The sequence below is a fragment of the Streptomyces adelaidensis genome, assembly GCF_016598475.1.
GTDB classification, from domain to species: domain Bacteria; phylum Actinomycetota; class Actinomycetes; order Streptomycetales; family Streptomycetaceae; genus Streptomyces; species Streptomyces adelaidensis.
The window spans coordinates 56429-114099 of sequence record NZ_JAEMUX010000005.1 but is presented as its reverse complement, the minus strand read 5'-3'; the positions used below and the strand labels follow the sequence as shown (position 1 = coordinate 114099).

Genomic DNA, 57671 nt, shown 5'->3' with positions numbered 1-57671 from the left:
GGGCGTGGACGGCGAACACGCCGCCGCGACGGGCCCATACGCCGCTGCCGTGCCGGGTGCGCGGGTCGCGCCAGTCGTTGACCGCCCCGGTGGGACGGGCCAGTTGGGAGCTGAGGTACGCGCGTTCCGTGTACTGCGCGGTGAACTCCAGGGCCATCTCCGTCGTGCCCCAGGGCAGGCCCGATACCCGGCACACCGCGTGCTGGTACTCCTCGGCGGACAGTCCACCGACGGTCTCGGTGGCGAACGCTTTGCCCGCCCTGGCGATGGCGTCCAGGCGCTGTTCCAGCGGCAGCGGGTCGGCCTTGCGCAGCGCCGACATCGTCCGGGCGACGTAGAGCGGGGGAACCAGGCTCAGTTCGGCGAACGGCTCACCATGGATGTCCTTGACGGTCTGGATGGTCCTCGACCGGTACGCGCCGCCGGGGCCCAGTGCGTCGAGGCGGATGAGGTCGCTCGTCACGCCCATCAGTAGACTCCCTCGATCACGGCTTCGCCGTCGAAGACCCGCACCGGCGTCACATCCGCCACGGAGTCCCCCACCTGCCCTCGCGGCCCCGGTACACGGGTGGCCTCGTCGCGGTCGAGGTTGTTGGGCAGCAGGAAGCTCCGGCTGACGTGGTTGACGACCACCCGGCCACGGGCGCCGTACTCGACCGGTTCCCCGCTGTCGGGATCGACGACCCGGAAGGTGATGAACGGTGCCGGCGGGTCGAAGACGCACTCGCCGATGTCCTCGGTGACCCGCTGGCCGCAGCTGTGCAGCAGCATGGTGCTGCCGAAGAAGCCGATGAGCGGGATGCCGGGAAAGACCTCGCTGCCCAGCAGGTCACGGGTGTTGGCGTCCATGTGCGCGCCGGCCCAGATGATCGCCTTGACCTTGTTCCGCACCAGGTCGGTCAACTCGTCGTCGACGGCGAGGCGTTCGAGCACCGGCGGCGTGATGGCGAGGACGCCCACGTCCTGACCGCGTAACACGTGCCGGGCCTGCTCCAGCAGATGGCCGGCGTAGGCGCGTGCCTCCTCGGCGCGGCCGGCGGCGATGAGTTGCTTGACCCAGCGCGGGTCCATGTCGATGGAGAACGCGTGGCCGCCGTGGTCGCTCGCGAGCCGGGAGTACGCGTACCCACCCATGTGCGGCCCGGTGGGAAACATCATCAGCCAGTTCGCGCCCCTCGGCACGCCGTGCCCGTCCAGGATCGCGGCGAGACACTCCTGCGACTTGAGGAACCAGTCCCGCAGGAGAACCACCCGCTTGGGCCGGCCGGTGGTGCCACCGCTCTCGAAGATCCCGCAGATGTCCGGGTTCTTGCCGTAGCCGCGTGGAACCAGGTCCTCGACGCGTACGTCGCGCAGTTCGTCGCACACGTTCGGGAACAGCGCCAGATCTTCGACCCCCCGCACGTCGGTCAGCGGGTCGAAGTCGAGGGTCTTCGCCCGCGCCAGCCAGAACGGCGAACCGGTCGCGGGGTCGAAGTGCCATCGCATCGCCGCCCTGATGAACTCGCCCGGGTCGGGGCCGTCCCCGATCGGCGTGTCGAGAACGGTGTCGAAATCGTGGACCATGAAGCCTCCGGTGTCTCGGGGGTCTCGCTCCTCCTGCGGGCCGCGCTCAGCGCTGTCATTCCAGCGCGCAGGGGGTGGCCCGGGAACGGCGTGTGCCGATGGGCGGCACGGCGCCGGAGCCGCCGGGGCCGTACGCCCTGGGACGGGGGGGTTCCGGGTGCGCCCGTCGGGCTCGTGCCGCAGGACGGCACACGCGTCCTTCACCCGGTGGCCGCAGCACTACAGTCCCCGCTCAGTCCTCCCTGCCGTGTGTCCTGGATCACTGAGCATCCGGGCCTGATGGGAAGCGAGCCGCCCATGTCCGAGATCACCAGCGAAACCGAACCGGTCGGCGTCACCACGACGAGCACGGCCCCCGCCGCCCAGAAGTCCACCGCGTCGCGGGTCGCCGTCGCTAGCCTCGTAGGCACGGTCATCGAGTACTACGACTTCGCCGTGTACGGCACGGCCGCCGCCCTCGTCCTCGGCCCCGCCTTCTTTCCCTCCGGCAACGCCACGCTGTCCACGCTGGCCGCGTTCCTCACCTTCGCCGCCGCGTTCCTGGCGCGCCCGATCGGCGTGGTGGTGTTCGGCGGCATCGGCGACCGGGTCGGCCGCAAGCGTGCCCTCTTCCTCTCCCTGATCCTGATGGGCCTGTCCACGGTCGGCGTCGGACTGCTGCCCACGTACGAGACCGCCGGCCTCGTCGCCCCCGTGCTCCTGGTCGTCCTGCGCCTCCTCCAGGGCGTGAGCCTCGGCGGCGAGTGGGGCGGAGCCGTACTGCTGGCGGCGGAGCACGCGCCCCCCGGGCGCCGGGCGCTGTACGCGTCGATCCCGCAGGCCGGCCCACCGCTCGGCTTCCTGCTGTCCAGTGCCGTGATCCTTCCGACGCTGGCGATCGCGGGCAAGGACGGTTTCGCCGAAGGGGCCTGGCGCATCCCGTTCCTGCTGAGCACCGCACTGATCGCCGTCGGCCTCTGGGTCCGGTCCCGGGTCACCGAGTCCCCCGTCTTCGAGGAGCGGTCCACCGGCGGCGCCCCGGCACCCCGCTTTCCGCTCGGCGCCCTGATCAGGGAGTACCCGGGCAGACTACTGCTCGGCATCGGCGCGGCGATCGGCGGCTCGGCGATCTACATCCTGACGATCGTCTACAGCCTCTCCTACGGGCCGACCGCCCTCGGTATCCCGCAGTCCACGATGCTGACCGCCGCGAGCATCGCCGCCGCGGCCGTCGTGGCCGTCACCCTGCCGGTGGCGAGACTGGCCGACCGGGTGGGCCGACGCCCGGTGATGCTGACCGGCGCGGCGGGCTGCGCCCTGTGGGCCCTGCCCATGTTCGGCTCCCTGGAGACCGGCGACGGCGTACTGATCACCGGGGCCTTCACCATCGGGCTCGTACTGTTCACCATGATGTTCTCGCCCATGGCCGCGTTCCTGCCGGAGCTGTTCCCGGCCCGGCTGCGCTACACCGGTGCCTCGGCGACCTTCATCCTCGCCGCCACCCTCGGCGGCGGCTTCGCCCCACTGATCGCCACCTGGCTGAACTCGCACTGGCAGTCACCGTTCGCCCTCGGCCTCTACGCCGGCGCGCTGTGCCTGGTCAGCCTGGCCTGTATCCGGTCCCTGCCCGAGACCCGCGACCAGGACTTCAGCGCCTGACGTCTCTGTCGCCGCGGACCCTCGCCCCGGCAGCGGAGTGCGCGGGGACTTCGACGTCAGCCGCAGTCGGGGCGGCTGCTTCGGTGTTCCTTATGGTGACAGGAAGTTCGGCAGGACGTTCAGCGTCATGCGGAGGCCGAGGTCGGCGGGGCCCCGAGTGGTCTCCGCCGGGACGCGGCGACGATACTGGGACGCGCACGTGCCCCTGCTTCCCGATGGACTCATGCCGAACTCCCCCAAAGCCCGTCCCACGATTCCCCCTACGGTGTGGCCGGCTCGCGGCCGCCACGTCGGACCCGACGCGGAACGCGTACTCCGTCGCACCCTGCGACAGCTCAAGGACAGCCAGGTCATCGACGACTTCCTGGAAGTGTCCGACGCCGAGGGCGACCTGCCGGAGCGGGTCTTCGAGGCTCGTTGGCGGGTCCCCGACGAGGTGACCGTACGCGCCCGGCTGAGCCTCGCGCCCGACCTGGGCGGCGGGCGGGAGTGGACCCTGCTCGCGGAGGCGGAACAGCCGTGGGACCCGGCATGGCCGTCCCCCGTCACCCGGTTCTGGCCGGAGTACGGCGACTGGGACCATGACGCCGCCACAGGCCTGTCGCTGAGCAGGATCAACACCCTTCCCGAGGAGGACAAGGACGTACGGCGCGTGCTCAGGGACTCCGGGCGCGGCGGATGGTGCGTCCACGTCGTCGTCCACGAGGCCATGACCACGGACGAGCGCGGTCGGCTGCCCCTGGCGCGATGGCTGCCGCCGAACCTGCGCCACCGCGTCGTCGAACACCGGGCCGCGCCCCATCAGCTGCGGGTCGTGAACTGGGCGCTGCGGGAGTTCGACGTGGAGGTGCCACGCGGCGGTGCGGTGGTGCTGCCCGGCCGCCCGCCCGTTTCGGGCTACGACGCCGAGGTCTTCGCCGTACGGGCGGTGTTCCTGGACGGTTCGGAGCCGACGGAACTCGCCGCCGCGGTGACCCGGTTCGCCGCGCTGCCCCGGCCGCTGCCGGACGGTGCCGACGACGCCCTCACCGCACTGCGGGAGGACTGGCATCTCCTCACTGTCGAAGAGGAACTCTCCCGGGAACGGAAGCGGGTGGCGACGTACGCCGAGGCGCTGGAGGCCATGACGAAGTCCCGGGACCTGTACCGGGAGGCGACCGAGCGCGCCCACGAGGCGCTCGCCGCCTACCGCGAGTCCGCCGAGGACGCTCCCGCCGGACAGCAGCGGTCCGGGACGCGGACGGCGTCTGGGTTCCAGCAGCTGACCCGCACGCTGGAGCGCCTGAAGGGCAGCGCCAAGGCCCTGCGCCCCGCCGCCACGGACCAGGGCGAGGAAAACAAGGAAGACAAGGAAGACAGGGAAGACCCGGAAGACACGGAAGACACGGCCGCCAAGCCGACCAGCCCGGAGCACTAGCGGGTCGGCGCCCTGTTTTGGTACCTCATGCACCGTTTACGCATGGAGGAATCTACGAACCTGAGAATTTACTGAGCATTCGGTGTGCAGATCCGTATCTGAGGACGTGCTTGACCCGTACCGGAAGTCCTGCCGGCTCCGGAGATGTCCTTGAGAGGCCTGATGAGACGCAGCACGCGAAAGAGATCGAACACTGCCCGCCGGGCGGTTGGCGCGGCGGCCGCACTGGCTGTCGGGGCCGGTGGACTGGTGGCGGTCAACATCTACGCCTCGGCCGACGAAACGAGCGCGTCGAAGGGCTCTGCCCAGAACCAGGTGCTCGCGGCCGGAACGTCCACCATCGACTGCCCGGACGTCGGCCAGCAGTTGACGTCGGTGCCGGCTCAGGCCAAGGCCCAGGTCGACAAGGAACTGGCACTTCTCGACAAGCAGATATCCGAGGCTTACCAGCGCCTTTCCACCTCTCAGAAGGCGATTCAGCAGGATCCCGACTTCGCGCAGAACGCGATCATGGGTCCGCTGAAGGACAAGCGGAAGGCGACGATCGACCGGATCGCCATCGCCATCGGCCGGGTGGCAGCCAAGCCGCAGGGCCTTGACGCATTGGCGGCCTGCACGCTGCGCGCCACCGGCGACCAGCCCGGCGCCGGTCAGGGTGGCAACAACACCAACGCCGGAGCGAGTGGCAACGGTCCCGTCGCCGCCGACTTCGTGGACATCACCAAGGTGAAGTCCAATGTGCGTACGCCGGCCAAGTCGGCGAAGGCCTCGAAGGGTGTCTTCGTCAGCAAGTGCGGGGTGAACGCCAACAAGCTGTACAACAGCGACAACGTCATCGTCGCGCCCGGTGTCACCAACGGCGCGCACCACGTGCACGATTACGTCGGCAACCAGGACAACGACGCCTTCTCGAGCGACCAGGACTTCGCCAAGGCCGGGACCAGCTGCCAGAACAAGGGCGACAAGTCGTCCTACTACTGGCCGGTGCTGCGTCTCCAGGACGGCACCAGGGAGTTCGACGCCGACAAGCAGGGCGGCGGCGCCGAGGGCAACACGGGCCGGATCCTGACGGCCAAGAAGGCCACCTTGGACTTCGTGGGCAGCCCCCGCGGCAAGGTGGTGGCGATGCCCAAGTTCCTGCGCGTCATCACCGGTGACGCCAAGGCGTTCGTCAACGGCACCGCCAACGCCAACGCCTCCTGGAGCTGCACCGGCTTCGAGAACAAGGTGCAGTTGAAGGACAAGTACCCCTTGTGCCCCTCGGGCAGCGACGTGGTACGCACCTTCAAGTTCCAGAGCTGCTGGGACGGCAAGAACATCGACAGCGCCAACCACCGTACGCACGTGGCCTTCGCCGACGCGAGCGGGAACTGCCCGGCCGGCTTCAAGGCCATTCCGCAGCTGGTGCAGCGTCTGGTGTACGACGTGGACACGCCCAGTGTGAAGGACAGCGGCAAGACCCGTCCGTTCTTCTCCTTGGACGGCTTCCCCGAACAGCAGCACAAGCCGGTCACCGACCACGGTGACTTCATCAACGTCTTCAACCCGAAGCTGATGAACAAGGCCGTCCAGTGCATCAACACCGGACGTAAGTGCAGTTGAGTCCGAGTATCGGGCGGTGGGCGTCGCGCCGGCGACGCCCACCGCCGTTTTTTTGGCCTCGGCCCGGTCGGCGGCAGGCTCGGACGGACCAGCCGACCTTCACCACCCACCCCTCTGACCTGGCAATACACGTGAATCCTTCCGTAGGACGGAAGTCGTGTTGCGGCTCGGCGGCATCCGCCAGGACGATGCGACCATCGCCAGAGACGGGAGCGAACCCCCATGCCTCACATGACCACTTTCGCCAGGAACCAGTGGTACGTCGCCGCCTACGCCCATGAGGTCGGGCGGGAGTTGCTCGGACGGACGATTCTGGGCGAGCCGCTCGTCTTCTACCGGACGGAGGAGGAGGGGACGCCGGTGGCGTTGCACGACCGGTGTGTGCACCGGCGGTATCCGCTGTCGGAGAGCGGGCTCGACGGGGACCGGATCGTGTGCGGGTACCACGGGTTCACGTACGACACGACGGGCGCGTGTGTGTACGTGCCGGGGCAGAAGCGAATCCCCCGGACGGCGCGCGTCGCCTCGTACCCGGTGGTCGAGCAGGACGCGCTGATCTGGGTGTGGATAGGCGACCCGGCGCTCGCCGACCCGCAGAGCATCCCGCGCGCCAAGCACCTCGACTCCCCCGGCTGGACCACCGTGCGGGGTATGGAGCCGATCGACGCCGACTACGGGCTCCTGGTCGACAACCTCCTCGACCTGTCCCACGAGACCTATCTGCACGGCGGCTACATCGGCACCCCCGAGGTCGCCGAGACGCCGACCACCACCGAGGTCGACGAGGGCGCGGGCGTCGTACGGGTGAGCCGGCACATGGACGACGCGGAGTGCCCGCCGTTCTACGCGAAGTCGACCGGCATCGAGGGGCGGATCACCCGCTGGCAGGACATCGAGTACTTCGCGCCCTGCCTGTACCTGCTGCACAGCCGGATCGCCCCCGTCGGCGTGCTCCCCGAGGCGGACGGCAGCGACCCGAACGGCTTCCACACCGAGATCACCTACGCGATCACGCCGTCGGCGGACGGCAAGGTGTACGACTTCTGGATGGTCTCGCGGGACTGGGCGACCGAGGACGACGAGGTCACCGAGTTCCTCAGGGGCAACAACCACACCGTCGTCATGCAGGACGTCGACGCGCTGAACCTGCTCCAGGAGACGCTCGGCACCGAGCGCACCGGCTACCAGGAGCTGAGCATCAACATCGACACCGGCGGTCTGGCCGCGCGCCGCATCCTGGCCCGGCTGGTCGAGCAGGGTGAGAAGACGGTGGAGAAGGTCCAGTGAGCACGCCTGCCACGTTCCGGACCGGAGAGGTCTACCGCATCGACTGGCTGCCGGGCACGGACATCCTGCACGGCACCTGTCACTGCGGGCGCGAGCACACCGCGCAGGACCCCATCGAGATGTGGGAGTGGATGCTGGCCCACCCCCAAGGACACGAGCCGCAAGGAAACAGCTCATGACCTCGTCCTCACCTTCTCCGGCTTACGAAGCCGAACTCGTCGTCGACGGCCGGGAGTTCGCGGCCCACGGGGTGCTCGCCCTCACCCTCCGGCATCCGCTGGGCGAGGAACTCCCCGCCTGGGAACCCGGGGCGCACGTCGATGTGCTGCTGGGGCCGGCGCTGGAGCGGCAGTACTCCCTGTGCGGTGACCCGGCCGACCGGCGGGTCTGGCGGATCGGGGTTCTGCTGGAGCCCGACGGGCGCGGCGGATCGGCTTATGTGCACGCGGAGTTGAAGCCGGGCGACAAGGTGCGGGTGCGCGGGCCGCGCAACAACTTCGCCCTGGAGCCGGCGCCTCGCTACCGGTTCGTGGCCGGCGGCATCGGCATCACGCCCATCCTGCCGATGCTGGCCGTGGCCGAGGCGGCGGGTGCGCAGTGGTCGCTGCTGTACGGCGGGCGCAGTCGTGAATCCATGGCGTTCCAGGCGGAGTTGGGCGTGTACGGGGATCGGGTCACGGTCGCTCCGCAGGACGAGAGCGGGCTGCTGGACCTGGGCGCCGTCCTCGACGGCCTGCCCGAGGACACCCTCGTCTACTCCTGCGGTCCGGGCCCGCTGCTCGACGCGGTCGAGGAGCGGTGCCCGGGGCGGGCGCTCAGGATGGAGCGGTTCCGGCCGAAGGAGCAACTGACAGGCCCGGACAACGAGTTCGAGGTCGTGCTGGAGCGGACGGGCAGGACGGTCACGGTCCCCGTCGGGGTCTCCGTGCTCGACACCGTGCGGGCCGCCGGCGTCGAGGTGCTCTTCTCCTGCGCCGAGGGCACCTGCGGAACGTGCGAGACGGATGTCCTGGAGGGCACCCCCGACCACCGGGACTCGGTGCTGAGCGACGAGGAGCGCGAGGCCGGGGAGACCATGCTCATCTGTGTGTCACGGTGCCGGGGGGCCCGGCTGGTCCTCGACCTGTAGCGGCGCCGTCGGGGGCCGCGACCCCCGCCCGGCCGGTGGCCGCTCCCGTCACGCACAGGTCCGCCTCGATGCGGGCGACCGTGGCCAGCAGATGGGGCAGCAGGTCGCGGCGTACCGACTCCATGGAGTTGCGGCCGGCGTGCACGGGGATGTTCACGGCGGCCACCACCTCGCCGTTCCGGTCCCGTACCGGGACGGCGACCGACCTGAGCCCCTCCTCCAGCTCCTGGTCGACGACGGCGTACCCCTGTCGCCGTACGCGGCGCAGTTCGGCCCGCAGCTGGTCCGGGGAGACGAGGGTGCGCCGGGTGAGGGGCCTGAGGTCGGCGCGGGTGAGCCGGGCGTCGATCTCCTCGTCCGGCAGCTGCGCGAGGATCACCCGGCCGACCGAGGTGACATGGGCCGGGAAACGGGTGCCCACGGTGACCGTCGCCGTCAGGATGCGGCTCGTGGGCACCCTCGCCACGTACACGATGTCGTCGCCGTCGAGCACGCACAGCGAGGACGACTCCCCGACCTGGGCGACCAGCCGCTCCAGATGCGGCTCGGCGAGGTCGGGCAGCGTGACACTCGACAGATACGCGTAGCCGAGTTCGAGGACGCGTGGGGTCAGCCGGAACAGCCGGCCGTCGGTGTGGACGTAGCCGAGGTCGACGAGGGTGAGCAGGAAGCGGCGGGCGGCCGCCCGGGTCAGCTCGCAGGTGCGGGCGACCTCGCTCAGCGTCAGCGCGGGATGCTCGGTGTCGAAGGCCCGGATGACCGCGAGGCCCCGCTCGAAGGACCGGACGAAGTGTGGTTCGCGGGCTCCGCCGAACCGGGCTGGATCTGGCATCGCCGCCTCCACTGTGCGCACATGGGTGCGCTCCGCGCACGCTAGGACGGTGCGGGACCTCACCTTCACCGTCGAGGCGGGTGAACTCGTCTGTCTGGTGGGCCCGTCGGGCTGCGGCAAGACGACCCTGCTGAAGTGCGTGGCCGGGCTGCTGAACCCGACGGCCGGCGAAGTCCTCCTGGAGGGGCGGCCGATGAGCGGGCCGCCACCGGGCATGGCCGTCGTCTTCCAGGAGTACGGACGCAGCCTCTTCCCGTGGATGCGGGTCCGCGACAATGTCGAACTCCCGCTCAGACAGAAGCGGTTGACCAGGGCACGGCGGCGCGAGCTGGTCGACGACGCGCTCGCCTCGGTCGGCCTCTCCGACGCGGCGGGCGCCTACCCCTGGCAGTTGTCCGGCGGTATGCAGCAGCGGGTCGCGATCGCCCGCGCGCTCGCGTACGAGCCGGACGTCCTGCTGATGGACGAGCCGTTCGCGGCGGTCGACGCCCAGACCCGCGCCGATCTGGAGGACCTCGTGCGCAGGCTGTGGCGGGAGCGCGGCATGACGATCCTCTTCGTCACCCACGACATCGACGAGGCCGTCTACCTCGGCGAGCGGGTCCTGGTCCTCTCCGCCTCCCCCACCGTCGTACAGGAGCAGCTGAAGGTCGACCTGCCGGCCGAGCGTGATCAGTTGCACACCCGGGTGGCCCCGCGCTTCGCGGAGCTGCGGACACATGTGTACGAGCAGATCCAGGCGGCTAAGCGGGGCGTGCCCGTGGACGGACCGCGTGTACCCCTCGACAAGGGGGAGTCGTGAGCCGGAGGCGGTGGCATTGTCCTCCGGTGCCGTCGGCGACCTGAACGCCGGCGGCACCGGAGGGGTGCGTCTCACCTGTCGGGTGAGGGCACCACGCTGAGGTGGCCCGGCGTGGTCCGCCGGGGGCGGCGCGGCCTGCGCGCGGGCTCGGACGCACGGCCCACCTCGCGCAGGACGAGGGTCATCCGGGTGTAGCCCATGTCCTGGAGGGTGTCGGGGGTCTCGCCGACGACCCGGCAGTCGGTGGCGCCCCAGCGCGGGTGCGGGTGCACCAGGGGGCGTACGGCGCCGTCGTGCTGGACGGCGTCGGGGCCGACCGTGCGCAGCCAGTGCGGGAGGCCGTAGCGGTAGGCGGCCTCCATGATGGGGTCCTGGGCGATGTCCCGGCGGATGGACTGCAGGCCCCGGTCCTGCCCGTGGCGCTCCACGGCGGCGGCGAAGTGGGCGAGCATCGGCAGGCACCAGCTGGACTCGTGTTCGCCGAGGACCGTGGCGGCGTCGGGGTGGAAGAGCACGAAGCGGAGGAAGTTGTCGCCCGGCATGGCGGTCGGGTGCGGTCCCACGCGGCTGAAGAGGGCCTCGAACGCGGAGTTGGCCAGGACGACGTCCCAGCGGTGGTCGAGGACGACGGACGGGAACGGGACGGACTCCAGCAGCGCGGAGTAGTCCTGGAGGTAGGCCTGCGCTTTCTGGGCTTCGAGACTGTCGGGGACGGGCTGCGGCGCGGACCGCCGCCCTCCTGCCTGATGTGCCATCGGGAGGTCACCCCTCTTGCCCTATGCGGCCTTCTCGCGGCGCCTTGATCCTGCTGCCCCGGGCGGAGTCGTGTCAACTATCGTGGCATTTGGCGTCGGTTGACGGCTGAATCTCGCCACAGTTGTGGCGAGGCCTGGCTGTGAGTTCGGCGGAACCGCTAGTCTCTCCGCAGTTCACGGTGTACTTGCCGGGACCAGCGGTCTCGCGCCAGGCTTGGATCCACGGATTCCGCAGTACCGCGAAATTGGCCTGAGAGAGACCTAGGAGACCTGTCGGTGACGGATGGCTTCGAGGTTCCGGACGCCGCGGCGACGGTTCTGCTGCCGGCCGTCGTGGCCCGTGTCACCGCGCTGGCGGACAAGCTGCGCGTGGCGCACTCGGAGGTCTTCGACACACGGCGGCTCTCGGTCGCGTCCGGTGTGCCGGAAGCGGTGGTGAAGGCCCTGCTGAGCGGGCAGCGCGCCGGTGAGCCGGACGTCCAGGCCCGCTTTCTGCAGCGCCTGGGCCTGCTGCGCCGCACCCGGCTCAAGCCGGGCGGCCGCAAGTACACGCAGCAGGAGATCGCCGACGGCGCGGGCATGTCGCGCCAGCAGGCGGGTGCCCTGATCAACGGTGACCGGCGGCCCACGATGGAGCACTGCGACGCCATCCAGCGCTTCTTCAGAGTGCACGCCGGTTTCCTCACCGCCGAGGATCCCGAGGCACTGGCGAGCGCCCTGATGCGCACCGAGCAGGAGCTTCTCCAGCAGCTCGCCGACCGTGAGCGTGCGGCGGCCGAGGCCGCCGACGACCCGCTGCAGCGGCTGCTGCAGAACCACGGTGTGCGCTCCATCGCCTGGCGGGCGGCCCAGCTGCCCAGCGACCAGCACCGCGACAAGGTCGCGGAGTGGCTGGACATGCTGCTGGAGAGCGTCAAGCGGCCCGAGTCCTGACCGGGGGAGATCTGTGGGCATCGGAAAGGAAATGCGCCGCCTGTGCGGCGAGCTGGTGGGCGAACTCACGCTGCCGGCGCCGGCGGACCCCGCCGACCTCTACAGCGCCCTGTGCGACGCCATGAGCAGACGCCGCGGCCGCCCCGTCCACTACCGCACAGCCGCGTTCCCGCCGGGCACGGCCAGCGGGCTGTGGCTGGACATGGTCGAACAGGACCTGGTCGTCATCGAGGAACGCACCGCCCCCGACCACCAGTTGGTGATCCTCGGCCATGAGCTGTGGCACATGCAGGCCGGGCACTGCGGCCACCACCTGGAGGGTGCCGCGGTCGCCGCGCGCTTATCGAACCCGGACGCCGACCTGGGCGCGACCGTGCTGAAGGTCGCCGCCCGAACCCGGTTCGACCTGGCGGACGAGCAGGACGCCGAGAGCTTCGGACTGCTGCTGGCCAGCAAGTGCCGTACCTGGCTCGCCGGTTCCGCGCTGCGCGGGCCCGTACGCCGCGATCACCTGGCCGGCCGCATCGGGGCCTCGCTGGGCTACCGCGGACCGCAGGGCTGAGCGGCCGGCGACGACCAGGACATGGACGGGTCCAGCTACTACCTCCCGGCGGTCGCGATGGCGATCGCCCTCGCCCTCAAGACGCCCGCGCTGCTGCGGAGCTGGGGCGACCCCCTGATCAGGTCCGTGTGCGCGCTGATGACGCTGTCCACCCTGGTCTTCTGCTTCGCCGCGCCGCCGACGATCACCGAGATCAACCGCGTCACCGGCATCACCAACATCTCGGCCGCCCTCGTCTACATCCTGCTGAGCGCCTTCAGCGGCTCCTGCCTGGTGCTGATCATCAACTGGCGCGGCGGCCCGCCCGAGACGACCCGCCGTCTCTCCCGCCGCTGGATCGCCGGGTACGGCGCGGTGTGCGCGGCGATCGTGGTGCTGTTCGTGCTCGGCGAGGCCCCGGTGCAGCGGGTGCGGGACTTCGACACGTACTACGCCAACACCCGGTTCCTGCGCGAGATGATCGTGCTGTACCTGATCGCGTTCACCGTCGCGGGCGTCGCCATGAACGTCATGTGCTGGCGCTGGGCGCTCCAGGTGCGCGGGCTGCTGCGCGCCGGGCTGCTGATCATCGCGTTCGGCTTCCTCGTCAACGTCCCGTTCGCGGCGGTCAAGCTGGTCGCCGTGGTCGCCCGCTGGCAGGGCGGCGACCTGGACGAACTGAGCACCTACCTGGCCCCCCTGCTGGCCTCGGTCGGCGCGCAGGTCAGCGCCCTCGGCTTCTGTCTGCCACTGGCCGGACAGCGCATCGGCGACTCCTGGACGACCTGGTCCACGTACCGCAGGCTCGGCCCGCTGTGGCGGGAGCTGCGGCCGGTCTGGGCCCAGGCCGGTCACGAGGTACGGATCTCCTGGTGGGCGCCCGCCCAGCTGCAGATGACGCAGCGGGAGTCCGACATCCACGACGGCATGCTCAGTCTGTACCCGTACTTCGACTCCGAGGTGCGTGCCAGGGCGTACGAGGCGGCCCTCGCGGCGGGCTCCGAGGCCGTCCAGGCGCGGGCCGAGGCGGACGCGGCGATGGTGACGGCGGCGGTACGGGCCCGGGCGGACGACCCGGAGGGCCGGGTCATCGGCTCGGCGACGTCCGACGCGCCCGCCCCGTCGGCCGCGAACCCCCGTGACCTCGTACGGATGTCCATCGCCCTGCGTCAGTCACCCGTTGTAGCGGCCGCCCGTGAATGGGCCACCGCGACCAGGTCAGAGAGCGACTTCCATGAGCGAACCCGTTAGAGGCCCACGCGACACCTCGGTCACGACCGTCCGGCGCGCCGTCGTCGTCGGCGCGGGACTGGCCGGCCTGCTGGCCGCCGCCGCGCTGCGCGAGCACGCCGAGGTCACCGTCGTCGAGCGCGACGCGCTGCCCGAGGGGCCTGAGCCCCGCAAGGGCGTGCCACAGGCCCGCCACGCCCATCTGCTGTGGTCCGGCGGCGCCCGGGCCATGGAGGAGCTGCTGCCGGGCGTCACGGAGGCCTGGCTGGCGGCCGGGGCGCGGCGCATCCCGCTGCCGACCGGTCTGGTGTCGTTGTCGGCCCAGGGCTGGGTGCGGCGCTGGCCGGAGATGGAGTTCATGATCGCGTGCAGCCGCGATCTCCTGGAGTCGGTCGTCCGAGCCCGGCTCCTCGCCGGGCCCGGGGTCACCGTGCTCGACCGCACCGAGATCCTGGGCCTGGACGGCGACGCCTCCCGGGTGAGCGGGGTACGGGTCCGGCCCGCCGAGGGCGAGGAACGGGTGCTCGCAGCCGACCTGGTGGTGGACGCCTCGGGCCGTGGTTCGCGGGGCACCGCTTGGCTGGACACGCTCGGGGTCGCGCCGGCGCCGATGGAGGAGGTGGACTCGGGGCTCGTGTACGCCAGCCGGATCTTCCGGGCGCCCGAGGGCACCGAGGAGTACCCGGTGGTCAATGTGCAGCCGGACGCGGCACAGCCGGTGCCGGGGCGGAGCGCGACCCTCGTGCCCGTCGAGGACGGGCGCTGGCTGGTGACGCTGTCGGGCACCCGAGGGGGCCAGCCGACCGCCGACGCCGAGCGGTTCGAGGAGTTCGCGCGCAATGTCCGGCACCCGGTCGTCGGCGAGCTGATCTCCCGCGCGGAGCCCCTGACGGACGTCGTGCTCACCCGCAGCACGATCAACCGGCGGCGCTTCTTCGAGAAGGTGTCCGGCTGGCCCGACGGGTTCGCCGCGATCGGCGACTCGGTCGCCACGTACAACCCGATATACGGCCACGGCATGTCGGTCGCCGCCCAGGGCGCCCTCGCGCTGCGCGAGCGGGTCGCCGCGCACGGCCTCGCGGCGCCGGGCCTCGCGCGCCGGATCCAGAAGGCCGTGGCGGTGCCGGTGAACCTCGCCTGGGAGCTGGCCACCGGGGCGGACATCCGCTATCCCGAGGCGATAGGCAAGCGGCCGAACGCCATGCAGAAGCTGTTCGGCCGCTATGTGGAGCGGCTGATCAAGACCGCGCTCGGCCGCCCTCTTGTCTTCAAGGCCTACCTCGGCGTCATCACCCTCTCCGAACCGGTCGGCGCCCTCGTACGACCGGAGGTCGTCCTCGCCGTGCTGCGCGGCCCGGTCAAAACCCCACCGGCGGAACCACCACTGACGGACCGGGAGCGGGAGACCGTGCTGGGTGGGTCACCGAGCTAGCGGCCCTGCGCGGCGGCGGCCGCCCTCAGGTCGCGCTGCGCTCGCTGGCCTCTCTCAGGTCACGTTCCAGCGCGCGGTTGCGGGCGTCGTCCGGTCGGCCGGCGGCCGTGCCGGGGCGGCCGTCGACGAGGAGGTCGCGCCAGTGCTCCCGGCTCCAGTCGGCGGGGGCCGTGGTGCGGGTGAACTCCTCGACCAGGGTGAGGAAGCGGGCGGGGTCGGTGTGGAACGGGAAGTGCCCGGCGCCCTCGAAGATCTCCAGACGGCTGCCGGGCATGGCCTGATGGGCGCCGTACGCGTGTCGTACGGGCACCACGCTGTCCCGGTCGCCCCACATCAGCATCGTGGGCATGCCCTCGGTGAGGTAGCAGCGGTCGAGCATGGTCACCGCCTGGCCGCGCCAGTCGACGACCGCGCGCAGGGTGCGGATGAAGGCGCTGCGGGAGGTCGCGTCGGGCAGCGCGTCGACAAGGTTGAGCAACTCGGGGGCGTCCTGCCCCAGATCGGTGTCGAGGACCTTCATCATCCGTAGAAACAGGCCCACTTGGAGCCGCATGCCGGGCAACCGCAGGGCCGACAGCACCAGATCGGCGCCGGGCAGCGACACCGCCCGCAGCACCGGGTTGACCTCGCGGCCCACTCCCCCGGCGCTGACCAGGATCAGCCGCTCGGTGCGCTCGGGGAACTGGTAGGCGAACTGCATGGCGACGCCGCCGCCGAGCGAATGCCCGACGAGGGTGGCGGACTCGATGCCGAGCGCGGTGAGCAGGTCGCGCACCCCGTTGGCGTACGCGGCCACCGAGTAGTCCGCGCGCGGTTTGTCGGAGGCGCCGTGGCCGAGCAGGTCCGGCGCTATCACGGTGTGGGTGCGGGCGAGGTCGGGGATCAGTCCGGCCCAAGTCGCCGAGGAGTCGCCGATGCCGTGGATCAGGACGAGCGCCGGGCCCTGGCCTGCCATGCGATAGGCGCGCCGGTAGCCGTGTACGACGCGATGCCTGAGTTCCAGTTCGCCGTCGCCCACCGAGCGCAGCCGAACGCCGCGCGGAGGGCGTCGGCGCGGGACGTCCGCCACGGGCCGCCTCCCCTTTTCCAGGCTGTCGGACACCTGGCCGAAAGCACTTTCACTCCAGCGTAGGGCGCCTGTTCCACCCGGCGTTTCGGGGACGTTTCTCTTCCGCTAACCGAGCGAACCCACGGGCGGGAGAACGGGATTGTCAGTGCCGGACGGCAAGCTGGGGGTGTGCCACCCGCGGGCCGGGACGGGCACGCAGTCACACCGATCCGACCAGGGGAGAGCCGTTCGATGCCGACCGCCGTACTGACCGACCGCGAGCGCGCCGCCGTACAGGCCTATCTGCGGCTGCTGGGAAGCGTACGAGCCGCCTTCGACGGGCCGCCGGGGCCCCGGCCACCCGTGGTGCCGCCCGCCGCGCTCGCCGAGGCGGAGCAGGCACTGTCGGCGGCCGGGCTCGCGGGCAACGAGGAGGAGTTCTTCCGGCTGCTGCGGAGTTGGTGCCCGGGGGCTTGAGCGCTTGAGCGCCGCGTGAATGGATGAAGGGATCGACGGTCCGCCGGGGATGGGTATCGGCGGACCGTCACGGAGAGGGGTGCCCCCGGCTCTACGTCGGGTGCGTCCCCCCTACGTCAGGTGCATCCCCGCGGCCTGGTCCACGAGCTTCCGCAGGGCGGGCAAGTACGCCTCGTCGCCACCCAGTTCACCGAGCACGCGGTACGCGTCGTCGCGGAACGCGGAGAGGTCCTTCTCGAAGCGGCGGAGGACGGCGGGGGCGAGCAGCAGCGCTCTGAGTTCCGCCCGGGCCTGCTCGGAACTCCGTGCGGCGGCGCCGAGTTCCACCAGGTGCGCCCTGGATTCGGGCGGCGTTTCCTCCGTTGCACAGGCGAGGAGATGGGTCACCGTGCCGTTGTGCAGATCCTCGTCGCGGCCGGAGAGAATGTCCTCCTGGTCGTTGAAGAGCTGCCAGAGAATGCCGAACACCTCGCCGAATTCACGCCACAGTCCGGTCCGTTCGGCACCGGTGCCGGAAAGGATCGCGGCCATCGCCGTGATCATTCCGAAAGGCGCACCGGATTTCTGGCGATAGACGACGCCGATCGCGTCCCGCGAGGCGTTCGCCGGGTCGCCGCGCAGGTCTCTCAGCTGGCCCTCCACCGCGCCGAACCAGCAGTCGACGATCTCGCCGGTGAGGGCGTTGCGCACCGCGTCCGGCACCGGCTGGGCCTGGACGATCCTGATGGGCAGGGCCTGTCCGCTGAGGACGGACGCCAACAGCGCCTCGTCCACGCCGAGTCCGTCGGGGATGCGCGCGCCGTTCCCGTCGGCCAGGTCGTCGAGATAGCACGCGGAGGTCCACCACAGGACATGTACGGCCGCCAGGGGAACGGCCGGTCCCGGGGCACCCGTCTCGGCGGCGTGCACGAGCATCGGGAGTACGGACAGAGGGTATTTCATCTGCTGGTGGCCCAGCAGCCCGGACAGCGCTTTCCGTACGGCTCCGGACGAAGGTCCGAGGCCTTCCAGAGCGGCCGCTATTTCCGCGTCGATGTCCGCCGAGACCTGTCTGTGCAGATCCGCATAGTCCGAAAGGGAGGGGGAGTTCACCTGGCATCCTCGTTTTCCGTGGGGAACGTCGGGAACGTCGGGAACGTCGGGAAGGGAACCGAAACCGCCGTCGCCACCAGCCCCCGCCCGACGGCCCAGCGTCCGTCGAAGGCCGCGACGCTGCGGCCGTCCACCACCGGTCCGGGCACGAGGAGTTCGGCGCGCAGCCCGCCGGAGCGGCCGGCCGGATCGACGGACACCTCGATGTCGGCCTCCGAGAAGTCCAGCCACCGTCCGGTGAGCGGGAACCACGCCTTGTAGACGGACTCCTTGGCACTGAACAGCAGCCGGTCCCAGTGGACCGAGGGGTGCTCGGCGGTCAGCCGGCGCAGTCGGGCCTCCTCCGCCGGGAGCGCGATCGCCGTCAGAACGCCCTCGGGCAGGACGTCGTGGGGTTCGGCGTCGATACCGAGGGAGGCCAGGTCGGCGGAGCGGACCAGCGCGGCGGCCGCGTACCCGTCGCAGTGGGTCATGCTGCCGGTCAGCCCGTCCGGCCAGCCGGGGGCGCCGCGCTCGCCGGGCACTATCGCGCGCGGCTCCACGCCGAGTTTCTCCATGGCCCGCCGGGCGCAGGCGCGCACGACGGTGAACTCGCGGCGCCGTTTCGCCACCGCGCGGGCCACGACCGCCTCCTCCTCGGGATACAGCTCGATCCCCTCCGCGGCCGCGTCAGAGGCGTACGCCTCCACGACCACGACCGACCCCGGGAGCAGCTCCTCGATCACCGGCTCCGACCTCCATCGGCAGAATGCGGCGCAGCTGTCCCGGGGGTCCCGGGCGCGGACGCCACTCGCGGGGGTAACCCACGGACACTTCTTCGAAGCGGACACCGTCCAGCCAGGTGGTCCGCGGGATGTGCAGATGGCCGTAGACCATGACCTCGACGCGGAAGCGCCGGTGCCAGTCGGCGGTCAGCTCGGTGCCGCACCACATGGCGAACTCGGGGTAATGCAGGATGTTCGTCGGGTGCCGGTCGAGCGGGTAGTGGTTGACCAGCACCGTGGGCAGGTCGGCGGGGAGCGCGGCGAGCCTGCGTTCGGTCTCGGCGACCCGGGCCCGGCACCAGTCGTCGCGGCTCGGGTACGGGTCGGGGTGCAGGACGTGCTCGTCGGTGCAGACCACACCGGTGCCGTGCGCGTACTCCAGCCCCTCTTCCTTCGTCGTGCAGCCCTTGGGCAGGAACGAGTAGTCGTACAAGAGGAACAGCGGCGCGACGACCACCGGGCCGCCCGGTCCCTCCCACACGGGGTAGGGATCCTCGGGAGTGACGACGCCGAGTTCGCGGCAGAGGGCGACGAGGTGCTCGTACCGTTCGACGCCCCGGTACGGGACGGTCTCGCGGGGGTGGGTCCACAGCTCGTGGTTGCCCGGCACCCAGATGACCTTGGCGAAGCGGCCGGCGAGGGTCCGCAGGGCCCAGCGGATGTCGGCGACGGTCTCGGCGACGTCACCGGCCACGAGCAGCCAGTCGTCGTCGGTCTCGGGGCGCATCCTCTCGACCAGGGCGCGATTCTCGGGATAACCGATATGCAGATCGCTGATGGCCAGCAGATTCCCGTGACGGCCGACCGTCGAGTCCACCCGTACTCCCTCCCGAACACCGAATATCAACACGAGAACACATGTGCGTACCGGCGGACAAGAGCGACCTGCCGACGGGCTGGACACGCCCCGGCAGACCCACCGTGCCAAGGATTAACACGCGCGTGACAGATGCTGGGGTCCGAGTGGCCGTATGATCCGTCCTACACCACCGCCACGCCCTCTGTTTCGCGTACGGCGGTTCGGCGTACCTCCATCCCCCCTGGCCGGGCACGGCCTGCTCCGCCGTGCCCGCGAACCGTAGAAAGGCGGCCTGCATGGTCTCTCGCGTACGCGTCTGGCTCAACCGCACGTACGCGGAGAACGTCTTCTTCATGGATCAGCTGCGACATAATCCGCACGCTCGTCCGGTGGACATCCATGCCACGCACGGCGACGCCGACTCTCCCGTACTGGCCGCCGCCGACACCGCCGACCTGGAGCCCGAGGGCCTCTCCCCCGCCGCGTACGTCGAGTACGCGCTCGACCAGTGCGCCAAGCGCGGCATCGACGTGTTCGTGCCCCGGCTGCACCAGGCGGCGATCGCCGCGCACCGCGAGGAGTTCACGGCCGTCGGTACGGCCCTGCTGGCACCGACCGCCGAAGCCATCGAGGTCTTCGAGGACAAGGTGACCGCGTACGAGGCGGTCCAGGCGCACGGGGTCCCGGTGCCGCCGTGGTACCGGGTCACCAATGCCGACGAACTCGTCGTCGCCGTCGAGGAGTTGGAGGCCGGGGGCCACAGGGCGTGCTTCAAGCCGGCGGCCGGGGCGGGTGGTGTGGGCTTCCGCGTCGTCACGCGCGCCCCCTTCTCGCTCGCTCACCTCAGCGGATTCCCGACCCCGTATGTGCAGCTCGACATGGTCGTCGAGGCGATGCGGGCGGCCGAGGAGGAGGAGCAGGAGCAGGAGGAGAAAGTCGACTGGATGGTGATGCCGCGCCTCGAACAGCCGGAGGTGTCCGTCGACTGCCTGACCGGCCCCGACGGGCGGGTCCGGATGGCGGTGGGCCGCACCAAGAACGGGCGGCGGCGCGGGTTCACGCTCAACCCCGCGTGGATCGAGCCCGCGCGGCGGATCGCGGGGCAGTTCGGGCTGCATTATCTGACGAACATCCAGTTCCGGATGTACGGCGACGAGCCGGTCCTCATGGACGTCAACACGCGTCCGGCGGGCGGTCTGCACCAGCTCGCGCTGTGCGGGGTCAACGCGCCCTGGGCGGCTGTTCAGCTGGCCCTCGGCGAGGAGCCCGGGGATGTGGTGCCGACTCGGCTGGGGCAGGACTACACGGTGGTGTCGGGGACGCGGCCGGTGCGGCCGGTCACTCTGCCGCAGCAGGTCGCCGAGGTGCGGGGGCTCGGCGCCGCGAACCCGGACGCGCTCGCCCCGGCCCCGGCGCCGGCCCCCACTGCGTGCAAGCCGTCGGCCGACCGGCCGTTGGCGGTCTGACCGACCAAGGGGCGTTGCCCCTTCTACCCCGGATTCCCCACGCCCCTGAAAGCGAAAAGCACGGGGCGCAGCCCCTGCCTTTCAGGGGCGCGGGGAACTGCGCGAGCAACCACAACGCACCCGCACCCGCCGAACTACCCCGGATACCCCCAAGCCTTCGCCAGCTCACGCAACCGCGGCGGCAGCTCCACCCCTGGGTCCGCCCCGCGGGCCGGCTGGATGCGGCCGGACTTGATCGTGGTGGACCAGTCGCCGAGCTGGGGGCGGAACGTGCCGTGATCCTTCGTTCCGTAGTCGAGCATCGCGGGCTCCCAGGCGACGCCGAGGTAGTCGCAGATGCCCCGGGTGACCTTCTCGGGCTCGGCGGTGAGGTCCTCGTAGGTGATCACGTGGACGGGGAGGTTCTGGCGGGCCTCCTCCAACTTCTCGCTGTAGGAGAGGACTTCGGCCAGGATCGCCTCGTGGTCGGGGTCCGTGCGGCGGCTCGTGAGGGACTGGAGGACGGCGCCGGGGTGACGCAGCAGCAGGAGGTAGCGGGCGTTCGGCCAACATCGGTGCAGCCGCGGCCAGATGAGCGTGTTCGGCGGGGTCTTGTCGACGATGACCCGCTTGCCGCTGCGGGTCAGTTCATGGTGCAGGAGGCGGTCCCACAGGACGTGCTCCAGCTCGGACTTGTCGAGTTCGAGCGCCTTCATGGCGTCCGCGGTGAAGTCGCGGGAGAGGTGGACGTGGATGGTCCGCAGATGCATCTCGTGCGGGGCGCGGATCTCGCTGTGGCTGTTGAGGACGACCCGCAGCAGCGTCGAGCCGGAGCGCACCGAGGAGAGGACGAACACCGGCGCGTCCACCAGCCGGGGCGCGCGGGGAGCGACGTACGGCGGCTCCTCGGGGAGCTCGCCGCGGGGTGCGGGCACGGCGTCCAGGGGTTTGCGCGGCGGGCTCACCGCCTCGGCGATCAGCCTGCCGCGGCGCCGCAGCCCCTTGCCGATCGCGGACATGCGCGGGTCTCGCACGATGACACCTCACAACTTTTCCTCGCACTGTCGCGTTGCCACGTATCACAGGGGTAGCGGGCGAACTCCAGATGTCGGGGAGGGAACACGCAAGGGTCGCGGCGGGCATCACACCCGCCGCGACCAGCTGTTTTACGCTCCTCTTAATTTTTGATGGGAAGCGGGGTCACCGCTTCCCCACCGCCAGCCGCAGCGTCTGTACCTCGAAGGGGCGCAGCGTCACCGGGACGCCGTCGCCCTCCGTGGCCGCCTCGGTGAGCGGGCGCTCCAGCAGGTCGGTGATGTGGGCGCCGGCGAGCGGGAAGCCGGTGCGCAGCACACCCCGGGCCCGGCCGCCGCCGGACTCGTAGATGCGGACCACGACGTCGCCGGAGGCGTCGTCGGCGAGCTTGACCGCCTCGACGGTGACTCCGTCGCCGTCCACGGACACGACCGGCGCCGGGGCGCCCGCTGCGTCCGCGACGCGCAGCGGCAGGTTGAGGGCGTACCCCTCGGCGACCGCGTCCTCGATGCTCGCGCCGGGCAGGAGCGAGTACGTGAGGCGGTGCTTGCCCTGGTCGGCCTCGGGGTCCGGGATGCGCGGCGCGCGGACCAGGCTGAGGCGGACCGTGGTGGTCGTAGCGCCGTCCTCGCGGACCGTGCGGGAGACGTCGTGGCCGTAGGTGGAGTCGTTGATGACGGCGACGCCGTAGCCGGGCTCGGCGACGTGCACCCAGCGGTGGCCGGAGACCTCGAAGCGGGCCGCCTCCCAGCTGGTGTTGGTGTGGGTGGGGCGCTGGATGTGGCCGAACTGGATCTCGGCGGAGGAGTGGGCCGCGCGGACGTCGATCGGGAAGCCGGCCTTGAGGAACTTCTCGGCCTCGTGCCAGTCGATGTCCGTCTCGAAGTCGATCCGGGGGCTGCCGGCCCGCACGGTGATCGTCTGGGTGATCCGCGAACCCTTGCCGAAGGAGCGCTCCACGCGGATCGCGCCGACGAGGGGGTCCGCCTCGACGACGGTGACGGAGTCGGCGTCCAGCAGGTCCGTGTAGCGGTTCTTGTAGTGCTTGTCGACGTCCCAGGCGTCCCAGTAGTTCGGGAGGTCGGTGTGCAGCCGGAGCAGGTTGCCCTTGTCGCCGAGGACCTCGCGGTCGGCGCGGAGGTCGCGAACCGAGGCGAGGGTGCCGTCCTCGGCCAGCTCGACCCGGACCAGGCCGTTGTCGAGGACCCGGCCGGAGACCGTGACGGGGTGCGGGGGCTCGGCGGCGACGAGGGGCGCGCTGCCGCTCGCGGGCACCCGTACGTACACCGGTGCGCCCGCCGGCGTACGGACCACCTCGGCGCGGTCGCGGGGGCCGGTGTTGAAGACGCGGGCGTCACCGGCGCCGAGCGCGGCCACCGCCTCGGCGGTCAGCTCCTCCAGCTCCTTCGCCACACGCGCGTACTCCGCCTCCGCCTCGCGGTGCACCCAGGCGATCGAGGAGCCCGGCAGGATGTCGTGGAACTGGTGGAGGAGGACCGTCTTCCAGAGCCGGTCGAGCTTGTCGTGCGGGTAGGCGTAGCCCGGCGCGTGCAGGGCGGCCGTGGTCGCCCAGAGCTCGGCCTCGCGGAGCTTGTGCTCGCTGCGGCGGTTGCCCTGCTTGGTGCGGGCCTGGGAGGTGTAGGTGGCGCGGTGGAGTTCGAGGTAGAGCTCGCCGTGCCAGACGGGGGCGTCCTCGTACTCGGCGCGGGCCTTGGCGAAGAACTCGTCGGGGTGCTCGACGACGACCTTGGGTGAGCCCTCCAGGTCGGCGAGGCGCCGGGCGCGTTCCATGATCTCGCGGGTGGGGCCGCCGCCGCCGTCGCCCCAGCCGAAGGGGGCCAGGGAGCGGGTGCCGCCACCCTTCTCCTGGTAGTTGCGGACGGCTCGGTCCATCTCCTCGCCGCTGAAGCGGGCGTTGTAGGTGTCGACCGGCGGGAAGTGGGTGAAGATGCGGGTGCCGTCGATGCCCTCCCACCAGAAGGTGTGGTGGGGGAACCTGTTCGTCTGGTTCCAGGAGATCTTCTGGGTGAGGAACCACTCGTTGCCGGCGAGCTTGGCGAGCTGCGGGTAGGCGGCGTTGTAGCCGAAGGAGTCCGGCAGCCAGACGCCCTTGGTCTCGATGCCGAAGTTCTCCATGAAGAAGCGCTTGCCGTGGATGAACTGGCGGGCGATGGCCTCGCCGCCGGGCAGGTTGCCGTCGGACTCCACCCACATGCCGCCGACGGGCGCCCACTGGCCCTTCTCGACGGACTTCTTGATGCGCTCCCACACCTGCGGGTAGTTGTCGCGCACCCATTCGTACTGCTGGGCCTGGGAGCAGGCGAAGATGAAGTCCTCGTACTCGTCGGCCAGCGCGGTCACGTTCGAGAAGGTGCGGGACGTCTTGCGCTTGGTCTCGCGGATGGGCCAGAGCCAGGCCGAGTCGATGTGGGCGTGGCCGACACCGGAGATCGTGTGGGCGCTGGCGTGGGCGGGCTTGGCGAGGACGGGGGCGAGGAGCTCGCGGACGGCGGTGGCGCTGCCGGAGACGTCGTCGAGGTCGACGGCGTCCATGGCGCGGTCCAGGGCGTGCAGGATCTCGTGCCGGCGGGGTTCGTGCTCGCCGAGGTGGACCATCAGCTCGCGCAGCACCTGGAGGTCCAGGTCGAGGTGGAAGACCTCCTCGTCGAGGACGGCGAGGTCGGCGCGCTGGAAGGTGTACAGCGGCTTGTCGCCGGCCGTCAGGACGTCGCCCATCGGGGTGGGGTGGTCGAAGTTGTCGGCGAGGATGTCGGGGTTGGAGGCCGCCTCGACCAGGTAGTCGATGCTCTCGCCGCCCCGGACGGGGTTGCCGATCGGCACGTACTGGTTGAGCGGGTTGACCGCCTTCAGCGGGGTGCCGTCGGTGAGGTGGACCAGGGCCTCGGCCTGGTTGCCGGGCCAGTCGCCGATGAACCCGAGGTCGATGACCGCCTCGACCCGGCGGCCCGCCCACTCGGCGGGCACCTGTCCGCGCATCCGGAACCAGGTGGTCCCCCAGGGCGGACCCCACGGGGTGTCCATCGCGAAGGGCGTGTACGGGGCGGCCCCGGCCTCCGCGAAGGGGACGGGCTCCCCCGGCGCCTGCCAGGCCTCGACCTCGAAGGGCACGGTCGCGGCGTAGACGGCGGGCTTGATGCGTTGGTTGTGGACGCGCGCTACGCGTTCCTCGATCCGGCGGCGTTCGTCATGCATGGGAGGTCTCCAGAGAGGCGGCGGAGCAGAAAGCAGGGGGAGGACAGATCGAAGCGGAGGGAGGACAGATCCGGGCGGAGCTGGGGAAAGCGCTTTCCGGGCGGGAGCCTACTTCAGGTACTCAAGGCCAGGGTGCACCGCCGTGTACCCCTCGACCAGGCGGCGGGCCACGTTCACCGAGTCCACCAGGGGGTGCAGGGCGAAGGCCTTCACCGCGGTCGTACGGGAACTCGACTCGGCGGCGGCCAGTACCTCGCGTTCGACCGCCTTGACCGCGCAGACCAGGCCGGTGGCGTGGTCGGGCAGGGGGGCGACGGCGACCGGGTGGGCGCCGTTGGCGTCGACCAGGCAGGGCACCTCGATGACGGCCTCGGAGTCGAGGACGGAGAGGGTGCCCTTGTTGCGGACGTTGAGGATGAGGGTGGTGCGCTCGTCGCGGGCGATGGCCCGCATCAGGGCGAGGGCGACCTTCTCGTAGCCGCCGGAGAGGTCGTCGGCGTCGCGCTCGCCGGCGCCCGCCGTCTCCCGGTTCTCCGACATGTAGGTGGCCTCGCGCTCGGCGCGGGTGCGGTCCCAGGCCTTGAGGGCGTGGGCGTCGGGGCGCCGCATCTCCTCGTAGAAGTGCGCCTGCTGGTCCTTGAGGAAGGCGCCGCGGGTCTTCTCGGCCGCCTGGTAGGCGCGTACGGCCTCGCGGTTGAAGTAGTAGTAGTGCAGGTACTCGTTGGGGATCGCGCCGAGGGACCGGAGCCAGTCCACGCCGAAGAGCTTGCCCTCCTCGAAGGAGCCGAGCAGGTCGCGGTCGGCGAGCAGGCGCGGGAGTTCGTCGCGGCCGGCGACACGCAGGCCGCGGACCCAGCCGAGGTGGTTGAGGCCGACGTAGTCGATCCAGGCCTCGCGCGGGTCGACTCCCAGGACGCGGGCGATACGGCGGCCGAGGCCGACCGGGGAGTCGCAGATGCCGATGACGCGGTCGCCGAGGTGGCGGGACATGGCCTCGGTGACCAGTCCGGCCGGGTTGGTGAAGTTGATGACCCAGGCGTCGGGGGCGAGCCGGGCCACCCGCCGGGCGATGTCGACGGCCACGGGGACCGTGCGCAGGCCGTAGGCGATGCCGCCGGCGCCGACGGTCTCCTGGCCGAGGACGCCTTCGGCGAGGGCCACCCGCTCGTCGTCGGCACGGCCCTGAAGGCCGCCGACGCGGATCGCGGAGAAGACGAAGTCGGCGCCGGTGAGGGCCTCGTCGAGGTCGGTGGTGGCGGTCACCTCGGGGGCGTCGGGCACGTCCGCCGCCTGCTCGGCCAGGACGCGGGTGACGGCGGAGAGCCGCGCGGCGTCCAGGTCGTGCAGGACGACCTGGGTGACCCGGCCCTCGGCACGGTCCCCGAGGAGCGCCCCGTACACGAGGGGCACCCGGAATCCTCCGCCGCCCAGAATCGTCAGCTTCACGCAACTACCACCTTTGCCGATCGTGCATGTGTGCGGACCGCCCATCGCGATGGCGGACTTGGGCGCCCCGTGCCGGCCGTCCCGACACGTGTCAGCCCTCCCGTCCCGGGGGCGGTCATACGGTGACCACTTCGACCCCCGCCTCCTCGAACGACGACCGGGTCGCCTGCTCAAGCGGCCCGTTGGTCACGATCACGTCGAGTTCCGCGGGGCCGCAGACCCGCGCCATTCCCGTCCCGGGGAACTTCGCGGAGTCGGCGAGCAGGACGACCTTGTCGCCGGCCTTGATCATGGCCCGTTTGACGGGGACCTCGACGACGGTCGTGTCCATCACCTGTCCGCCCGGCCGCACCCCGCTCGTGCCGAGGAACAGCCAGTCGGCGTGCAGCTGCCGGAGGTTGTCCTCGGTGAGGAAGCCGACGAGGGAACGGTACTCGCGGCGGACCATGCCGCCGAGCAGCACCAGTTCGATGCCCTCGTCGTCGGCCAGCTCCTCGTAGACCACCAGGTTGCTGGTGATCACGGTGAGCCGGCGGCCGTGCAGCTGCCGGGCCAGGCGGTACGCGGTGGTCCCGATGTCGAGGAGCACGGACTGGCCGTCGCGGACCATCGACGCGGCCTTCTCCGCTATCGCGTCCTTCTCGGCCACCCGCACCTCGGCGACCTCGGCGAAGGGCTGGTCGCCCTCCTCGACGACCGCGCCGCCGTGCACCCGGGTGAGCAGCCCCTCCTCCTCCAGCCTGACCAGGTCACGCCGGATGGTGGCGGGGCTCACACCCAGCTCTTCGGACAAGTCGGTCACAGCCGCGGGGCCGCCTGATCGCAGGGCCCGGAGGATGAGTTGGTGTCTTCGCTCTGCCAGCACCCGCTGAACAGTACTCGTCATTCCCAATCATTTCCATGCTCACTTCTGCTCGACTCTTGCCAAACACCTCGGAGACGCGCACGATCTGTGCACCGAAATTGAAGACTTTTGAAGAGAGATCTTCAGAGTCTCGACGAGAGGGTGCACGCGTGGACGACGACCGGCCCGATGTGCTGCTGACCGGGCTGCTCTTCTACGACCTCGTGCTGACGGGTCTGGGCAGGCCGCCCACACCCGGCGAGGAGATCTGGACCGACGGCATGGGCTGTGGTCCGGGGGGCATCGCCAACCTGGCGGTGGCCGCCTCCCGTTTCGGCCTGAACACCTCCCTGGCCACGGTCTTCGGCGACGACTACTACGGCGCGTACTGCCGGGACGTCCTCGCCGGCCAGGAAGGCGTCGACCTCTCCCTCTCGCGGACCGCGGACGGCTGGCACACCCCCGTCACCGTCTCCCTCGCGCACGGTCACGACCGGGCCCTGATCACCCACGGCCAGGAACCGCCGTACTCGCAGGACGTGCTGATGGGCGATCCGCCCGAGGCGCGCACGGCGCTGGTGCACATCGAGGCCGAGCCGCGCGAGTGGCTCGCCAAGGCCGCCGCGAACGGCACCCACATCTACGCGGACGTCGGCTGGGACCCCACCCGGCAGTGGTCCCGCGACCTGCTCGACCAGCTCACCCTGTGCCACGCCTTCCTCCCCAACGAGACCGAGGCGATGGCGTACACCCGTACCGACAGCGCGGTCGCCGCGCTCGGCACGCTGAGCGAACTGGTGCCGGTGGCCGTGGTCACCCGCGGCGGCGAGGGCGCGGTCGCGGTGGACCAGACGACCGGCGAGTACGCGGAGGTCCCGGCCCTCGACGTCGACGTGCTCGACGCGACGGGCGCCGGCGACGTCTTCGGCGCGAGCTTCGTCGCCGCCTCCCTCGGCGGCTGGCCCCTGCCGGAACGACTGCGTTTCGCGGTGCTGGCCGCCGGACTCTCCGTGGGCCACCACGGCGGAGCCCTGGCCGCACCCGGCTGGTACGGCGTCCACGCCTGGTGGCACTCGGTCTCCGACCCCGAGGTCAGGCGCGCCTACGGTTTCCTCGCCGACCGCCTGCCGAGCGACCCGGGCCCGCCCGTGCGGTACGCCCCGGTCACTCCCCCGGACCCCACCCCCCGCTGAACCACCCCTCCCCCCACACCCCTTGCTGGTCCCCCCTGATCCCCTTCGCACGTCGACATTCGTACGTCGAAAAGATCCGAAAGGCGGTGGGAGCGTTGCGGCTCTCACGAAGAGGCCTGCTGCGCGCGGGCCTGGCCGGTACGGCCGCCACGGCGCTAGGCGGCCTGGCATCCGGCTGTGCCGTTCCGACCGGTTCGACCGGCCGGAACATGGTCCTGTGGTACTGGAGCGGTGGCCTGAGCGACACCGTCGTCAAGAACGCGAGGGCGCGTTACGACGGCTCCGTGGACCTCCAGCCGATCCAGATCGGCGGTCAGTACCGCTCCAAGCTGATCACCACCATCACCGGCCGGGCCCACATCCCCGACATCGCGGGCCTCAAGGGCGAGGACATGGCCGCCTACCTGCCGAACGCGGACCAGTTCATCGATCTGCGGACGCTGGGCGCGGAGAAGTACAAGAGCCAGTACCTGTCCTGGAAGTGGGACCAGGGCATCGCCGACGACGGCACGATGGTCGGCTTCCCGATCGACTGCGGGCCGGTCGCGCACTTCTACCAGTACGAGGTGTTCCGCGAGGCGGGGCTGCCGTACGAGCCCGACGACGTGTCGAAGGAGCTCGACACCTGGGAGAAGTTCTTCGCGGCGGGCGAGCAGCTCAAGAAGCGGATCCCGGGCACCGACCTGCTCACCGACGTCAACTCCGTCTTCGAGAACGTCGTGCAGCAGGGCGCCAAGCGCTACGTCGACAAGGACCAGCACTTCATCGGCGACCAGGAGCACGTCCGCGACGCCTGGGCGCTCGCCGTGGAGGCCAAACGGCGCGGGATCGTCTCGAACCTCGTCAGCGGCACCCCGGACCAGCTGTCGGCCAAGGAGAGCGGCAAGCTGCCCAGTGAACTGGGCGCCTCCTGGGCCACCTTCGACATCAAGAACGGGGTACCGAAGACCAAGGGCAGGTATCGGATCGCCCAGATGCCCGTGCGGCCCTCCAACAACGGCGGCTCGTTCCTGTCGATCACCAAGGCGTGCCGGGAGCCCGAGCAGGCCTTCGAGATGATCACCTGGATGCTCAACGCGGCCAACCAGGCCCAGGGTTACGTCGACGCGGGTCTGTTCCCCTCCACCCCGGCCTCGTACGACCTGGGGCAGCTCCAGGAGCCGGACGACTTCTTCGGCGGCCAGGTCACGACCGACATCTTCGGGCCGGCCGCGCAGAAGATCGTGGTCGCCTACAACAGCCCGTTCGACGTCGCGCTCGGGCAGCCCGTCAAGGACGAGATCAAGAACGTCGGCGTCCTCGGCAAGGACCCCGAGAAGGCCTGGAGTGACGCCATGAGCAAGTGCCGTCGCATCGCGAAGCACCTGGGGGTGAGCTACTGATGGCCACCGCGCTGGAGAAGCCCCCCGTCGTCCTGTCGGACGCCCCCGCACCCGCCGGGCCGAGGAAGGGGTGGCGCGAGTACTGGCACCTCTACGCCGCGATCTCCCCCTTCTATCTGATCTTCCTCGGCTTCGGGCTCTTCCCGGTCGGCTTCTCGCTCTATCTGTCCTTCCACCGCTGGGACGGCCTCGGCTCGATGGAGTGGGCCGGGCTCTCGCAGTACCAGTACCTGCTGAGCGACAGCGACTTCTGGAACTCGATCGGCAACACGCTGATCATCTGGGCGCTGGCCACCTTCCCCATGATCTTCCTCTCGATGGTCACGGCCGTGATGCTCAACTCGGCGGTCCGCCTCAAGGGCCTGTACCGCGTCGCGTACTTCCTGCCGAACGTCACCTCGGTCGTCGCCATCGCCATCGTCTTCGGCTCGATCTTCTCCACCAACTTCGGTCTGGTGAACGCCGTGCTGGAGGGCGTGGGCCTCGACCAGGTGGCGTGGCTGAACACACCGTGGGGCATCAAGATCACCATCGCGGCCCTGATGACCTGGCAGTGGACCGGCTACAACGCCATCATCTTCCTCGCCGGGCTCCAGACCATCCCGAGCGACCTGTACGAGGCGGCGCGCATGGACGGCGCCGGTCCGATCCAGACGTTCTTCCGCATCACGCTGCCGCTGCTGCGGCCGACACTGCTGTTCGTGCTCGTCGTCTCCACGGTCACGGGTCTGCAGAGCTTCTCCGAACCCCAGGTCCTGCTTCAGACCTCGTCCAACGACTCGACGTTCGCGGGCGGTCCGGGCCACTCGGGCCAGACGATGGTCCTCTACTTCTTCCAGCAGACCTTCGACAACAACGACTTCGGGTACGGCGCCGCGGTGGCGTGGGGCATCTTCCTCGTGGTCGTCCTCTTCTCGATCATCAACTGGCGCCTCGTGCAGCGCCGGGGCGAAGACTAGGAAGGCCGGGTCATGGCATCCATCCCCGATCTTGCGTGGAAATCCGGGCGTTCAGGCCGGGCGGGAAAGGCATCCCGCGTGTCGGAGCCGCGAAGCGGTGCAGCAGGCTGGCGTTCTGCCACGGCAGCGGTCAGGGCTTGGCCGTCACGCAACTCCTCGGAGTCGAGTGAGAAGCCCCCTCGTTGGCGAGGGGGAGGAGTCACCGAGGGGTCCCGCCGCAGAGGGATCGCGCTGCACCTTCCGCTGATCATCGGCACGGTGATCTCGGCCTTCCCGTTCTACTGGGCCGTGATCATGTCGACGCACAGCTCGTCGGAGATCTTCTCGTACCCGCCGAAGCTGCTGCCGGGCACGCACTTCCTGGAGAACCTCCGCAATCTCTTCGACGCCATCGACTTCTTCGGGTCGATGTGGAACTCGCTGCTGGTCGCCGTGTCGGTGACCTTCCTGGTCCTGCTCTTCGACTCGCTGGCGGCCTTCGTCTTCGCGAAGTTCAGGTTCCCCGGGAAGGGACCGCTGTTCGGACTGCTCATGGTGATCTTCATGGTGCCGGCGCAGTTGTCGGTCATCCCCCAGTTCGTGCTCATGGCGAAGATCGGCTGGATCGGTTCGATGACCGCGCTCGTCGTGCCCGCCGCGGCGAACGCGTTCGGCATCTTCTGGATGCGCCAGTACATGAAGAGCGCCATCCCGGACGAACTGCTCGACGCCTCCAGGCTCGACGGCGCGAACTTTTTGCGCCAGTACTGGCACGTGGCGCTCCCGGTGGTCCGCCCGGGCCTCGCCTTCCTGGGCATCTTCACCTTCATGGGCCAGTGGAACGACTTCGCCTGGCCCCTGATCGCCCTGACCAACCCGGACAACGTGACCCTCCAGGTGGCGCTGTCCCAGCTCAACGGCACCCACGGCACCACCGACTACGGCATCGTGATGACCGGCGCGCTGCTCGCCCTGATCCCGCTGCTCATCGTGTTCGCCATCGGCGCCAAGCAGATCATCGGAGACCTCGCGAAGGGAGCCGTCCGCGGATGACGAGCGATCCGCTGATCGCCCTGCGCCCCTGGGAGGCACCCGAGGTGACCTCCTGGGGGCGGTCGCGCATGAGCGCCGTCGACCGGCGTGCGCAGGCGCTGTCCCTCGACGGCCGGTGGCGTTTCCAGCTCCTGCCCTCGCCCGAGCGGGAACCCGGTCCCGCCTGGACCTGGGCCCGGCTCCCCGGTTCCTGGGCCCTCCACGTGGCGGAGGACCCACCGCAGTACACCAACGTCCGTATGCCGTGGGCCGAGTTCCCGCCGGCGTCACCGGCCGCGAACCCGACCGGGGTCTACGAGCGGGAGATCGACATACCCGCCGACTGGGCCGGCCGCCGGATCGTCCTGCACGTCGGCGCCGCCGAGAGCGTGCTGCTCGTCCATGTGGACGGGCGGCCCGCCGGCCTCTCCAAGGACTCCCGTCTCGCCGCCGAGTTCGACGTCTCCGGCCTGGTGCGGCCCGGGGCGAAGGCCACCGTGCGGCTCACGGTGGTCAAGTGGTCCGACGCCTCGCACATCGAGGACCAGGACCAGTGGTGGCTCGGCGGGATCACCCGCCCGGTGCTGCTGTACGCCACCGATCCGCTGTATCTCGCGGACGTGACCGTGCGGGCGCACCGCGACGGGCAGCTGCGGGTGGACTGCCTGGTGCGTTCGACGGCGGGGACGAGCGCGCTGCCCGCCGGGTGGTACGTCAGCGGGGAGCTGGACGGGCTCGCGCTGGCGCAGGACACCGGGTTCGACCGGCTCAACACCGAGGACGAGCGGGTCTCCGACTTCCTCGGCGAGGCCCGTATGGGGACGGTCGTCCCCGACGTACGGACCTGGAACGCCGAGACCCCGGAGCTGTACGGCCTCACCGTCCGGCTGCACCGCGCCGACGGCACGGTCGCCGACACCTCGCACCACCGGATCGGCTTCCGCGACGTCGAGATCCGGGGCCGGGACCTGCTGATCAACGGGGAGCGGGTCTACATCCGGGGCGTGAACCGGCACGACTTCCATCCGCTGACCGGGCGGACGGTGTCGCGGGAGGACATGCGGGAGGATCTGCTCACGCTGAAGCGGTTCGGCTTCAACGCGATCCGCACCTCCCACTATCCGGGCGACCCCGCTCTGTACGACCTCGCCGACGAGCTCGGCCTCTACGTGGTCGACGAGGCGGACATCGAGTCCCACGACCACGCCCATGAGATCGCCGACGACCCGCGCTATCTGGGCGCCTTCGTGGACCGGGTCTCCCGGATGGTCCTGCGCGACAAGAACCATCCCTCGGTGATCGTCTGGTCGCTGGGCAACGAGTCCGACTACGGCGCGGGCCACGACGCGGCGGCGGGCTGGCTGCGGCGCCACGACCCGACGCGGCCGGTGCAGTACGAGGGGGCCGCGAAGCTGGACTGGGCGGCCACGGACGACGCCTCCGACATCGCCTGCCCGATGTACGCGCCGATCGAGGACTGTGTGGCGCACGCCCTGTCGGGCGAGCAGACCCGTCCGCTGATCCAGTGCGAGTACTCGCACGCGATGGGCAACAGCAACGGCACGCTGGCCGACCATTGGGCTGCCATCGAGGCGACCCCGGGTCTTCAGGGCGGGTTCATCTGGGAGTTCTGGGACCACGGCATTCTCCAGCGTGTGAACGACGGACGACCGGCCGGGCGTGGGGGCGCCGGGCTGTACGAGAACGGTGTCGCGGGCCCCGGCCTGCGCTGGGCCTACGGCGGCGACTTCGGCGAGACCATCCACGACGGCGCCTTCATCGCCGACGGGGTCGTCTTCCCCGACCGCACGCCCAAGCCGGTGATGTTCGAGCACCGGGAGATCGCCGCCCCCGTACGGCTGTCCGTCGAGGGCGAGGGCACCTGGCGGGTGCTGCGGGTGCACAACAGGCAGCACTTCCGCGATCTGTCGTGGCTGGCCGCCGAGTGGGAGTTCGCGGCGGCCGACGGCGGTACCTGGACGGTCCCGGCCCAGCTGCCCGCCGTACCGCCCGGCGGCTCGGCGGTGATCGACCGGCCCGAGGTGCCCGGCGGGGCCGGCGAGATCTGGCTGACGCTGCGCGTGACGACGGCCGCCGACGAGCCCTGGGCGGCGCGCGGCAACGAGGTGTGCTGCCCGCAGGTGCAGTGGTACGCGGCGGACGAGGGCGAGCCGGTGGTGGGCGTCGAGGACGTGCCGGGCCACATCCCGCCGCCGGAGACGGACGAGGACGGGCTGCTGCTGCACCCGCTGCTCGCCACGCCGCCGGGCTTGAGCCTGTGGCGGGCCCCCACCGACAACGACGTCCTCGGCGGCATGGCCGGGCGCTGGCACGAACTGGGCCTGGACCGCGCGGAGCGGGAACTCCTCGCCGTGGAGCGCAAGGGCTCCACCGTGCGGGTCCGGTCCCGTCTGCTGACCGGTGCCGGGGCCGTCGAGCACGAGCAGGCGTTCACGGCGCTGGTGGACGGCCGGGTGCTCGTCGAGGAGACGGCCGTGCTGCCCGAGGAGCTGACGGACGTGGCCCGGGTCGGCACGGTGTTCGAGACCGGCGACGGCTTCGACCGCCTCGACTGGTACGGGCAGGGCCCCTGGGAGAGCTATCCGGACCGTGCCGCCGGGGCCCCCGTCGGGCACCACACTGCCCTCGTGGACGAGTTGCTCACTCCCTATCTGCGGCCGCAGGAGAGCGGGGGCCGCCACGGTGTGCGGCACTTCTCGCTCACCGGCGACGACCACGTGCTGGCCGTACGGCTGGACCGGCCCCGGCAGGTCTCGGTCACCCGTCACCGTGCCGAGGACCTGGCCGCCGCCACGCACCACGACGAGCTGGCGCCCCGGCCCGGGTGTGTGGTGCACATCGACGCGGCGCACCGGGGGCTGGGCACGGCGTCGTGCGGGCCCGACACGTCGCCGTCGTATCTCGTCGCGCCGGGCGTCCACCGCTGGTCGTGGACGCTGCGCGCACTCTGACCCCACCCCCCTTCCGCTGTTGTCACCTTCTACGGAGCACCTGTGTGTACTTCGCATGAGCACGACCAGGGCGAGGCCGCCCAGGCCGGCGCGGGCAGACGCAACTTCCTGCGGGCCACCGCACTGATGGGGGCGGCGGCCACGGCCGCCGCCGCACTCCCGGCGGCCACCGCGCACGCCGCCCCGGCCGAGTCCCGTGCCGCCGGCCGGCGGCCCGATCCCGGCAGCCGCCGCTTCACGCTGGCGGTGATGCCCGACACCCAGTACCTGTTCGACGGGCCGAGCATCGACAGGGCGCCCGTGGAGGCGTCGCTGTGCTATCTGCTGGAGCACGGCGGGGACGAGAACATCGTGTTCCTGTCCCACCTCGGGGACCTCACCCAGAACGGCGCGAAGGAGGAGTGCGCGGCGATCGGCGAGGCGTTCCGGCTGCTCGACCGGCAGGGGGTGGGCTACAGCGTCCTCGCGGGCAACCACGACGTCCGCTCGTCCACCGACGACCAGCGGGGCCCGACCCCGTACCTGGACGTCTTCGGGCCCGCCCGGTTCAAGGGGAAGCGGACCTTCGGGGGCGCCTCCCCCGACGGCTACAACTCCTTCCACCTCTTCGAGGCCGGCGGCCGGCAGTGGATGGTGCTGGCCCTGGACTGGCGGCTGTCCGCGAAGGGCTTCGCCTGGGCGAAGGACGTGCTGGCCCGGCATCCGAGGACGCCGGTGGTCCTCACCACGCACGAGCTGGTCGACGGGGACGACTCCCTCTCGTCGTACGGGCAGACGCTGTGGGACCAGCTGATCGACGGCCACGACCAGATCTTCCTCACCCTGAACGGGCACTACTGGCCGGCGGCGCGCGCGACGCGGAAGAACGCCGCCGACAACGATGTCCACCTGCACCTCACCAACTACCAGAACCGGTACTTCGGCGGTGCGGCGATGATCCGCCTGTACCGCTTCGACCTCGACCGGAACACCATCGACGTGGAGACGATCTCCCCCTGGATCCTGGGCCGGGCGGCCAAGGAGCTGGGCGAGCTGGAGCGGCAGGAGATCGAACTCTCCGGTGGAGTCGACCGGTTCACGGTCGAGATCGACTTCGAGAAGCGGTTCGCCGGCTTCGCGCCGGTGCCCGCGCGTGCTGAGCGGCCCGTCTCGAGGCTGCTGATCCCGGGGACGGTGGCGTACTGGCGTTTCGAGCAGACCGTGACCGGCACGGTCCGCGACCGCTCCGGACGCGGCAACGACCTCACCCTTGTCTCGGTCGGCGGCGGTGAGCTGGGCTGGTCCGCCGATCACCACCCCGACCAGCCGGGCCACGGCAGCCTGGAGTTCCAGGGCTTCAAGTCCCCGCTGAAGGGCGCCTGTCTGCGCACGGTCGACGGCGCCCCGCTCAACTCGACGACGTTCGGGAAGGGTTACACCATCGAGGCGTTCTACCGCCTCCCGGCCGACTGGGACCCCTCCCACCACGCCTGGTCGGGCCTGGTCAGCCGTACCGGCACGGGCGGCGCGGCAGGAAGGACGGCCGACGACCCGGACGAGCCGCTCGCCACCCTGTCCCTGTCGAACGACCGTGAGCCGCAGTGGGCCATGCGCCCGCTCAACCAGCAGGGCATCGCCACCAACTGGGGCCAGGAGACACCGCTGGAGACCTGGTGGCACCTGGCGGTCGTCAACGACGGCGAGCACACGACGCTGTACGTCGAGGGCTGCCCGGTCGTCCGCAACCCGAAGGCCACCTCCGTCGGCATCACCTCCGTCGGTCTTCCGTGGCTGCTCGGCGGCTACGAGTACGGCGGGAAGATCGACCAGATCCTGCACGGGCGGCTCGGTGACGTCCGCATCGTCGAACGGGCGCTGCCCGTCAAGTCGTTCATGAACCACTGAGACGCGAAGGAACCGTACGAACATGTCCGACTCTTCCGAGCAGCAGCTGCCCGTCTGGGCCGATCCGTCCGTCTCCCCCGCCGACCTCGACCCCCAGGGCGTCTCGCGCCGTGGGCTCCTGCGCGGCGCGGGCCTCTTCGGCACCGCCTTCGCGCTGGGTGCCGCGGGCTCCCTGGCCACGCCGGGGGTCGCCTCCGCCGCCTCCGCGTCCTCCTCTGGCTCCCGGCGCTTCGGCGGCGAGGACCCGCGCCTCGCCTACCTCGTGGGTGATCATCACGTCCACTCCGTCTACAGCCATGACGCCAAGTACACGTTCTCGCAGCTGGCCGCGGCGGGCGCCAGGTACGGCCTCGACTGGATGGTGTTCACCGAGCACTCCAACTTCGGGCACGCCGACTTCGGCGCCGCGCTGGAGCACAAGGAGATCCTCAGGGCCAGGGCCGAGAACCCCCGCCAGCTGATCTTCCAGGGCCTGGAGTGGTACATCCCGGCCGCCGAGCACTGCACGGTCTTCACGACGCCCGGCCCGCACGAGGTCGACCTCCTCACCCGTTTCGAGAGCGCCTACGACGGCAAGCTGCTGGGCTACACGGACGGTTCCGTGGGCGGCGCGGACACCGCCCGCAACGAGGCGCACGCCCTCAAGGGCCTCAAGTGGCTCGCCCGGCAACGGCGTTCGGGCTACGTCGACGACGTACTGGTCCTCGCCAACCACCCGCTGCGCCTCGGCATCGACTCCCCGCACGAGATGCGCGACTGGCGGGACGCGGCCCCCGAGATCATGATCGGCATGGAGGGCGCGCCCGGCGCCCAGGGCGCGGCGATCCCCGGCTGGCGCGGGGCCACCTCGATCCGCGGCGAGTACGAGAACAAGCCGTCCGCCCAGTCCTGGCCGGGTTATCCGGCGCAGGCGTACCTCACGTACGGCGGCTTCGACTGGTCGACGGCGACCGTGGGCGGCCTCTGGGACGCCATGCTGGCCGAGGGCAAGCCGTTCTCGATCACCACCAACTCGGACGCCCACCGGATCGTCTTCGACACCTGGAAGAACGGCGACTGGCCGGCCGGCCGGAACTTCGACAACACGGGCAGGCTCCCGGACCCGGTGAACACCGACAGCCCGCAGGCCGGCAGCGACTTCTGGCCCGGCCAGTTCAGCCGCACGCACGTCGGCGTCACCCGCTACGGCTACGGCGCGGTGATGGCGGGGATGCGCGCCGGCCGCGTCTGGCTGGACCACGGCCATCTCCTCGACGGCCTCGACGTCCGGGTGCGGCGCGAGCACGACCACGGCCGGGGCGTCACGCTGGGCGGGCGGCTGCGCGTCCGCAAGGGCGAGAAGCTCACGCTGGACATCACCGTGACGGCCGCCTCCCGCCCCAACACCCAGGGAATCCTGCCGGATTTGGCCCACGTGGACGTGATCCGGGGCGCGGTGCGGGGCCCGGTGTCCGACCGTGACACCTGGCAGGCCCCCGACACCAGGGTCGTCCACACGGCGGACGTGAGCGGCCGCGAGGGCACCTACACCCTCCGCGTCCCGCTCACGGCGGGCGAGGAGTCCTTCTATGTCCGTCTGCGAGGCAGCGACGGCAACCGCAACGGGGCCGGCTACCTGGGTGCGTCCATAGACCCGCACGGCCCGATCCCGCACGAGCCGGGCGACGGCGACCCGTGGGAGGACACCTGGTTCTACTCGAACCCCGTGTTCGTCGACGTGAGTTGAGCCTCGGCGCACCGGCGGATCGAGGGGGCCGCGTCAGCCGGTCAGGGGGCGGTTCATGGCGTCCTTCGGCCGGTGCCGGGTGACGAGACGGCCGTTCGTGACGCCGGAGCCGCCCGGCGGCCGGGGCGCGCCGCGGCCCAGCCAGGAGAGCAGGAGACCGAGCGTGCCGGCGATGGCAGGCCAGTAGAAGTAGCGGAAGTCCGTCGCCGGCATGATCGGCAGGTAACCGAGTACGTAGAGCGCCGAACTCACACCCAGCGCGCGGACCGGCATGGAGAACCTTCCCCTGCCCGGTCGGATCGAGAGCACCAGTGCGACGGCGAGCCAGAACCACCCCGCGAAGAGGAACGGCAGGTCCTGGACCGCACCCTTGACGTACGTCCCGAGGGTGGCCTCGAGTCGGGGGTGCGATGTCCTGAGTCCCGCGGTGTTGGCGATGATCCCGCTCTGGTATTCGTGGCTGCCCTGGAAGAGCAGTTCCGAGAACAGTCGCAGACGGTACTGGAGGTAGCCGGGAAGGTGAGTGGTCATCTCACTGGTCCACAGGGACGTGAGCTGGTCCGAGTCGGCGGACAGACCGTTCGTGTCGCGTTCCCAGCAGGTGAAGTAGGAGTTCGACAAGGACTTGATGCGGTGGCACTCCTTCGCCGCGGTCGCGAGGCGGTCGCGAAGCTCGGGCGACACGGCCGCTGAGCGCAGTTCGTCCGGGCTCAGGACGTGGAGGAGGTCGTCCAGCATGATCTGCGATCCCTGGCTCGTCCGCGCGGGCCGCTCGATGGAGGAAATGGCGACGCCGGGCACGAGGAGGCCGACGGCGAGGGCGGCCGCGGAGATCAGCCAGATCCGGCGTCCGGGCCTGCCCCACAGCGCGAGGACGAGCATCACGAAGACCGGGACGGCGGCGAAGATCGCGTTCTTGCGGACCAGGATGGCGTAGGCGAGGAAGAGCACACCGAGTCCCAGGAGAACCCACCGCAGGGTGGACCGGCCTGTTCCCAGGCGTCGGCCGGCCAGCGCGAGTGCGCTGGTGGCGAGCAGGGCGAACGCCATGTGCACGTCCTTCCACACCACTCCGACGAACGTCAGGACGTGGGGGGTCAGTCCCAGGCCCAGTACGGCGAGGGATCCCGCGCGGCTCGCGGTCAGGTCCCAGACGCACCAGGCGATCGCCCAGAGCGCCGCCCAGAGAAGGGCGGACTGGAGGACGGCCATCGTCGCGGGTGTGCCGGTCACGGCGATGAGCGCGCGCCAGACCAGACTCATGACGGGTGGATGCCAGTCATTCAGCGGCTCGTCCCCGGTGGCCTGCTTGAGTTGGGAAATCGAGTCGGCACTCATGTACCCGGGGGAGAAGACGACGGTGGTGGCCAGGCAGCAGGCCCCGGCGATGGCGGCCAGCCCCCAGATCCAGCCCAAATCTTCTCGAAACCACCGAATATGTCTCATATGCCGGGATATTAACAGCGCGGACGGGGGGCCGACGTGCGCCGTCCGCCGGAGTCGGAGCCCCGCTCAGGGCGTGACGAACACGTAGCGCCGGTAGGTGAGGAAGCGGAACAGCGTGGCGACGACCCAGCCGAAGATACGAGCGGCATTGTCACTGAGGGCCGAGTCGAGTCCGATCAGGTGCCGCGACAGGAAGACGGTGCCCGCCGTGATGACGATGCCGACGATGTTGATGAAGAGGAAAAGGGCCAACTCCTGGGCCACCTCGGCGCGACGCCGGTGACGGTAGACCCAGTAACGGTTGCCCAGCCAGCTGAACCCCGTCGCCGAACCCGTCGCGACGACGGACGCCTGGATCGGCGCGGCACTCATCGGTCCGGCGTCCCCGCCGGGGAAGCCGAAGACCAGCAGGTTGTAGCCACCGTTGTCCATCACGAACGCGAGGGCACCGACGACTGTGAACCTGGCGGCCTCGCGCCAGACACCTCGGACGGTCTCCCGCACACGCAGCGACAGAATGGCGAGGATCGACACGAACGAGAGCGTAACGGCTCAGCAAGCCCTTTTCGTATATGAGTAGTGTGTCGCGTTATGAACCCATATGGGCCGAGTTTCTTCGGCTGAGGAGAGGCCGTGAACCCGACGATCGCCTGCGTCGTGCCGTGCCACAACGAGGAAGCAGCGGTCGGCAAGGTGGTGCGCGATCTGAGGTCGGCGCTCCCCGAGGCCGACATCTACGTGTATGACAACGCGTCGACCGACCGCACGGTGGAGGTCGCTCGCGAGGCGGGCGCCATCATCCGGCAGGAGCCGCACAAGGGAAAGGGCAACGTGATCCGGCGCGCCTTCGCCGACGTCGACGCGGACGCCCTGCTCATCATCGACGGTGACGACACCTACGACGCGTCACGAGCGCGGGAAATGGTGGACCTGCTGTTCGAGGGGCCCCATGACCAGGTCGTCGGCGCTCGGCGCGGAGCGGTCGACGGCGCCTACCGGGCCGGGCACGAGGTCGGCAACAAGCTGCTCAGCGGGGCGGTTCGGTCCCTCTTCGGCAAGGAGGTGACCGACATGCTGAGCGGTTACCGCGTCTTCTCCCGACGCTTCGTCAAGTCCTTCCCGGCGCTCTCCCGTCAGTTCGAGACCGAGACCGAGATGACGGTTCACGCGCTCCACCTGCGGCTCCCCACAGCAGAGGTCGCGGTCGACTACAGGGGCCGGCCGGCCGGAAGCGAGAGCAAACTGCGCACGTACCGCGACGGCTGGCGCATCCTCAGGGTCATCCTCAATCTCGCGCGGCGCGAACGCCCCTCGCTCGTGCACACCGCGATGGCGGGCCTTCTCGCCACCACCGCGATCATTCTCGGTACCCCCGTCATCGTCGACTTCATCCGGACGGGCACCGTCCCGCGCTTCCCCACGGCGATCCTCGCGGCTGCGATCATGACCATCGCGGCCCTTCTCCTCCTCGTGGGGTATGTCCTCGAATCAGTCATGCACATGCGCCAAGAACAATCCCGGCTCGTCCACCTCGCCTACCCGGCGCCGCGGCGCTCGCCGAGCCATGCCGCTCCCGAGGCGGCCGACTCCCGGTGAACGGGGCGCCCCCGAGGGGGACGGTGCCCACGACAACGGGAACCGCGCGACCACCAGCCACGGCGGCCCCGCGGTTCCCCACGACGCTCAGGCGTAGAAGCGGGACAGGCTCTGCAGCACGGCGGCAGGCTTCGCCCCACCCTCGATCTCGATCGTCCCGTCGACCGTGATCTGCACCCCACCCGGCACGTCCTCGACAGAGGCGAGCTTGCCCACCAGCCGAATCTTCGCCCCGACCTTCACCGGCGAGGGGAAACGCACCTTGTTCAGGCCGTAGTTGACCTTCGTCGACACGCCCTCGACGTCCAGCAGCTCGGTGAAGAGCGGGATGAACAGCGAGAGGGTCAGGTACCCGTGGGCGATGGGCGCCCCGAAGGGTCCCGCCGCCGCCTTCTCGGGGTCGACGTGGATCCACTGGTGGTCCCCCGTCGCGTCGGCGAACGTGTCGATGCGCTCCTGGGTGACCTCGATCCACTCGCTGGCGCCGAGGTCGCTGCCGGCGAGCTTCTTGAGTTCGTCGATGCCGTTCACGGTGATGCCCATATGACGTTCCTTCGCTTAGGAGTCGGTGCCGTAGCGCTTGCGCACCCGGGACTTGAGGAGCTTGCCGGAGGCGGTGCGGGGCAGTTCGTCCGCGATCACCACCGACTTGGGGATCTTGTACTTGGCCAGCTGCCCGGCAAGGGAGGCCAGCACCTCGTCGGCGTCCAGGTCGGCGCCCTCCCGGGGCACGACGACCGCGCGCGGCACCTCGCCCCACTTGTCGTCCGGTACGCCGATGACCGCGCACTCGACGATGTCGGGGTGGGCGAGGAGCTGGTCCTCGATCTCGGCGGGGTAGATGTTCTCGCCCCCGGAGATGATCATGTCCTTGATGCGGTCGACGATGAAGACATAACCGTCCTCGTCGATCCGGGCGGCGTCCCCGCTGCGGAACCAGCCGTCGGCGAAGACCGCGGCCGTCTCCTCGGGCAGCCCCCAGTAGCCGGGCATGACGTGCGGTCCGCGGACCACGACCTCGCCGGGCTCGTCGACATCGGCCGGTGTCATGTCCGGCCGTACGACCCGCACATCGCTGAAGAAGTGCGGGACGCCCGCCGAACCGGCCTTGCTCACCGCGTGCTCGGCGTCGAGGAAGAGCGTGCCCGGGGCCGCCTCCGTCATGCCGTAGCCCTGGAGGAAGGTGAGGCCGCGCTCCTGGAACCTGGCGATGAGCGGGGTCGGCACCGGTGAGCCGCCGCAGGACAGCATCCGCAGCGAGGACAGGTCGGCGTCGGCCCAGCGCGGGTGCCGGGCCACCTGGTCGAACATGGTCGGCACGCCGAACATGAAGGTGATCCGGTGCCGTTCGATCAGTTCGAAGGTGGCCTCCGGGGCGAACGCCTCCACCAGGACGCAGGTGCCGCCCTTGAGCAGCACGGGCAGGGTGAGCATGTTCAGCCCGGCCGTGTGGAACAAGGGGGCGGAGACCAGGGCGCGTTCGTCGGTGATGATGTCCTGGTCGACGAGGACGTTCACGGCGTTCCAGATGATGTTGCCGTGGGTGAGCATCGCGCCCTTGGGGCGGCCGGTCGTCCCCGAGGTGTACATGATGATGCAGGTGTCGTCCGCGGTGACGGGCTGGTCGATCGGCTCGTCGTCCGCCCCGGCGAGCAGCGCCTCGTACTCGGTGCCGACCTCGACGTACGTACGGACGTCGCTGTTGCCCGGCAGTCCCGCGACGAGCCCGGTGAATCCGGACGCGTACACCAGTGCCTTGGCTCCGGAGTCCGCCAGCTGGTAGGCGATCTCGGGGCCCGCGAGGCGGGTGTTGAGCGGGACGAAGACGGCGCCGACGGTGCCGGCGGCGAACAGCGTCTCCAAGTACGAGGGGTGGTTCGGACCGAGGTAGGCGATCCGGTCGCCGCGGTGTACGCCGGAGGTGCGCAGGGCGTGGGCGAGGCGCGCGGTGCGCTCGCACAGCTCCGCGTAGGTGATGCTCGTGTCCCCGTGGATCAGGGCGGTACGCCCGGGGGTCTTGCGGGCCCGGCGGGCGGGCCACGACCCCAGTCCCTCATTGCGCATGTCTGTGCCCCTGTCCGTCATTGCACATGGGGATGTACATGGGGGTTCCCTTTACGGTGTGGTCAGGCCGAGCAGACGGGCGGCGTTCTCCTTCAGGATCTTCGGCCTGACCTCGTCCTTGATCGGCAGCTTCGCGAAGTCGGCGAGCCAGCGGTCCGGGGTGAGGACGGGGTAGTCGGAGCCGAAGAGCACCTTGTCCTTGAGCAGCGTGTTCGCGTACTGCACGAGCTGCGGCGGGAAGTACTTCGGCGACCAGCCGGACAGGTCGATGTGCACGCCCGGCTTGTGCGTGGCCACCGCCAGCGCCTCGTCCTGCCAGGGGAACGACGGGTGCGCCAGGATGATCTTCAGATGCGGGAAGTCGGCGGCGACGTCGTCCACGTGCAGCGGGTTGGAGTACTTCAGGCGGATGCCGCCGCCACCGGGGACACCCGCGCCGATGCCCGTCTGGCCCGTGTGGAAGAGGGCGATCGTGCCCGTCTCCTCGATGACCTCGTACAGGGCGTACGCCACCGCGCGGTCGTTGGGGAAGAAGCCCTGGACGCTGGGGTGGAACTTGAAGCCCTTCACCCCGTACTCCTCGACCAGGCGGCGGGCCTGCTTGACGCCCGCCTTGCCGCGGAAGGGGTCGATGGAGGCGAAGGGGATCAGCACGTCCGCGTTGGCGGCGGCCGCCTCGGCGACCTCCTCGTTGGGGACGGGCTCGGTACCGGTCGCGGACTCGGCGTCCACCGTGAAGATGACGGCGGCCATCTTCCGCTCGCGGTAGTAGGCGGCCGTCTCCTCCAGGGTCGGCTTCCGCTTGCCCTCGACCTTGAAGTAGGCGGACGAGGCGTCGTGCAGTTCGTCGTCCAGCGACGACGTGCCCTTCTTCGACGAGACCTCGGCGTGGGTGTGGACGTCGATGGCGACCAGGTCGTCGACGTTCATGGCGGGACTGGCGGGGCTCATCACGCCTCCGGGATCTTCGGGGCGGGGACCCCGACGGTCTGCGGTTCGGCGCCCAGCGAGGTCGGCCAGACGTCGGCGAGGGCCTCGGGGGTCCAGCCGCCGTTCGCGTACGCCGCCTTGATCTCCTGCGGATGCGACCAGAGTGCCACCTTGTCGCCGCCGATGCCGATGGCCTGGCCGGTGACACCGCGTGCCGCCTCGGAGGCGAGGAAGGGGACCAGGGCCGCGCAGTCCTCGGGGGTGCCGAAGCCCTCGCCCTTGCGCAGGAAGTCCGGGAACGGCTTGCCCTCGCGCAGCGCCTCCACGTACGGGGCGAAGACCGGGATGGTCTCGGTCATCGCGGTGGCGGCGACCGGGACGATCGTGTTGACGGTGATGTTCGCGCGGCCCAGCTCCATCGCCCAGGTGCGGGCGAAGGCCGCGATGCCGGCCTTGGCGGCGGAGTAGTTCGTCTGACCGAAGTTGCCGCGCTGGCCGGCCGGGGAGCCGACGAGGATCAGGGTGCCGCCCTCGCCCTGCTCGCGCATGCGGATCGCGGCGGCGCGGGCGCAGGTGAAGGTGCCCTTGAGGTGGGTGGTGATCACGGCGTCGAAGTCGTCGTCGGACATCTTCCACAGCACCTTGTCGCGCAGGATGCCCGCGTTGGTGACGAGGATGTCGAGCCGCCCGAACTGCTCCACCGCGCGGCCCACCAGCCGGTCGGCCGCCTCTGTCGTACCGACCGCGACGACCTCGGCCACGGCCTTGCCGCCCGCCTCGGTGATGGACTTCACGGCCGCTTCGGCCACGGCCTCGTCGATGTCGTTGACGACGACGCAGGCGCCGGCTGCGGCGAGGGCCTGGGCGTAGGCCAGGCCGAGGCCACGGCCACTGCCGGTGACGACGGCGACCTTGCCGGTGAGATCGATGCTGGGCACGAGTGGGGTCCCTTCGGTGGCGCTGCGGCTGCTGACTACAAAATAGAAGTTAAGAGCAATAGTTGTTGAGGTCAATAGTTGTTGTTCCCTGAGCTTTGCGTCATGCTGGGGGCCGTACGTACGCGCCGCCCCGATCGGGGCCTCGACCAGGGAGCCCGCCATCGCCCGCCAGCAGACGCAGGACCCCGCCTCGATCGACGCGCGCGAGCCGTGGATGCGCGGGCTGCACGCGGACACGGGTTATCTGCTGTACCGCCTGGGCCTGCGGTCCGGGCAGCTGTTCAACTCGTCTCTCCAGGAGTCGGGCCTGCGGCTGCGCCACTACGCGCTGCTGCGCTTCCTGGCCACCTCCCCCGGCGCGCTCCAGCGCGAGCTGAGCGCGTCGCTCGGGTACGACCCGAGCGCGATCGTCGGTCTGGTGGACGACCTGGAGAAGCTGGGCTTCGCCGAGCGGCGCCCTTCCCCGGACGACCGCCGCAGCCGGATCATCGTGCTGACCGAGGACGGCCGGTCCTTCCTGCGCGACACCGACGAGGCCGGGCAGCGCGTGACGAACGAACTCCTCGAGCCGCTCGACGCCGCCGAGCGCGACGCGCTCCATGTGCTGTTGCAGAAGGTCGCCGAAGCCGGACTGGGGTGACGCCATGCCGATGACCACCGACGCGCTCCCGTCGCCGGGGGCCGCACCCCGGCAGAGCACGCCGCCGGGGGCCGCCCGCTCCGCCCCCGACCGGCTGCTGGCCGTGCTGGCCGCCTTCGACCACGACCATCCGGCGCTCTCCCTCTCCGACATCGGCCGCCGCGCCGGGCTGTCCCTCACCACGGCCCACCGGCTGGTGGGCGCGCTCACCGAGTGGGGCGCCCTCGAACGGGACCCGTCCGGGACCTACCACGTGGGCCTCAGGCTCTGGGAGATCGCGGCCCTCGCCCCGCGCGGGCTCGCACTGCGCCAGATCGCGCTGCCCTACCTGGAGGACCTGTACGAGGCGACGCACGAGAACGTGCAGCTGGCGGTGCGCGACGGCGACGAGGTCGTCTACATCGAATGGCTCTCCGGGCGCTCGGCCGTCGGCGTCCACATCCGGGTGGGCGCCCGCTGGCCGCTGCACGCCACGGGCGTGGGCCTGGCACTCCTCGCCTACGGCGACTCCGCGTCCCAGGAGGAGTACTGCCAGGGGCCGTTGGCGTCCTTCACGCCGTACACCGTCACCGACGGGGCCAAGTTGCGGCGGCTGCTGGCCGAAGTCCGGCGTACGGGCGTCGCGGTGAGCAGTCGTCAGGTCACCGAGGACGCGCTGTCGGTGGCCGCTCCGGTACGCGGGCCGGGCGGGGCGGTGGTCGCCGCCGTCTCGGTGGTGGTGCCCCAAGTCGGCGCCCAGGTACCGGTGTTGACGCCCGCTGTGCGGGTGGCGGCACGCGGGATCTCACGTGCGCTGGGCTGGCAGCCGGAGGAGCAGCGGCGCGGGTCGCTGATACCGGGGCGGGGCGCCGCACCCTCCTGACCGGCCCCAACGGCTCCTTCTTGGCCAGGGCTCTGGGCCGGGCTATTTCTTGGCCAGGGCCTGGGCCGCGTACGTCGCTGTCTCGCCCGCGTGTGTGGCCGTGCCCCGGGCGGTGAGCCAGCCCTGTGGGGTGTCCGCGGCCGGGGTGACCTCCCAGCGGGTGAGGAACCGGCCGCCGGGGCGGATGCGGTCCGTGGTGGCCACGCCGAGTGAGCGTACCTGCCAGCGGTTGGGCACGGAGAGGGCGAGCCGGGCGGCCGTCCAGGGTCGGGCGGAGCCGTTGGCGAAGGTCGCGGTGACGATGAACCTGCCGTCGTTCGGGGCCACTTGGAGGGTGACCCCGAAGGGCTTGCGCCGGTAGGTGTCGACCCAGGAGGACCGCATCAGCCGCACCAGTGCGTCGGCCTGGGCGGGCCGCGCCGCCGCGAGGTCGTCGCTCTCGCCGGGGTCCCGGGCGAGGTCGTACAGCTCGACCTCCCACCGGCTGTCGGCCGCGTTCCGGTCCCGGCCCGGCGCGAACCGCACCGCCTTGAGGTCGCCGCGCCGCACCGCCTCGGCCAGTCGCCGCCCCCGGCCCCCGTCGACCCGGTCGGCGCGCGGGGTGACGCCGCTGTGGTTGCGGTAGAAGTACAGGTGGTCGTGGCGGGCGGCCTCGGCGCCGCCGGCCCGCAGCAGCGGCGCGGCGGAGAGCCCGTCGATGTCCGACGGGGCGGGCGCGCCGGCGAGTTCGGCGAGGGTCGGCAGCAGGTCGGTCAGCGGGGTCGGCCGGTCGGTGGTGCCGACCGGGACGCGCTGCGGCGACCAGGCGATGAGCGGGACTCGGATGCCGCCCTCGTAGAGGTTGCGCTTGTAGCCGCGCAGCGGGCCGCCCGCGTCGAAGAGGTCGGGGTCGGTGCCGCCCTCCTCGTGCGGGCCGTTGTCGCTGGTGACGAGGACGACGGTGCGCCGGTCGATGCCGTGGTCCTTGAGCCGGTCGACGAGGGTGCCGACCAGTGTGTCCAGCCCGGTCACCTGGGCCGCGTGGGCCTTGTCGGGCTGGGTCCAGGGCTCGTCCGCGTACGCGCCGAGCCTCGGGGCGCGGCTCGGGGCGTGCGGCACGGTCGGGGCGAGGAAGAGCAGGAACGGCTGGTCCTTGTGGGCGTCGAGGAAGCCGAGGGCCCGGTCCTCGATGAGGTCGGGGGCGTAGATCTTGCGGGCGCCGTCCCGGTTCTCGGGGATGGTCTGCTTCTTGCCGTTGTCCCAGAGGTACGTCGGGTAGTAGTCGTGCGCGTGCTTGTGTGTCAGATAGCCGTAGAACTCCTCGAAGCCACGGGAGTTGGGGTGGCTCGGCTGGTCGGGACGCTCGGGACCGAAGCCCCATTTGCCGATGAGCCCGGTGCGATAGCCGGCGGCGCGCAGGGCCTCGGCGAAGGTGAAGTCCTGCTCGGTGAGGGCGCCCTGGCCGCCCGGACCCCAGGGGTTCTCGCGGACGGTGGCGTGGCCGCTGTGCAGGCCGGTGAGCAGGGAGCAGCGGGAGGGGGCGCAGACCGGGGCGGCGGAGTAGGCGTCGGTGAAGCGCAGGCCCTCGGCGGCCAGGGCGTCCAGGCGCGGGGTGTCGATCAGCTGCTGGCCGTAGGAGCCGAGTTCGCCGTAGCCGAGGTCGTCGGCGAGGACGACCACGAAGTTCAGCCGCTGCGAGGGGGTGCGGGCGGCGGGCACGACCGACGCGGACGGCCGGCTCACCTCCGGAACCGCGACGTCCCGGACACCGGCCTTCCGGCTCTCGTGCGCGACACAGCCGGCCGCCGCCCCGGTCGCGCCGACGGCGGCGGTCCCGGCGAGAAAACGACGGCGGCTGGGCATGCGGGCTCCTGGTGACTGCGGGCGAGCGGGTGGTCGTGATCCGATGGTGAACGGCATCCTCGGCGCAGAACCATGCACAGGGCATGAACACCTTGTTGCGGCAGGTCACAGAAGGCCGCGGTGATCGATCGCACGCCCCCGACCCTAGAGAGGGGGAATGCGGGGTTCTGGTTCCACCGAGAGAGAACGATCTTGCCAGAGTGCCGGAAGAGCCTCGGCATCGGCCCTCTGCACCGGCCCTCTGCACCGGCCCTCGGACACCCACCTACATCGCACCGACATCGCTCAGATATCGCTCAGACATCGCCCGCAGACCGCGTCCGCAGACCGCGTCCGAGACCGCGTCCGCCCCGCCGCGGAGCCCGGCGGCGGGGCGGACAGGTCGGTTTCAGGCGGAGAGGCCCTCGTAGACCGCCGCGAGGATCAGGAACGCCCGGTCGTCGCCGAGCCCGCCGTCGTCGAACATCTGGTTCATCACGTACGCCACGGACATCCGGGCGTCGAGGTCGACCAGGACGATCGAACCGCCCCAGCCGCCCCAGAAACAGGTACGGGGGTTGGGGAGCTGGCCGCCGTTGAGGCCGTAGCCCATGCCGTAGCGCATCGGTACGCCCAGGACCTGGTCCGTGCCGTTGAACTGCTCCTCCAGGACCCGCTCGCACCCCTTCCCGGAGAGCAGCCGCACTCCCCGGCCCGCTCCGCCGGTGGCCAGCAGCGACTGCACGGCGGCGACCGAGCGGGCGTTGCCGTGGCCGTTCACGGCCGGGATCTCGGCGCGCCGCCATGCGGTCGTGTTGGCGGTGCCGTCCGCAATGGCGGGGTTGGGCGGCGGGCCGCCGCGGGGCGGGGAGGAGGGGGGCGCGATGATCGGCGCGACCCGGTGGTCGTGCTCGGCGGCCAGGCCGATGTAGAAGTCGGCTCCCAGCGGGCCCGTGACCTCCTCGGCGAGGAAGGTGCCCAGGCTGCGGCCGGTGACCCGGCGGACGATCTCGCCGAGCAGGAACCCCTGGGTGAGCCCGTGGTAACCGGCCGCGGTGCCCGGCTCCCAGGCCGGTGCCTGCGCGGCGAGCCGGGCGGTGGCGGTCTGCCAGTCGTACAGGTCGTCCAGTGTCATGGGCTTCTCGAAGCCGGGCAGTCCGGCCGTGTGCGACAGCACATGGCTGACGCGCACGTTCTCCTTGCCCGCCGCCGCGAACTCGGGCCAGTACGTGGCCACCGGCGCGGCCAGGTCCAGTTCGCCCCGGTCGGCGAGCATCAGCACGCACAGCGCCGTCATCGGCTTGCTGGTGGACCACACGTGGGTGATGGTGTCCCGCTCCCAGGGCGTGGTGCGGTCCGCGTCGGTGTGGCCGCCCCACAGGTCGACCTCCGGTTCACCGTCCACGTAGACGGCGACCGAGGCCCCCACGTCCTTGCCGTCGAGCGAGGCCGCCAGCGCCTCGCGTACCGGAGCGAATCGGTCCGTGCACGTGCCGTGAGTCTTCGCCATGAGGGGAAGGTAACGGGCGGGATCGGGCGGAGCCATCGAATAAAACACCGGCACGCCGGGGGCGTGCGCCGGGGTCCCGGCCGCCGTCCTCACCGGACTCTCAGCCGCCGCACCCCCGTCTCAAAGGCCCCGCCCATGAACGCGGCGCACGATGCACGGGCACTGGTGATCAGCGAGGAGAGGCGTGCCGTGGGCGTCCCGTACATATCGAAGCGGTCCGGAGAGCAGGCGCGGCCGGAGAGGTGGTCGCGGCGCGGGGTGCTCGCGGCGCTCGGTGCCGTGCCGGCCGCCGCCGTGCTGAGCGGGTGCGGCGGCTCCGCCGACGCCTCCGCGCAGGCCGGGGGCTCGGACGCCGCCGATACGTCCGCCAAGGCCCAGAAGGCCGAGATCACGGTCACGCCCGCCGACGGCACCAAGAGCGCCGCGTTCACCGAGCCGGTCGAGGTCGCCGTCGCCGACGGAACGCTCGCGAGTGTGAAGGTGACCGCGGGGGACGGCGGCGAGTTGGCAGGGGCGCTCAACGAGGCCCGTACGAAGTGGACTTCGAGCGGCAACCCCTACTCGGGCACGACCTACACCGTCACCGCCGAGCCGGCGGGAGGCGACACCGAGAGCACGACCTTCACCACCGCCTCCCCCTCCGGCACCTTCGTCGGCTACTTCACCCCCGAGGCGGACTCCACGTCCGGCGTCGGCATGCCCGTGTCGATCGACTTCACCCAGGCGGTCACCGACAAGGCCGCCGTGCAGAAGGCGATCACCGTGACCGCCGAGCCGGCCGTCGAGGTGGTCGGGCACTGGTTCGGTGACACCCGGCTGGACTTCCGGCCGAAGACGTACTGGGCGGCCGGCACGACGATCACCCTGGGGCTGCGGCTGAAGGACGTGGCGGGCGCGGACGGCGTCTACGGCACCCAGTCCAAGGACGTCACCTTCCACATCGGCCGCGAGCAGATCAGCACGGTCGACCTCGCCACCAAGGAGATGACCGTCGTACGGGACGGGGCGGCCCTCGCCACGTACCCCGTCACCGGCGGCGACGCCGAGCACACCACCTGGTCCGGGATCATGGTGATCAGCGAGCGGTTCGAGGAGACGCGGATGGAGTCCTCCACGGTCGGGCTCGGCGACGAGTACGACATCAAGGACGTGCCCCACGCCCAGCGCCTGACCACCTCCGGCACCTTCGTCCACGGCAACTACTGGGCCGCGGAGTCCGTCTTCGGCAACAGCAACGCCAGCCACGGCTGCATCGGCCTGCGCGACACGAAGGGCGCGGGCGACAACTCGGTGCCGGGCTACCGGTTCTACGACAGCTCGATGCTCGGCGACGTCGTGATCGTGAAGAACTCGGGCGAGCGAACCGTCGACGCCGCCAACGGCCTCAACGGCTGGAACCTGTCGTGGGCGGACTGGAAAGCGGGGAGCGCTCTCTAGGCCGTGTCGGCCAGGGGCAGTTCCTCAGAACACCGGCGCCCCTGGTCCGTCGCCCCCACCCGCATCCCCTAGGCTGATCCGCCGCAGCCGCCGTACGAAAGAGCGTCGAAAGAGCGTGGTGGGAAATGCCGCTGAGGGACGATGATCCCACCGTCATAGGCGGGTACGTCCTGGAGGACCGGCTCGGCTCCGGCGGCATGGGGGTCGTCTATCGCGCCCGGTCCGAGTCGGGGCGGCTGGTGGCGATCAAGCTGGTGCATGCCCAGTACCGCGACGACGAGGAGTTCCGGTCCCGGTTCCGGCAGGAGGTCGCGGCGGTACGCCGGGTGAGCGGGGCGTTCACCACGCCGGTGGTGGACGCGGACCCGGAGGCCGCCCGGCCGTGGATGGCGACGCTGTACGTGCCGGGGCCGACACTCGCCGATCTGGTGCGCGAGGCGGGGCCGCTGGGCGGGGCCCGGATCAGGAGCCTCGCGCTCGGGCTCGTCGAGGCACTGCGGAACATCCATCAGGCGGGCGTCGTGCACCGGGACCTGAAGCCGGCGAACGTGCTGATGGCCGAGGACGGTCCGCGGGTCATCGACTTCGGCATCTCTCGGGCCGGCGACAACCTGCCGCTCACCGTGACCGGCCGGGTGATCGGCACCCCGCCGTTCATGTCGCCGGAGCAGTTGCGTTCGCCGAGGGACGTCACCGCCGCCTCGGACGTGTTCTCCCTGGGGTCGCTGCTCGTGTACGCGGCCAGCGGGCACAGCCCGTTCCAGGCCGAGAGCCCGTATCTGGCGGGCTACCAGGTGATGTTCGAGGCGCCGAAGCTGGACCCGGTGCCCGAGCCGTTGCGGAACATCGTCGAGCGGTGCCTGGACAAGAACCCGGAGGTCCGGCCGGACCTCGCCGAACTGCACCGCCTGTTCCGGGAGTTGCCGGTCTCGCCGGACCCCGGCCCGGTCGTCCCCGCTGCCTCCGGGGCTTCCCTGCGGCCCGTCCCGGACACCCATGTCCCGACGGCCGGCGGACGTCGGGCCGAACGGCAGTTGGTCCACATCGGTCTCGGGGCCGTCCTGACCGTGGCCGCGCTGTCCGGCGCGCTGCTCCTCTACCCGCCGGACACGACCACGACCCCGGCGGCATCGCCCGGCTCCACCGCCGACGCCCGCACCGTCTCCGTCCCCGAGGGCTGGCGACCGTGGCGTACGCCGCTGCGGAACGACGAGGGCTTCCCCGCCGAGTACGTCGCGACCGGTTACAAGGAACCGGCCTGCCTGACGGACGGAACCGATCTGTTCTGCGGCGGCACGGGCTTCGTCGTCACCCAGGTGGACGCCGCCACCGGTGAGCTGGGATGGCGGCAGGGCACGCTGCCCCAGACCTCGCGGCCGATCGGCCTCCGGGACGGCCTCGTCCTCGTCTACGAGGAGCCCGACGCCACCGAGCGGCACATGGTGGCCCTGGACACCGAGACCGGGAAGCGGCGCTGGGCCCGGACCATCAGCGCCAGCGAGACGCCCCAACTCTTCAGTGGCGGTCTGCTCACCCTCACGGCCGACCACCAGCGGTTCGTCGCGTACACCACCGCGGGCGAGGAGCTGTGGCGATCGCCCGTCCCGAGCGCGAAGAGTTGCGTGCCGAAGGCACTCGACGACGCCCCGTACGCGCTGTGCTGGGAGGGCCGGGACTTCCTCGACGCCAGCCCGTTCACGGTTGTACGGCTGGACCCCGCCGACGGCACGCTGCGCGAACTCGCCCCGCTGCCCAAGAAGACCCTGGCCCTGGGTGCCGTCGGCGGACAGCCGCTGTTCGTCGCGGCCGAGAACACCGAGGAGGTGTACCAGGAGGGATACGAGCGGCCGTACAACGCGTTCGTGCGGGTGGACCCGGAGAGCGGGAAGGTCACCCGGATCCCGTTGAAGCGGTCGCTGCGCGGGGCGGCGACGCTGGTGGACGGTGTCGTGTACTTCGTGCGAACCAACGGGTGGGTCACCGCCGTGTCGGCGTCGAGCGGCGAGGAGCTGTGGGAGCGGACGACCGAGACGGAGAACCTGTCGGCCCCGGTGGTGTCGCAGGCGCGTGACGAGGTCTACTTCGTCAACCGGTTCGGCCGGATGCCGGCCCTGGACGGCGAGACCGGCGCCGAGTTGTGGCGTGCGGACGCGCTCGACGACCCCGGGGACATCGCGGCGGAGGCCCCGCCCACCGTGGTCCTCGTCGAGGACGCGATCGTGGCGACCGCCGGGGACACGGCGTTCTCCGTGCGCCCGGACCGGCCGACGGCCCGGCCGTCCACGTCCACCACCGGGGACTGACGGCCCGTCACCCCGTCCCGGCCGTGGACGATCTTCACACTGTGAACTCGCCCCTCCCGCACGGACTTTCTCCGCTTTAACTCTTGACGACCGCAGCGCCGGAGCGCACATTGACCGCACGCTCTTCTGTGAGAGCGCTCTCAGGACGGGACTCCGCGGAGCGCTCCCCACCCGCACCTTTCACTCCGTACATCCGTACACCCCGAAGAGGCCGCAATGAGTGAAACCTCCGGCACACCCATCAGACGGCGCCGCCCGCTCAGGCGCGCACTGCTCGCCGTGGCCAGTGCGCTGGCGTTGGCCACGGCCTGGGCGACCACCGCGCAGGGGGCCGCGCCCACGCCGCCCACCGGCTGGACCCAGGTCTTCGTCGACGACTTCAACGGCACCGCCGGCACCGGCGTCTCCACCTCCAACTGGCAGTACGCCACGGGTACGGCCTATCCGGGCGGCCCCGCCAACTGGGGCACCGGCGAGGTCGAGACGATGACGAACAGCACCAGCAACGTCTCGCTCGACGGCAACGGCAACCTGCGGATCACGCCCGTCCGCGACTCGGCCGGCAACTGGACCTCGGGCCGCATCGAAACCAACCGCACCGACTTCCAGCCCCCGGCGGGCGGCAAGCTGCGGGTCGAGGCCCGGCTCCAGATGCCGAACGTCACCGGTACGCCGGCCGAGGGCTACTGGCCGGCGTTCTGGATGCTGGGCGCCCCCTACCGGGGCAACTACCAGAACTGGCCGAGCGTCGGCGAGCTGGACATCATGGAGAACGTCCACGGCCGCAACACCGTGTGGGCCACCATGCACTGCGGCACCAACCCGGGCGGCCCGTGCAACGAGACGACCGGCATCGGCAGCTCCACCTCGTGCCCCAGCACGACCTGCCAGTCCGGCTTCCACACCTACACCATGGAGTGGGACCGCTCGGTGACGCCGGAGGCCATCCGGTTCTCCGTCGACGGCGTCAACTTCCACACGGTCACCGCGAACCAGGTCGACGCGACGACCTGGACCAACGCCACCGACCACGGCTACTTCATCATCCTGAACGTGGCGATGGGCGGCGCCTTCCCGGACGCGTTCGGCGGCGGCCTCGACGGCGACACGCGCTCCGGTGTCCCGATGGTCGTCGACTACGTGCAGGTCTTGTCGGCCGCCGGGTCCACCACGACTCCGCCGCCGACGGGCACCCGTGACGCGTACAGCGCCATCCAGGCCGAGTCGTACAACGGCCAGAGCGGCGTCAGCAGCGAGACCACCACCGACACCGGCGGCGGCCAGAACATCGGCTCCCTCGCAGGCGGCGACTGGGCGCTCTTCCAGAACGTGGCCTTCGGCTCCACCGCCGCCACGCAGTTCGTCGCCCGCGTCGCCTCCGGCGCCAACACCGGGGTGAGCGGCCTGGTCGAGGTCAGACTCGACAGCCGCACGAGCACGCCGGTCGGCAGTTTCTCGATCGCCAACACCGGGGGCTGGCAGTCCTGGCGGACCGTGCCGGCGAACATGAGCGGGGTCACCGGGACCCATGACGTGTATCTGACCTTCACGAGCGGTCAGGCGCAGGACTTCGTGAATGTGAACTGGTTCAACTTCGGCCGCTGAGTGGCGAATCGGCTGCCGGCGTCCCATGAGGGGCTCACGCGTGCGCGCGTGAGCCCCTCTTCCGTGTAAGGCAGCGCCTCAGCGCAGCTCCGCCCGGAACGCCACCGGTGTCGTCCCGGTGTGCAGGTGGAAGAACTTGGAGAAGTTCGCCGAGTCGGGGAATCCGACGGCCACACCGACGCGGCCGGTCGGCAGGTCCGTGTGGGCCAGCAGCCGCTTCGCCTCCAGGACGACCCGCTTGTCGATGAAGCCCTTCGGTGTCTCGCCGGTCGCGGCGCGGACCGCGCGGACGAGGGTGCGGCGGGAGTAGCCGAGGGCGTCCGCGTAGGCGCTGACGCTGTGGTTGCCGGCGAAGCCCTGTTCGACGGCGTCCCGGAAGCGGGTGAAGGTCGTGTCGCCTGCCGGGCGCGCCGCCTCGGCCGAGCCGGCGGCGAGATGGGCGAGGCGCAGCAGAAAGGCCGTCAGGGAGTGCCGCAGGACGGCGGTGTGCAGGCTGAGCGGCAGGGTGGCGGTGTCCGTGGCTGCGTCGGCGTACTCGCGTTCCAGCTGGGCCAGGGAGTGGCGCAGGCCCGCGAGTCGGGCCTCGTCGGGGCGGAGCAGCGGCGGCAGGTCGTAGCGGTAGAGGCCGGTCGCCTCGACGGTCGCCCGGGGCAGGAAGCCTGGCTGCATGGTGAGCACGGTCCCGCGGTACTCGGTCGCGCGTGAGAAGCGATGCACCTGCCCCGGGCGGATCCACAACAGGTCGCCCGCGCCCACCTCGTACTCGGTGAAGTCGATCATGTGGCGCACCGGGCCGCCGTCGAACAGCATCACCACGTGGAAGTCGATGCGGTGGACCCCTTCCAGAGGTACGGCCGCATGCCAGGGACCGCGGTCGTCCATCGGGCCGACCTGTACACCGACGCCCAAGAGGCCGTGGTCCATGGGGAAGGGGAAGGTTCTGATCCGGTCGCCGTCTCGGGACTCGCTGTCCGTCATGTCCTCGCCGCCGCGTCGTCGGTGTCCCAGTTTCACCGAAGGCTGGCACACCGCGACCTTCCCCGGCAAAAGTCAGACTTTTACTTTTGAAGGCGACAGCACAGCACTGCCGTATCTATCGAGGACTTCTTGAAGATGAACTGGACAGAACTCGACCGGCGCGCCGTCGACACCGCCCGCCTACTGGCCGCCGATGCCGTGCAGAAGGCCGGCAACGGCCATCCCGGAACGGCGATGAGCCTCGCCCCCGCCGCGTACACGCTCTTTCAGAAGGTGATGCGACACGATCCCGCCGATCCCGAGTGGACCGGCCGCGACCGCTTCGTCCTGTCCCCCGGCCACACCTCGCTGACCCTCTACACGCAGTTGTTCCTCGCCGGTTACGAGCTGGAGCTGGACGACCTGAAGGCGTTCCGGACCCATGGTTCGAAGACGCCGGGTCACCCGGAGTACGGGCACACGGCCGGGGTCGAGACGACCACCGGGCCGCTGGGCCAGGGCGTCGCCAACGCCGTGGGCATGGCGATGGCCGCCCGCTACGAGCGCGGCCTGTTCGACCCGGACGCGCCGGAGGGCACATCTCCGTTCGACCACGCCGTCTGGGCGATCGTCTCCGACGGCGACCTGGAGGAGGGCATCTCCGCCGAGGCCTCCTCGCTGGCGGGCCATCAGAAGCTGGGCAACCTCGTCTTCCTGTACGACGACAACCACATCTCCATCGAGGGCGACACGGCCACCGCGTTCTCCGAGGACGTGCTGGCGCGGTACGAGGCGTACGGCTGGCATGTGCAGCGGATCGAGCAGGCCTTCAACGGCAACATCGACGTGCACGCCCTGTACGACGCGCTGGAGGCCGCGCGGGAGGAGACCGGGCGTCCCTCGATCATCGCGATGCGCACGATCATCGCCTGGCCGGCCCCGGGCGCCCAGAACACCGAGGCCTCGCACGGCTCGGCGCTCGGCGCGGACGAGGTCGCGGCGACCAAGCGGGTCCTCGGCTTCGACGCGGGCAAGACCTTCGACGTCGCGGACGACGTCCTCGCCCACACCCGCCGGGCCCTCGACCGGGGCGCCGAGGCGCACGCCG

At 70.8% G+C, this 57671-nt stretch carries 48 protein-coding genes (2 of these 48 running past the window's edge); 27 read left to right on the top strand and 21 right to left on the bottom strand.

Annotated features, from left to right (window positions below; translation table 11 throughout):
* Together I8N67_RS04290 and I8N67_RS04285 are read right to left on the bottom strand one after the other, a co-directional pair.
* Window positions 1–469 carry the beginning of an aldehyde dehydrogenase family protein gene (locus I8N67_RS04290; RefSeq protein WP_200301206.1) on the bottom strand. Its footprint begins 911 nt before the window's first position, so the window shows 469 of its 1380 coding nt (coding positions 1–469); it begins with the start codon at window positions 467–469; its stop codon lies off the left edge, out of view.
* A complete protein-coding gene (locus I8N67_RS04285) occupies window positions 469–1566 on the bottom strand; it encodes a phenylacetate--CoA ligase family protein (protein ID WP_200301205.1) in 1098 nt (365 codons plus the stop codon). Before I8N67_RS04285 ends, I8N67_RS04290 begins: the two co-directional genes overlap by 1 nt.
* 297 nt (window positions 1567–1863) lie before the next feature.
* On the opposite strand from I8N67_RS04285, the gene I8N67_RS04280 reads away from it, so the two are divergent.
* The 6 genes from I8N67_RS04280 to I8N67_RS04255 all read left to right on the top strand — a co-directional run bounded on the left by I8N67_RS04280 (window position 1864) and on the right by I8N67_RS04255 (window position 8639).
* Window positions 1864–3204 (top strand): MFS transporter, encoded by a 1341-nt coding sequence (locus tag I8N67_RS04280; protein ID WP_200301204.1) that lies wholly within the window; start codon window positions 1864–1866, stop codon window positions 3202–3204.
* 265 nt (window positions 3205–3469) lie between these two features.
* Window positions 3470–4621: a hypothetical protein gene (locus I8N67_RS04275; RefSeq protein ID WP_307835148.1), complete on the top strand. Its 1152-nt coding sequence runs from the start codon at window positions 3470–3472 to the stop codon at window positions 4619–4621.
* Between the two features lie 162 nt (window positions 4622–4783).
* Entirely contained in the window at window positions 4784–6223 is a 1440-nt protein-coding gene (locus I8N67_RS04270) for a DUF1996 domain-containing protein (protein ID WP_200301203.1), read from the top strand.
* A gap of 222 nt (window positions 6224–6445) precedes the next feature.
* The gene (locus tag I8N67_RS04265) at window positions 6446–7510 is read left to right on the top strand and encodes a Rieske 2Fe-2S domain-containing protein (RefSeq protein ID WP_200301202.1); all 1065 of its coding nucleotides are present in this window, start codon (window positions 6446–6448) and stop codon (window positions 7508–7510) included.
* Window positions 7507–7689 carry a hypothetical protein gene (locus I8N67_RS04260; RefSeq protein ID WP_200301201.1) on the top strand — a complete coding sequence of 61 codons (183 nt, stop codon included), beginning with the start codon at window positions 7507–7509 and terminating at the stop codon, window positions 7687–7689. The genes I8N67_RS04265 and I8N67_RS04260 overlap by 4 nt, the downstream gene beginning before the upstream one ends.
* Window positions 7686–8639 (top strand): PDR/VanB family oxidoreductase, encoded by a 954-nt coding sequence (locus I8N67_RS04255; protein ID WP_200301200.1) that lies wholly within the window; start codon window positions 7686–7688, stop codon window positions 8637–8639. The genes I8N67_RS04260 and I8N67_RS04255 overlap by 4 nt, the downstream gene beginning before the upstream one ends.
* Here the strand turns inward: I8N67_RS04255 and I8N67_RS04250 are convergent.
* Entirely contained in the window at window positions 8590–9471 is an 882-nt protein-coding gene (locus tag I8N67_RS04250) for an IclR family transcriptional regulator domain-containing protein (RefSeq protein ID WP_200301199.1), read from the bottom strand. The two genes, I8N67_RS04255 and I8N67_RS04250, sit on opposite strands and share 50 nt — an antisense overlap.
* Between I8N67_RS04250 and I8N67_RS04245 the strand changes: the two genes are divergently transcribed.
* On the top strand, window positions 9395–10273 hold the full coding sequence (locus tag I8N67_RS04245; protein WP_372443627.1) for an ABC transporter ATP-binding protein: 879 nt from the start codon (window positions 9395–9397) through the stop codon (window positions 10271–10273). The two genes, I8N67_RS04250 and I8N67_RS04245, sit on opposite strands and share 77 nt — an antisense overlap.
* Before the next feature lie 71 nt (window positions 10274–10344).
* On the opposite strand, the gene I8N67_RS04240 is transcribed toward I8N67_RS04245, so the two are convergent.
* Window positions 10345–11028, bottom strand: coding sequence for an MmyB family transcriptional regulator (locus I8N67_RS04240; protein ID WP_200301197.1), 684 nt, complete (start codon window positions 11026–11028; stop codon window positions 10345–10347).
* Between the two features lie 276 nt (window positions 11029–11304).
* On the opposite strand from I8N67_RS04240, the gene I8N67_RS04235 reads away from it, so the two are divergent.
* The 4 genes from I8N67_RS04235 to I8N67_RS04220 are packed head-to-tail and all read left to right on the top strand — an operon-like array spanning window position 11305 to window position 15164.
* Complete coding sequence (locus tag I8N67_RS04235; protein ID WP_200301196.1) at window positions 11305–11961, top strand: helix-turn-helix domain-containing protein; 657 nt, start codon at window positions 11305–11307, stop codon at window positions 11959–11961.
* Between the two features lie 31 nt (window positions 11962–11992).
* A complete protein-coding gene (locus tag I8N67_RS04230; protein ID WP_200301266.1) occupies window positions 11993–12523 on the top strand; it encodes a toxin-antitoxin system, toxin component in 531 nt (176 codons plus the stop codon).
* Window positions 12524–12544: 21 nt separating this feature from the next.
* Window positions 12545–13753 carry an MAB_1171c family putative transporter gene (locus I8N67_RS04225; RefSeq protein ID WP_200301195.1) on the top strand — a complete coding sequence of 403 codons (1209 nt, stop codon included), beginning with the start codon at window positions 12545–12547 and terminating at the stop codon, window positions 13751–13753.
* Window positions 13737–15164 carry an FAD-dependent monooxygenase gene (locus tag I8N67_RS04220; RefSeq protein WP_200301194.1) on the top strand — a complete coding sequence of 476 codons (1428 nt, stop codon included), beginning with the start codon at window positions 13737–13739 and terminating at the stop codon, window positions 15162–15164. The genes I8N67_RS04225 and I8N67_RS04220 overlap by 17 nt, the downstream gene beginning before the upstream one ends.
* A 25-nt stretch (window positions 15165–15189) precedes the next feature.
* On the opposite strand, the gene I8N67_RS04215 is transcribed toward I8N67_RS04220, so the two are convergent.
* Window positions 15190–16233, bottom strand: coding sequence for an alpha/beta fold hydrolase (locus tag I8N67_RS04215; protein ID WP_200301193.1), 1044 nt, complete (start codon window positions 16231–16233; stop codon window positions 15190–15192).
* 231 nt (window positions 16234–16464) lie between these two features.
* On the opposite strand from I8N67_RS04215, the gene I8N67_RS04210 reads away from it, so the two are divergent.
* Window positions 16465–16689 (top strand): hypothetical protein, encoded by a 225-nt coding sequence (locus tag I8N67_RS04210; RefSeq protein ID WP_200301192.1) that lies wholly within the window; start codon window positions 16465–16467, stop codon window positions 16687–16689.
* 111 nt (window positions 16690–16800) lie between these two features.
* On the opposite strand, the gene I8N67_RS04205 is transcribed toward I8N67_RS04210, so the two are convergent.
* From I8N67_RS04205 to I8N67_RS04195, 3 genes are read right to left on the bottom strand one after another with little or no spacing between them, the layout of a single operon-like run.
* Window positions 16801–17781, bottom strand: a complete 981-nt coding sequence (locus I8N67_RS04205; protein ID WP_200301191.1) for a polyprenyl synthetase family protein — start codon at window positions 17779–17781, stop codon at window positions 16801–16803.
* On the bottom strand, window positions 17778–18506 hold the full coding sequence (locus tag I8N67_RS04200; RefSeq protein ID WP_200301190.1) for a 4'-phosphopantetheinyl transferase family protein: 729 nt from the start codon (window positions 18504–18506) through the stop codon (window positions 17778–17780). The genes I8N67_RS04205 and I8N67_RS04200 overlap by 4 nt, the downstream gene beginning before the upstream one ends.
* Window positions 18451–19362 (bottom strand): metallophosphoesterase family protein, encoded by a 912-nt coding sequence (locus I8N67_RS04195; protein WP_200301189.1) that lies wholly within the window; start codon window positions 19360–19362, stop codon window positions 18451–18453. Before I8N67_RS04195 ends, I8N67_RS04200 begins: the two co-directional genes overlap by 56 nt.
* 278 nt (window positions 19363–19640) lie before the next feature.
* On the opposite strand from I8N67_RS04195, the gene I8N67_RS04190 reads away from it, so the two are divergent.
* Window positions 19641–20810, top strand: coding sequence for an ATP-grasp domain-containing protein (locus I8N67_RS04190; RefSeq protein ID WP_200301188.1), 1170 nt, complete (start codon window positions 19641–19643; stop codon window positions 20808–20810).
* 134 nt (window positions 20811–20944) lie between these two features.
* Here the strand turns inward: I8N67_RS04190 and I8N67_RS04185 are convergent, their stop codons facing one another.
* The 4 genes from I8N67_RS04185 to I8N67_RS04170 all read right to left on the bottom strand — a co-directional run bounded on the left by I8N67_RS04185 (window position 20945) and on the right by I8N67_RS04170 (window position 27348).
* Window positions 20945–21823 carry a sulfotransferase family protein gene (locus tag I8N67_RS04185; protein ID WP_307835146.1) on the bottom strand — a complete coding sequence of 293 codons (879 nt, stop codon included), beginning with the start codon at window positions 21821–21823 and terminating at the stop codon, window positions 20945–20947.
* A 166-nt stretch (window positions 21824–21989) separates the two neighbouring features.
* The gene (locus I8N67_RS04180) at window positions 21990–25037 is read right to left on the bottom strand and encodes an alpha-mannosidase (RefSeq protein WP_200301187.1); all 3048 of its coding nucleotides are present in this window, start codon (window positions 25035–25037) and stop codon (window positions 21990–21992) included.
* Window positions 25038–25145: 108 nt separating this feature from the next.
* Window positions 25146–26483 (bottom strand): 6-phospho-beta-glucosidase, encoded by a 1338-nt coding sequence (locus I8N67_RS04175; RefSeq protein ID WP_200301186.1) that lies wholly within the window; start codon window positions 26481–26483, stop codon window positions 25146–25148.
* 115 nt (window positions 26484–26598) lie between these two features.
* Window positions 26599–27348 (bottom strand): DeoR/GlpR family DNA-binding transcription regulator, encoded by a 750-nt coding sequence (locus tag I8N67_RS04170; RefSeq protein WP_200301264.1) that lies wholly within the window; start codon window positions 27346–27348, stop codon window positions 26599–26601.
* Window positions 27349–27497: 149 nt separating this feature from the next.
* Here I8N67_RS04170 and I8N67_RS04165 point away from each other — a divergent pair, with 149 nt between their 5' ends.
* The 7 genes from I8N67_RS04165 to I8N67_RS04135 all read left to right on the top strand — a co-directional run bounded on the left by I8N67_RS04165 (window position 27498) and on the right by I8N67_RS04135 (window position 38454).
* The gene (locus tag I8N67_RS04165) at window positions 27498–28520 is read left to right on the top strand and encodes a carbohydrate kinase family protein (protein ID WP_200301185.1); all 1023 of its coding nucleotides are present in this window, start codon (window positions 27498–27500) and stop codon (window positions 28518–28520) included.
* 95 nt (window positions 28521–28615) lie between these two features.
* Window positions 28616–29902: an ABC transporter substrate-binding protein gene (locus I8N67_RS04160; RefSeq protein WP_200301184.1), complete on the top strand. Its 1287-nt coding sequence runs from the start codon at window positions 28616–28618 to the stop codon at window positions 29900–29902.
* Complete coding sequence (locus I8N67_RS04155; RefSeq protein ID WP_200301183.1) at window positions 29902–30861, top strand: carbohydrate ABC transporter permease; 960 nt, start codon at window positions 29902–29904, stop codon at window positions 30859–30861. Before I8N67_RS04160 ends, I8N67_RS04155 begins: the two co-directional genes overlap by 1 nt.
* Before the next feature lie 258 nt (window positions 30862–31119).
* Complete coding sequence (locus I8N67_RS04150; RefSeq protein WP_307835145.1) at window positions 31120–31893, top strand: carbohydrate ABC transporter permease; 774 nt, start codon at window positions 31120–31122, stop codon at window positions 31891–31893.
* Entirely contained in the window at window positions 31890–34844 is a 2955-nt protein-coding gene (locus tag I8N67_RS04145) for a glycoside hydrolase family 2 TIM barrel-domain containing protein (RefSeq protein ID WP_200301182.1), read from the top strand. Before I8N67_RS04150 ends, I8N67_RS04145 begins: the two co-directional genes overlap by 4 nt.
* A 42-nt stretch (window positions 34845–34886) precedes the next feature.
* Window positions 34887–36728: a LamG-like jellyroll fold domain-containing protein gene (locus I8N67_RS04140; protein WP_200301181.1), complete on the top strand. Its 1842-nt coding sequence runs from the start codon at window positions 34887–34889 to the stop codon at window positions 36726–36728.
* A 22-nt stretch (window positions 36729–36750) separates the two neighbouring features.
* Window positions 36751–38454 carry a PHP domain-containing protein gene (locus I8N67_RS04135; protein WP_200301180.1) on the top strand — a complete coding sequence of 568 codons (1704 nt, stop codon included), beginning with the start codon at window positions 36751–36753 and terminating at the stop codon, window positions 38452–38454.
* 33 nt (window positions 38455–38487) lie between these two features.
* Here I8N67_RS04135 and I8N67_RS04130 read toward each other — a convergent pair whose 3' ends face one another.
* Both I8N67_RS04130 and I8N67_RS04125 read right to left on the bottom strand, forming a co-directional pair.
* A complete protein-coding gene (locus I8N67_RS04130; protein ID WP_234045014.1) occupies window positions 38488–39870 on the bottom strand; it encodes a hypothetical protein in 1383 nt (460 codons plus the stop codon).
* A 96-nt stretch (window positions 39871–39966) separates the two neighbouring features.
* On the bottom strand, window positions 39967–40434 hold the full coding sequence (locus I8N67_RS04125; RefSeq protein ID WP_307835144.1) for a GtrA family protein: 468 nt from the start codon (window positions 40432–40434) through the stop codon (window positions 39967–39969).
* 99 nt (window positions 40435–40533) lie between these two features.
* Between I8N67_RS04125 and I8N67_RS04120 the strand changes: the two genes are divergently transcribed.
* Window positions 40534–41496, top strand: a complete 963-nt coding sequence (locus tag I8N67_RS04120) for a glycosyltransferase family 2 protein (protein WP_200301179.1) — start codon at window positions 40534–40536, stop codon at window positions 41494–41496.
* Between the two features lie 87 nt (window positions 41497–41583).
* Here the strand turns inward: I8N67_RS04120 and I8N67_RS04115 are convergent, their stop codons facing one another.
* The 4 genes from I8N67_RS04115 to I8N67_RS04100 are packed head-to-tail and all read right to left on the bottom strand — an operon-like array spanning window position 41584 to window position 45428.
* Entirely contained in the window at window positions 41584–42039 is a 456-nt protein-coding gene (locus I8N67_RS04115) for a MaoC family dehydratase (protein ID WP_200301178.1), read from the bottom strand.
* A gap of 15 nt (window positions 42040–42054) precedes the next feature.
* Entirely contained in the window at window positions 42055–43560 is a 1506-nt protein-coding gene (gene menE / locus I8N67_RS04110) for an o-succinylbenzoate--CoA ligase (RefSeq protein WP_200301177.1), read from the bottom strand.
* Between the two features lie 51 nt (window positions 43561–43611).
* Window positions 43612–44490, bottom strand: coding sequence for an amidohydrolase family protein (locus I8N67_RS04105; protein WP_200301260.1), 879 nt, complete (start codon window positions 44488–44490; stop codon window positions 43612–43614).
* Window positions 44491–44510: 20 nt separating this feature from the next.
* The gene (locus tag I8N67_RS04100; protein WP_200301176.1) at window positions 44511–45428 is read right to left on the bottom strand and encodes an SDR family NAD(P)-dependent oxidoreductase; all 918 of its coding nucleotides are present in this window, start codon (window positions 45426–45428) and stop codon (window positions 44511–44513) included.
* 214 nt (window positions 45429–45642) lie between these two features.
* Between I8N67_RS04100 and I8N67_RS04095 the strand changes: the two genes are divergently transcribed.
* Together I8N67_RS04095 and I8N67_RS04090 are read left to right on the top strand one after the other, a co-directional pair.
* Window positions 45643–46068 (top strand): MarR family winged helix-turn-helix transcriptional regulator, encoded by a 426-nt coding sequence (locus I8N67_RS04095; RefSeq protein WP_200301175.1) that lies wholly within the window; start codon window positions 45643–45645, stop codon window positions 46066–46068.
* A 4-nt stretch (window positions 46069–46072) separates the two neighbouring features.
* Complete coding sequence (locus I8N67_RS04090; protein WP_200301174.1) at window positions 46073–46930, top strand: IclR family transcriptional regulator; 858 nt, start codon at window positions 46073–46075, stop codon at window positions 46928–46930.
* 42 nt (window positions 46931–46972) lie between these two features.
* Here I8N67_RS04090 and I8N67_RS04085 read toward each other — a convergent pair whose 3' ends face one another.
* Complete coding sequence (locus I8N67_RS04085) at window positions 46973–48772, bottom strand: sulfatase-like hydrolase/transferase (RefSeq protein ID WP_200301173.1); 1800 nt, start codon at window positions 48770–48772, stop codon at window positions 46973–46975.
* A 388-nt stretch (window positions 48773–49160) separates the two neighbouring features.
* Window positions 49161–50261 (bottom strand): serine hydrolase domain-containing protein, encoded by a 1101-nt coding sequence (locus I8N67_RS04080; RefSeq protein ID WP_200301172.1) that lies wholly within the window; start codon window positions 50259–50261, stop codon window positions 49161–49163.
* Between the two features lie 189 nt (window positions 50262–50450).
* Between I8N67_RS04080 and I8N67_RS04075 the strand changes: the two genes are divergently transcribed.
* The 3 genes from I8N67_RS04075 (at window position 50451) to I8N67_RS04065 (ending at window position 55606) form a co-directional block, all read left to right on the top strand.
* On the top strand, window positions 50451–51698 hold the full coding sequence (locus tag I8N67_RS04075) for a L,D-transpeptidase (protein WP_200301259.1): 1248 nt from the start codon (window positions 50451–50453) through the stop codon (window positions 51696–51698).
* Between the two features lie 125 nt (window positions 51699–51823).
* A complete protein-coding gene (locus tag I8N67_RS04070) occupies window positions 51824–54001 on the top strand; it encodes a protein kinase domain-containing protein (protein ID WP_200301171.1) in 2178 nt (725 codons plus the stop codon).
* Window positions 54002–54217: 216 nt separating this feature from the next.
* Window positions 54218–55606 (top strand): glycoside hydrolase family 16 protein, encoded by a 1389-nt coding sequence (locus I8N67_RS04065; RefSeq protein ID WP_200301170.1) that lies wholly within the window; start codon window positions 54218–54220, stop codon window positions 55604–55606.
* A gap of 78 nt (window positions 55607–55684) precedes the next feature.
* Here the strand turns inward: I8N67_RS04065 and I8N67_RS04060 are convergent, their stop codons facing one another.
* Window positions 55685–56584 (bottom strand): helix-turn-helix domain-containing protein, encoded by a 900-nt coding sequence (locus I8N67_RS04060; protein WP_200301169.1) that lies wholly within the window; start codon window positions 56582–56584, stop codon window positions 55685–55687.
* A 135-nt stretch (window positions 56585–56719) separates the two neighbouring features.
* Here I8N67_RS04060 and tkt point away from each other — a divergent pair, with 135 nt between their 5' ends.
* Window positions 56720–57671, top strand: the 5' portion of a protein-coding gene (tkt, locus tag I8N67_RS04055) for a transketolase (RefSeq protein WP_200301168.1). The gene runs 1100 nt beyond the window's last position; the window shows 952 of its 2052 coding nt (coding positions 1–952); its start codon is at window positions 56720–56722; the stop codon falls past the right edge of the window.

Coding starts and splice junctions, on each gene's coding strand:
- I8N67_RS04210 (WP_200301192.1), top strand. CDS start 16,465: ATGCCGACCGCCGTACTGACCGACCGCGAGCGCGCCGCCGTACAGGCC.
- I8N67_RS04155 (WP_200301183.1), top strand. CDS start 29,902: ATGGCCACCGCGCTGGAGAAGCCCCCCGTCGTCCTGTCGGACGCCCCC.
- I8N67_RS04105 (WP_200301260.1), bottom strand. CDS start 44,490: ATGAACGTCGACGACCTGGTCGCCATCGACGTCCACACCCACGCCGAG.
- I8N67_RS04070 (WP_200301171.1), top strand. CDS start 51,824: ATGCCGCTGAGGGACGATGATCCCACCGTCATAGGCGGGTACGTCCTG.
- I8N67_RS04245 (WP_372443627.1), top strand. CDS start 9,395: ATGACCGCGAGGCCCCGCTCGAAGGACCGGACGAAGTGTGGTTCGCGG.
- I8N67_RS04065 (WP_200301170.1), top strand. CDS start 54,218: ATGAGTGAAACCTCCGGCACACCCATCAGACGGCGCCGCCCGCTCAGG.
- I8N67_RS04255 (WP_200301200.1), top strand. CDS start 7,686: ATGACCTCGTCCTCACCTTCTCCGGCTTACGAAGCCGAACTCGTCGTC.
- I8N67_RS04145 (WP_200301182.1), top strand. CDS start 31,890: ATGACGAGCGATCCGCTGATCGCCCTGCGCCCCTGGGAGGCACCCGAG.
- I8N67_RS04270 (WP_200301203.1), top strand. CDS start 4,784: ATGAGACGCAGCACGCGAAAGAGATCGAACACTGCCCGCCGGGCGGTT.
- I8N67_RS04180 (WP_200301187.1), bottom strand. CDS start 25,037: ATGCATGACGAACGCCGCCGGATCGAGGAACGCGTAGCGCGCGTCCAC.
- I8N67_RS04080 (WP_200301172.1), bottom strand. CDS start 50,261: ATGGCGAAGACTCACGGCACGTGCACGGACCGATTCGCTCCGGTACGC.
- I8N67_RS04085 (WP_200301173.1), bottom strand. CDS start 48,772: ATGCCCAGCCGCCGTCGTTTTCTCGCCGGGACCGCCGCCGTCGGCGCG.
- I8N67_RS04115 (WP_200301178.1), bottom strand. CDS start 42,039: ATGGGCATCACCGTGAACGGCATCGACGAACTCAAGAAGCTCGCCGGC.
- I8N67_RS04265 (WP_200301202.1), top strand. CDS start 6,446: ATGCCTCACATGACCACTTTCGCCAGGAACCAGTGGTACGTCGCCGCC.
- I8N67_RS04225 (WP_200301195.1), top strand. CDS start 12,545: ATGGACGGGTCCAGCTACTACCTCCCGGCGGTCGCGATGGCGATCGCC.
- I8N67_RS04095 (WP_200301175.1), top strand. CDS start 45,643: ATGCGCGGGCTGCACGCGGACACGGGTTATCTGCTGTACCGCCTGGGC.
- I8N67_RS04230 (WP_200301266.1), top strand. CDS start 11,993: ATGCGCCGCCTGTGCGGCGAGCTGGTGGGCGAACTCACGCTGCCGGCG.
- I8N67_RS04090 (WP_200301174.1), top strand. CDS start 46,073: ATGCCGATGACCACCGACGCGCTCCCGTCGCCGGGGGCCGCACCCCGG.
- I8N67_RS04220 (WP_200301194.1), top strand. CDS start 13,737: ATGAGCGAACCCGTTAGAGGCCCACGCGACACCTCGGTCACGACCGTC.
- I8N67_RS04190 (WP_200301188.1), top strand. CDS start 19,641: ATGGTCTCTCGCGTACGCGTCTGGCTCAACCGCACGTACGCGGAGAAC.
- I8N67_RS04280 (WP_200301204.1), top strand. CDS start 1,864: ATGTCCGAGATCACCAGCGAAACCGAACCGGTCGGCGTCACCACGACG.
- I8N67_RS04060 (WP_200301169.1), bottom strand. CDS start 56,584: ATGACGGACAGCGAGTCCCGAGACGGCGACCGGATCAGAACCTTCCCC.
- I8N67_RS04135 (WP_200301180.1), top strand. CDS start 36,751: ATGTCCGACTCTTCCGAGCAGCAGCTGCCCGTCTGGGCCGATCCGTCC.
- I8N67_RS04285 (WP_200301205.1), bottom strand. CDS start 1,566: ATGGTCCACGATTTCGACACCGTTCTCGACACGCCGATCGGGGACGGC.
- I8N67_RS04240 (WP_200301197.1), bottom strand. CDS start 11,028: ATGGCACATCAGGCAGGAGGGCGGCGGTCCGCGCCGCAGCCCGTCCCC.
- menE (WP_200301177.1), bottom strand. CDS start 43,560: ATGCGCAATGAGGGACTGGGGTCGTGGCCCGCCCGCCGGGCCCGCAAG.
- I8N67_RS04250 (WP_200301199.1), bottom strand. CDS start 9,471: ATGCCAGATCCAGCCCGGTTCGGCGGAGCCCGCGAACCACACTTCGTC.